This window comes from Pedobacter duraquae (assembly GCF_004362245.1).
Classification (GTDB): domain Bacteria; phylum Bacteroidota; class Bacteroidia; order Sphingobacteriales; family Sphingobacteriaceae; genus Pedobacter; species Pedobacter duraquae.
This window is the reverse complement of sequence record NZ_SNWM01000001.1, coordinates 1036802-1094472: the sequence shown is the minus strand read 5'-3', so window position 1 is coordinate 1094472 and position 57671 is coordinate 1036802. Positions and strand designations below refer to the sequence as shown.

General features: G+C 40.5%; 47 protein-coding genes and 1 other RNA gene (2 of these 48 running past the window's edge). 24 read left to right on the top strand and 24 right to left on the bottom strand.

All coding sequences use genetic code 11. The features are described 5' to 3' along the window. Nucleotides 1–677, bottom strand: partial view of a polysaccharide deacetylase family protein gene (locus CLV32_RS04695; protein ID WP_133552876.1) — the 5' portion only. 199 nt of this gene lie to the left of the window's left edge; only the first 677 of its 876 coding nucleotides appear in the window; it begins with the start codon at nt 675–677; its stop codon lies beyond the left edge, outside the window. Nucleotides 678–868: 191 nt separating this feature from the next. Between CLV32_RS04695 and CLV32_RS04690 the strand changes: the two genes are divergently transcribed. From CLV32_RS04690 to CLV32_RS04680, 3 genes are all read left to right on the top strand, one after another. Next, on the top strand, nt 869–3397 hold the full coding sequence (locus CLV32_RS04690) for a S9 family peptidase (protein ID WP_133552874.1): 2529 nt from the start codon (nt 869–871) through the stop codon (nt 3395–3397). A gap of 14 nt (nt 3398–3411) precedes the next feature. Then, nucleotides 3412–4755: a deoxyguanosinetriphosphate triphosphohydrolase gene (locus CLV32_RS04685; RefSeq protein WP_208110962.1), complete on the top strand. Its 1344-nt coding sequence runs from the start codon at nt 3412–3414 to the stop codon at nt 4753–4755. Between the two features lie 84 nt (nt 4756–4839). Next, nucleotides 4840–6237, top strand: coding sequence for a hypothetical protein (locus CLV32_RS04680; RefSeq protein WP_133552872.1), 1398 nt, complete (start codon nt 4840–4842; stop codon nt 6235–6237). A 56-nt stretch (nt 6238–6293) separates the two neighbouring features. On the opposite strand, the gene CLV32_RS04675 is transcribed toward CLV32_RS04680, so the two are convergent. Next, nucleotides 6294–6905 carry a porin family protein gene (locus CLV32_RS04675; RefSeq protein WP_243732235.1) on the bottom strand — a complete coding sequence of 204 codons (612 nt, stop codon included), beginning with the start codon at nt 6903–6905 and terminating at the stop codon, nt 6294–6296. Nucleotides 6906–7288: 383 nt separating this feature from the next. On the opposite strand from CLV32_RS04675, the gene CLV32_RS04670 reads away from it, so the two are divergent. Further along, a complete protein-coding gene (locus tag CLV32_RS04670; protein ID WP_133552870.1) occupies nt 7289–8767 on the top strand; it encodes a glycoside hydrolase family 130 protein in 1479 nt (492 codons plus the stop codon). Between the two features lie 9 nt (nt 8768–8776). Here the strand turns inward: CLV32_RS04670 and CLV32_RS04665 are convergent, their stop codons facing one another. The 6 genes from CLV32_RS04665 to CLV32_RS04640 all read right to left on the bottom strand — a co-directional run bounded on the left by CLV32_RS04665 (nt 8777) and on the right by CLV32_RS04640 (nt 16531). Then, nucleotides 8777–9778 (bottom strand): glycosyltransferase family 4 protein, encoded by a 1002-nt coding sequence (locus tag CLV32_RS04665; RefSeq protein ID WP_133552868.1) that lies wholly within the window; start codon nt 9776–9778, stop codon nt 8777–8779. After that, entirely contained in the window at nt 9778–12057 is a 2280-nt protein-coding gene (locus tag CLV32_RS04660; RefSeq protein ID WP_133552866.1) for a glycosyltransferase family 4 protein, read from the bottom strand. The genes CLV32_RS04665 and CLV32_RS04660 overlap by 1 nt, the downstream gene beginning before the upstream one ends. Nucleotides 12058–12204: 147 nt before the next feature. Further along, nucleotides 12205–14814 (bottom strand): ATP-dependent chaperone ClpB, encoded by a 2610-nt coding sequence (clpB, locus tag CLV32_RS04655; protein ID WP_133552864.1) that lies wholly within the window; start codon nt 14812–14814, stop codon nt 12205–12207. A 227-nt stretch (nt 14815–15041) separates the two neighbouring features. Beyond that, the gene (locus CLV32_RS04650; protein WP_133552862.1) at nt 15042–15440 is read right to left on the bottom strand and encodes an SRPBCC family protein; all 399 of its coding nucleotides are present in this window, start codon (nt 15438–15440) and stop codon (nt 15042–15044) included. 11 nt (nt 15441–15451) lie between these two features. Then, entirely contained in the window at nt 15452–16108 is a 657-nt protein-coding gene (gene pyrE / locus CLV32_RS04645) for an orotate phosphoribosyltransferase (protein WP_133552860.1), read from the bottom strand. Nucleotides 16109–16327: 219 nt separating this feature from the next. Beyond that, on the bottom strand, nt 16328–16531 hold the full coding sequence (locus CLV32_RS04640) for a hypothetical protein (protein ID WP_133552858.1): 204 nt from the start codon (nt 16529–16531) through the stop codon (nt 16328–16330). A gap of 122 nt (nt 16532–16653) precedes the next feature. On the opposite strand from CLV32_RS04640, the gene CLV32_RS04635 reads away from it, so the two are divergent. Continuing rightward, nucleotides 16654–16950, top strand: a complete 297-nt coding sequence (locus CLV32_RS04635; RefSeq protein ID WP_133552856.1) for a hypothetical protein — start codon at nt 16654–16656, stop codon at nt 16948–16950. Between the two features lie 149 nt (nt 16951–17099). Then, on the top strand, nt 17100–17711 hold the full coding sequence (locus CLV32_RS04630; RefSeq protein WP_133552854.1) for an NUDIX hydrolase: 612 nt from the start codon (nt 17100–17102) through the stop codon (nt 17709–17711). Nucleotides 17712–17727: 16 nt separating this feature from the next. On the opposite strand, the gene coaD is transcribed toward CLV32_RS04630, so the two are convergent. From coaD to CLV32_RS04615, 3 genes are read right to left on the bottom strand one after another with little or no spacing between them, the layout of a single operon-like run. Then, complete coding sequence (coaD, locus tag CLV32_RS04625) at nt 17728–18195, bottom strand: pantetheine-phosphate adenylyltransferase (RefSeq protein ID WP_133552852.1); 468 nt, start codon at nt 18193–18195, stop codon at nt 17728–17730. Between the two features lie 2 nt (nt 18196–18197). Continuing rightward, entirely contained in the window at nt 18198–18737 is a 540-nt protein-coding gene (locus CLV32_RS04620) for an RsmD family RNA methyltransferase (RefSeq protein WP_133552850.1), read from the bottom strand. After that, nucleotides 18728–19564: a DUF3822 family protein gene (locus CLV32_RS04615; RefSeq protein ID WP_166641881.1), complete on the bottom strand. Its 837-nt coding sequence runs from the start codon at nt 19562–19564 to the stop codon at nt 18728–18730. The genes CLV32_RS04620 and CLV32_RS04615 overlap by 10 nt, the downstream gene beginning before the upstream one ends. A 52-nt stretch (nt 19565–19616) precedes the next feature. On the opposite strand from CLV32_RS04615, the gene CLV32_RS04610 reads away from it, so the two are divergent. Further along, nucleotides 19617–21062, top strand: coding sequence for an ATP-dependent DNA helicase (locus CLV32_RS04610; RefSeq protein WP_133552846.1), 1446 nt, complete (start codon nt 19617–19619; stop codon nt 21060–21062). 2 nt (nt 21063–21064) lie between these two features. Here CLV32_RS04610 and CLV32_RS04605 read toward each other — a convergent pair whose 3' ends face one another. Further along, complete coding sequence (locus CLV32_RS04605; protein ID WP_133552844.1) at nt 21065–21712, bottom strand: hypothetical protein; 648 nt, start codon at nt 21710–21712, stop codon at nt 21065–21067. Between the two features lie 168 nt (nt 21713–21880). Here CLV32_RS04605 and CLV32_RS04600 point away from each other — a divergent pair, with 168 nt between their 5' ends. Both CLV32_RS04600 and CLV32_RS04595 read left to right on the top strand, forming a co-directional pair. After that, complete coding sequence (locus tag CLV32_RS04600; RefSeq protein WP_133552842.1) at nt 21881–23245, top strand: S41 family peptidase; 1365 nt, start codon at nt 21881–21883, stop codon at nt 23243–23245. A gap of 388 nt (nt 23246–23633) precedes the next feature. Continuing rightward, nucleotides 23634–24971, top strand: a complete 1338-nt coding sequence (locus CLV32_RS04595) for an APC family permease (protein WP_243732234.1) — start codon at nt 23634–23636, stop codon at nt 24969–24971. Nucleotides 24972–24973: 2 nt separating this feature from the next. Here the strand turns inward: CLV32_RS04595 and CLV32_RS04590 are convergent, their stop codons facing one another. Beyond that, nucleotides 24974–25168, bottom strand: a complete 195-nt coding sequence (locus CLV32_RS04590) for a hypothetical protein (RefSeq protein WP_133552840.1) — start codon at nt 25166–25168, stop codon at nt 24974–24976. Between the two features lie 31 nt (nt 25169–25199). Further along, nucleotides 25200–26672 carry a MocR-like pyridoxine biosynthesis transcription factor PdxR gene (pdxR, locus tag CLV32_RS04585; RefSeq protein ID WP_133552838.1) on the bottom strand — a complete coding sequence of 491 codons (1473 nt, stop codon included), beginning with the start codon at nt 26670–26672 and terminating at the stop codon, nt 25200–25202. An 81-nt stretch (nt 26673–26753) separates the two neighbouring features. On the opposite strand from pdxR, the gene CLV32_RS04580 reads away from it, so the two are divergent. Further along, on the top strand, nt 26754–27356 hold the full coding sequence (locus tag CLV32_RS04580) for an FMN-binding negative transcriptional regulator (RefSeq protein WP_133552836.1): 603 nt from the start codon (nt 26754–26756) through the stop codon (nt 27354–27356). A 9-nt stretch (nt 27357–27365) separates the two neighbouring features. Then, complete coding sequence (locus CLV32_RS04575; RefSeq protein ID WP_133552833.1) at nt 27366–27956, top strand: GNAT family N-acetyltransferase; 591 nt, start codon at nt 27366–27368, stop codon at nt 27954–27956. A 3-nt stretch (nt 27957–27959) separates the two neighbouring features. On the opposite strand, the gene CLV32_RS04570 is transcribed toward CLV32_RS04575, so the two are convergent. Further along, nucleotides 27960–29717: a carboxypeptidase-like regulatory domain-containing protein gene (locus CLV32_RS04570; RefSeq protein ID WP_133552831.1), complete on the bottom strand. Its 1758-nt coding sequence runs from the start codon at nt 29715–29717 to the stop codon at nt 27960–27962. A 252-nt stretch (nt 29718–29969) separates the two neighbouring features. Between CLV32_RS04570 and CLV32_RS04565 the strand changes: the two genes are divergently transcribed. From CLV32_RS04565 to CLV32_RS04555, 3 genes are all read left to right on the top strand, one after another. Continuing rightward, nucleotides 29970–30578 (top strand): OmpA family protein, encoded by a 609-nt coding sequence (locus tag CLV32_RS04565; protein ID WP_133552829.1) that lies wholly within the window; start codon nt 29970–29972, stop codon nt 30576–30578. Between the two features lie 26 nt (nt 30579–30604). Then, complete coding sequence (locus tag CLV32_RS04560; RefSeq protein WP_133552827.1) at nt 30605–31087, top strand: PRC-barrel domain-containing protein; 483 nt, start codon at nt 30605–30607, stop codon at nt 31085–31087. A 159-nt stretch (nt 31088–31246) separates the two neighbouring features. Continuing rightward, a complete protein-coding gene (locus tag CLV32_RS04555) occupies nt 31247–32380 on the top strand; it encodes a serine hydrolase domain-containing protein (RefSeq protein WP_133552825.1) in 1134 nt (377 codons plus the stop codon). Nucleotides 32381–32386: 6 nt separating this feature from the next. Here the strand turns inward: CLV32_RS04555 and CLV32_RS04550 are convergent, their stop codons facing one another. After that, nucleotides 32387–33004 (bottom strand): class I SAM-dependent methyltransferase, encoded by a 618-nt coding sequence (locus CLV32_RS04550; protein WP_133552823.1) that lies wholly within the window; start codon nt 33002–33004, stop codon nt 32387–32389. A gap of 148 nt (nt 33005–33152) precedes the next feature. On the opposite strand from CLV32_RS04550, the gene CLV32_RS04545 reads away from it, so the two are divergent. Next, nucleotides 33153–34478: a paraquat-inducible protein A gene (locus tag CLV32_RS04545; RefSeq protein ID WP_133552821.1), complete on the top strand. Its 1326-nt coding sequence runs from the start codon at nt 33153–33155 to the stop codon at nt 34476–34478. A 45-nt stretch (nt 34479–34523) separates the two neighbouring features. After that, a complete protein-coding gene (locus CLV32_RS04540) occupies nt 34524–35846 on the top strand; it encodes a paraquat-inducible protein A (protein WP_243732233.1) in 1323 nt (440 codons plus the stop codon). Between the two features lie 52 nt (nt 35847–35898). On the opposite strand, the gene CLV32_RS04535 is transcribed toward CLV32_RS04540, so the two are convergent. The 3 genes from CLV32_RS04535 to CLV32_RS04525 all read right to left on the bottom strand — a co-directional run bounded on the left by CLV32_RS04535 (nt 35899) and on the right by CLV32_RS04525 (nt 38936). Beyond that, nucleotides 35899–37299 carry an RtcB family protein gene (locus CLV32_RS04535; RefSeq protein ID WP_133552819.1) on the bottom strand — a complete coding sequence of 467 codons (1401 nt, stop codon included), beginning with the start codon at nt 37297–37299 and terminating at the stop codon, nt 35899–35901. A gap of 12 nt (nt 37300–37311) precedes the next feature. Then, on the bottom strand, nt 37312–38037 hold the full coding sequence (locus CLV32_RS04530; protein ID WP_133552817.1) for a hypothetical protein: 726 nt from the start codon (nt 38035–38037) through the stop codon (nt 37312–37314). 320 nt (nt 38038–38357) lie between these two features. Next, on the bottom strand, nt 38358–38936 hold the full coding sequence (locus tag CLV32_RS04525) for an RNA polymerase sigma-70 factor (protein WP_262711516.1): 579 nt from the start codon (nt 38934–38936) through the stop codon (nt 38358–38360). 156 nt (nt 38937–39092) lie between these two features. On the opposite strand from CLV32_RS04525, the gene CLV32_RS04520 reads away from it, so the two are divergent. The 6 genes from CLV32_RS04520 to CLV32_RS04495 all read left to right on the top strand — a co-directional run bounded on the left by CLV32_RS04520 (nt 39093) and on the right by CLV32_RS04495 (nt 50401). After that, nucleotides 39093–40250, top strand: coding sequence for a FecR family protein (locus CLV32_RS04520; protein WP_133552813.1), 1158 nt, complete (start codon nt 39093–39095; stop codon nt 40248–40250). 198 nt (nt 40251–40448) lie between these two features. Then, on the top strand, nt 40449–43691 hold the full coding sequence (locus tag CLV32_RS04515) for a TonB-dependent receptor (protein WP_166641880.1): 3243 nt from the start codon (nt 40449–40451) through the stop codon (nt 43689–43691). A 22-nt stretch (nt 43692–43713) separates the two neighbouring features. Then, a complete protein-coding gene (locus CLV32_RS04510) occupies nt 43714–45225 on the top strand; it encodes a RagB/SusD family nutrient uptake outer membrane protein (protein ID WP_133552809.1) in 1512 nt (503 codons plus the stop codon). Between the two features lie 46 nt (nt 45226–45271). Continuing rightward, the gene (locus tag CLV32_RS04505) at nt 45272–46243 is read left to right on the top strand and encodes an alpha/beta hydrolase (protein ID WP_133552807.1); all 972 of its coding nucleotides are present in this window, start codon (nt 45272–45274) and stop codon (nt 46241–46243) included. A gap of 86 nt (nt 46244–46329) precedes the next feature. Further along, nucleotides 46330–47688 (top strand): glycoside hydrolase family 28 protein, encoded by a 1359-nt coding sequence (locus tag CLV32_RS04500; RefSeq protein WP_133552804.1) that lies wholly within the window; start codon nt 46330–46332, stop codon nt 47686–47688. Nucleotides 47689–48700: 1012 nt separating this feature from the next. Further along, a complete protein-coding gene (locus CLV32_RS04495) occupies nt 48701–50401 on the top strand; it encodes a reverse transcriptase domain-containing protein (protein ID WP_166641879.1) in 1701 nt (566 codons plus the stop codon). Nucleotides 50402–50543: 142 nt separating this feature from the next. Here the strand turns inward: CLV32_RS04495 and CLV32_RS04490 are convergent, their stop codons facing one another. Next, nucleotides 50544–50969: a DUF2971 domain-containing protein gene (locus tag CLV32_RS04490; protein WP_133552800.1), complete on the bottom strand. Its 426-nt coding sequence runs from the start codon at nt 50967–50969 to the stop codon at nt 50544–50546. Between the two features lie 127 nt (nt 50970–51096). On the opposite strand from CLV32_RS04490, the gene CLV32_RS04485 reads away from it, so the two are divergent. Continuing rightward, nucleotides 51097–51987 carry a hypothetical protein gene (locus CLV32_RS04485; protein WP_133552798.1) on the top strand — a complete coding sequence of 297 codons (891 nt, stop codon included), beginning with the start codon at nt 51097–51099 and terminating at the stop codon, nt 51985–51987. Nucleotides 51988–52255: 268 nt separating this feature from the next. Here CLV32_RS04485 and ssrA read toward each other — a convergent pair. The 3 genes from ssrA to CLV32_RS04470 all read right to left on the bottom strand — a co-directional run bounded on the left by ssrA (nt 52256) and on the right by CLV32_RS04470 (nt 54344). Further along, nucleotides 52256–52620: a transfer-messenger RNA gene (gene ssrA, locus CLV32_RS04480) on the bottom strand. Nucleotides 52621–52685: 65 nt separating this feature from the next. Continuing rightward, a complete protein-coding gene (locus CLV32_RS04475; protein WP_133552796.1) occupies nt 52686–53888 on the bottom strand; it encodes a pyridoxal phosphate-dependent aminotransferase in 1203 nt (400 codons plus the stop codon). Nucleotides 53889–53951: 63 nt separating this feature from the next. Continuing rightward, complete coding sequence (locus tag CLV32_RS04470) at nt 53952–54344, bottom strand: DUF1573 domain-containing protein (RefSeq protein ID WP_133552794.1); 393 nt, start codon at nt 54342–54344, stop codon at nt 53952–53954. A 131-nt stretch (nt 54345–54475) separates the two neighbouring features. On the opposite strand from CLV32_RS04470, the gene CLV32_RS04465 reads away from it, so the two are divergent. Beyond that, on the top strand, nt 54476–56899 hold the full coding sequence (locus CLV32_RS04465; RefSeq protein WP_133552792.1) for an alpha-ketoacid dehydrogenase subunit alpha/beta: 2424 nt from the start codon (nt 54476–54478) through the stop codon (nt 56897–56899). Here the strand turns inward: CLV32_RS04465 and aroC are convergent. Continuing rightward, a protein-coding gene (aroC, locus tag CLV32_RS04460; protein WP_133552790.1) for a chorismate synthase crosses the window boundary here: on the bottom strand, nt 56896–57671 show its 3' portion. The gene runs 313 nt beyond the window's last position; the window shows 776 of its 1089 coding nt (coding positions 314–1089); its start codon lies off the right edge, out of view; its stop codon occupies nt 56896–56898. The genes CLV32_RS04465 and aroC overlap by 4 nt on opposite strands.

Sequence of the window (57671 nt, the reverse complement as noted above, 5' to 3'; positions counted from 1 at the left end):
TTCTTTCCTGTAATCTCTTCCAGCGTTTTTGTCGGCTTGTCAATCTGCGTTTCCCAATCTTTACCCTGATATTTTTTCACGTTGTGGTGATCCCAGGTATGGGATCCAATTACGTTTCCTGCATCTGATAATTCTTTTACCTGTGCCTTGGTCATGTAGTTTGGCCTGCCCAAGGATACGGTCATAATAAAGTATACCGCTTTATAACCATATTTCTTTAATGTTGGTGCCGCTATAGCATATTGATTATATTCTGTGTCATCAAATGACAACATGATTGGTTTGCTCGGTAGTGGAGTTCCATTGTTCAGATAAGCATAGTACTCATCGGGAAGAATTGTATGATAACCGCTATCAGCAAGCATCTTCATGTGCTCTTTAAAGGTAGCAATGGGAATAATATAGTCTTTTGACGATTTGGAGTCTGTAGCTTTCCAGTCGCGGATTTGATGATAACATAATACAGGTACTTGCTTGCGTGCAAGAATAGTTTTTGCATCTGCAACCTTGATTTTGTCGATGTTTACCGGTGTTCCAGCAGGAGCAGCTGTCTCTGTGGCGACAGTCATTGTTGTGCTGTCAGCAGAATTATCACCCGCTGCTTTTTGTGTTTTTGACTGGCAACCCGCAGTAAATAGCAGTGCCGCAGCAGTAATTGTTAAGAAATGTTTATTCATTAGTGAGTAAATGTTAGATACCATGTTTATGATGCTTGCAAAATTATAAAAACAGAGTGATAAATCGGGTTAAAATACAACTGTTGAAAAAAAATCCAAAGATTTCTGCAAATAGCTAATTTATTACAAAGATTAAGTGGATTACAATTGCTAATTCAATAATTTAGACGCGGTTAATCTAAAACACAAATATGAAGAAATTATACTTTTTATTAATTCTTATTACTGTTTTTTCGAGTGCAACATATGCACAGACAAAAACATACACAATTACAGAGAAAATAGCTGAGGCCCCTAAGGCCAATTACCAGTTGGCTTCCAGGTTTTCACCTGGAAAAATGCGTAAAATGGTGTTTTCTACCGCAGTAGATCCGCATTGGCTAAAATTGAGTAACAGGTTTTGGTATATGTACGAAACTCCGGGTGGTAAAGAATGGTATATGGTAGATGCTACACTTAGAACGAAAAAGAAAATTTTTAACACCTCAGATCTCGCTGCTGAGATTACGAATATTGTTAGGGACCCCTTTGATGCTCAGCATTTGCCGATTGACAACATTAAATTCTCGAAAGATGAAAAGAGCCTGAGCTTCGAAGTGAAGAGTACTGTAGATGAGACAAAACCTGACCGTAAAGATAAAAAGGCGGCTGATTCACTGCAGAAAAAGATCTTTTACTTTAATTACGATCTAGCTACTTCTAAATTGACTGAAGTGCCCAACTATACAAAGCCTAAAGCTAAACCCTCTTGGGGCTCTGTTGCTCCTGATTCATCAGCCGTAATTTTTTCTAGAAAGTATAATTTGTACTGGATGGACAAAGCGAATTACCTAAAGGCTGTTAAAAATGAAGAGGATAGTACAATTGTAGAGCACCAGTTAACAAAAGATGGTGTTAAATTCTACTCATACGGTAGCGATGGCGACGGCGAAAATAATGAAGAGGTTATTAAAAATGACAAGAAACGTCGCCGTGCCGGTGTGATGTGGTCACCTGATGCCAAATATTTTGTGTTAAACAGAGAAGACTCTAGAAAAGTTAAAGATCTTTGGGTTATAAACAGCACTGGTGCAGGAAGACCTACTTTGGAAACTTATAAATATCAGATGCCTGGTGAAAAGGAATCACCAATAGATGAGATTTTGTTGTTCAATTTTGCTGCTAAAACATTTAAGAAATTAAATATCTCTGCTTTCAAGGATCAGACGGTCTCATTATGGCTTGCACCAGCCCTAAATAAGGATCGGGATAACGAGTTCCGCCCATCGATATGGTTAGGAAACAACAGCAAAATTTATTTCTCGCGCACAAGCAGAGACTTAAAAAGAGTTGATATCTGTACAATTGATATCAATACCAATACCGTTGCTCCTCTAATTGACGAGCGTTTCAATACTTATGTTGAAATTAACCGTCCGGGACTGGTTAACGATGGTCAGGAAATTATTCACTGGTCGGAACGTGATGGATGGGGACATTTCTACTTGTTCGACGGCAAAGGGAAACTCAAAAATCAAATTGATAAAGGCTCCTTCCATGCAACGGACATTGTCAAAATTGACGAAAAAAACAGGGTGCTTTATTTTACAGCAAATGGAGTAGAAGGCAAAGAAGATCCGTATTATCTGCACTTGTACCGCATCAATTTTGATGGTTCCGGAATGAAATTGCTAAATAACGGAGACTTCGATCATGCAGTTAATATGAATGATGAAGGCCGCTACTTTGTAGATAACTTTTCAAGAGTTAATACCGTCCCAAAATCTGTGTTGTACGATAATTCTGGCATTAAAGTTATGGATCTTGAAACTGCAGACTTATCTTTGCTGATGGCTGCCGGTTATAAATTTCCAGAGCCATTCAAAGTTAAGGCTGATGACGGTGTTACAGATCTATACGGTGTGATGTACAAGCCTTTCGATTTTGACCCAAGTAAAAAATATCCGATTATCGAATATGTTTACCCTGGCCCGCAAACAGAAGCTGTCAACAAATCTTTTACCAAAAGCCTGGATAACACAGACCGTCTTGCTCAATTCGGTTATATTGTAATATCTGTTGGTAACCGTGGCGGTAATCCTGCCAGGTCTAAATGGTACCATACTTATGGATATGGAAACTTACGCGATTATGGTCTTGCAGATAAGAAGGCAGCAATAGAACAGCTTGCCGACAAATATTCTTTTATAGACGGAAATAAAACAGGAATCACTGGCCACTCAGGTGGTGGATTTATGTCAACAGCAGCAATGTTAGTCTATCCGGATTTCTTTAAAGTTGCGGTTTCTAAAGCCGGTAATCACGATAACAGTATCTATAACCGCTGGTGGAGTGAAAAACATCATGGGGTTAAGGAAATTGTTAGTGCGAAAGGTGATACGACATTTAAATATAGTATTGATAAAAATCCTGATCTTGCAAATAACCTGAAGGGGCATCTGATGATCATGACAGGTGATATGGACAATAACGTGAATCCTGCAAACACGATCAGACTTGCCAATCAATTAATGAAAGCTGGGAAGCGCTTCGAATTTGTATTGTTGCCAGGACAGCGTCACGGCTTCGGTGATTTTACGGAATATGCTTTCTACAAATTAGCTGATCATTTCAATAAATATCTGTTGGGCGACTTCAGTCAGCCTGACAATATTGATATGTTGGAGATGGACAGAGACAAGGAATTGAATGGTAAAAGTGGGGGCGGCGGAGCTAACTAATGCAAGCAACTATGATGAACTGGAATACACTATTGTCTGGAAAGAGATGGGGAAGTGAAGAGAAGTACAATGGGAATTCTATTGATGCAAGATCAGAATTTCAACGGGACTATGACAGAATTATTTTTTCTTCTCCTTTCAGGAGACTACAAAATAAAACGCAGGTGTTCCCTTTGCCAGGAAGTGTATTTGTTCATAATCGGTTAACACATAGTCTGGAAGTTGCTAGTGTGGGCAGATCATTAGGGACAATTTTTTATAATAAGCTGAAGGCTGCGAACCCTGACTTAGACCAGGAAAATCCACTTATTATCGAAGTAGGCAATATTATAGCTTCGGCTTGCCTTGCACATGACATGGGAAATCCTGCCTTTGGACATTCGGGCGAAGCGGCAATATCTTATTATTTTACCAACGGTGATGGCCGTGTGTTTCAGGATCAGGTATCGCCGGCAGAGTGGGCAGATCTTATTAATTTCGAGGGAAATGCCAATGCCCTCAGGATCTTGACACATCAGTTTGCTGGAAAAGGTAGTGGTGGCTTCGCCCTCACTTACGCGACTCTGGCGTCCATAGTCAAGTATCCATGCGCAGCTGCCGCCGGGAGTAATAAATCAAAGATCTACACAAAAAAATACGGTTTCTTCCAGTCGGAAGAAGCCGATTTTAAAAAGATAGCCATCGAGTTGGGCCTGGTCAAGGTTCAGGACGAACCATTGGTCTATAAACGCCACCCCTTGGTCTATCTCGTTGAAGCTGCAGATGATATCTGCTACAATATTATTGATCTTGAGGATGCACACCGTCTAAAAATTCTGAGCTATCAGGAAGTAGAAACTTTATTGCTGCCTTTATGCAATGATGCTAAAATGCACGCTAGGTTAGCGGATATGGATGATGACGATGCAAAAATCACGCTGATGCGTGCTAAGTCTATCAGCACACTGATCGGTCAGGTTTCGGAAGTGTTCTATAATCATCAGGGAACTATTCTCAACGGAGAACTTAACAAAAGTTTAATTGATTATATCGCAGAGCCATTTCTAAGCACAATGCAAAAGATTGAGCGGATATCGATCAAGAAGATTTATAATTATACTTCAGTAGTGCAAATTGAAGTTGCCGGATTTAAAGTGATGGGGGGATTGCTTGATGAATTTATTCCAGCCTATTTACAGAATTCTTCGAAATATCATAAAAAACTAGTTGAGCTGATACCGAAACAATTCTTGACAACAGAAACTGGAGCCTATGCTAAGATCCAGTCTATAGTAGACTTCGTCTCGGGTATGACAGATATCTACGCGGTGGAGCTGTACAGAAAGATCAAAGGAATATCATTTCCCTCAATAAGCTAACACTAAAATAAAAATCCCGGAAAACATGCCGGGATTTTTATTTTTATCTCTAATTTAATGCCAGATTAAAAATTACGCACTCCTATGAAAAAAATTCTGGTTGTAATCACTCTGACCTTGTATGTCGGTATTGCTTTTGCACAAATTAAATTTGAAAAAACCTATCAAGAGGCGCTGCAATCTGCAGCGGCCCAGAAGCGACCTATTCTGATTTACGTTTTACCTCCACACTGGCCACCAGTGTCTCCAACGGGAAAGCCTTACGTTAACGGTATGGACAAACCCGAAGTGGTTGATTTCTATAATAAGAACTTTGTTGTCTTCAAAACCGCGGCTGGCGATACTGCTGCTGCATCTATTGTACAGCAATATCAGCTAAATAGATTTCCAGCTTTGTTATTTACCGACAGTAAAGGATATCTCTTGCTGAAAAATTTCAATGGTATGTCATTTAGTCAACCCTATATCGACTTTGGAAAAGAAGCACTTGCAATATTGAAGAGTGGAAAGACACTTGGTGATTATGAAGCTAGGTATAGTAGTGGAGAGCGGAGTGCGTCGTTTCTTAAAGAATTTATTACCCATAAGATGAGTTTGGGACTGATGGATAATAGTAAGCTCATTGATCAGTACGTCGATTTTCTGAAAATAAGTGACTTGAGTTCCTATAACGACGTTCTTTTCATCTTTAAATCAGGCCCATATATCTACGGAAAAGCATATACATTGGCATATAGTAACAAGAAATTAGCCGACAGCATTTATAAAACAGAACCCGCTGCAGATCGCTCAGCTATGAATGCTGTGATGCGTGAAAATACCATGAATGAAGCAATTCGAACTAGAAATAATTCTATGGCGAGGAATGTGTTTACTTTTCTTTCCAATATTTATACAAATAACCGTGCCGAGGGATATAAGCAGGCTTCGTATTCTCAAATTTATTATTCAAAAGCGATAAAGGATACTGCGCAATACATCTCGGTTGCGCCGTACTTTTATGATAATTACTATATGGGGTTAAGTGCTGACTCTATCAAACGGATGGAAAAAAAACTTGTTGAGCAGCGTACAAAAATCATGACTGAAAACACAAAGCAAAGCATGGTAGAGCTTCGGAAATATCTTCCCGGAACTATAAAAGATTCCATTTCTATAAAATCGTCTTCTGGAGGGAATACTTCTGCAAGTCTTGTCGCCACCACGCTAAATAATGCAGCATGGGATGTTTACACGCTTGGTATCAAAAATACAAATATGCTCATCAAGGCCATGCTTTGGAGCCGTCGTGCAATTGAACTTAGTCCTGGTGCCGGGTTTTACGATACTATGGCACACATCATGTATAGGCTTAAGCTTAAAGATGAAGCGGTACTTAATCAGGATAAGGCCGTTGTTTTAGCGATAAGTGAGAAGCAGGGACTCATTGAGGTAAATAAAATGAAGAACGAAGCCGCATTAATGCGCCAGGGAAAATTATAAACAAGGAAAGCCAGGCAATGCCTGGCTTTCCTTGTTTACTGTATTTGAAAACTTGTTTAGAAATAAAACTGAACACCTAATTTTGGTGAAAAGAAGTTAGTGCCAAAGCTTACATTGTTATAACCAGCACCATTGATTTTGTTTCCATTGTTGTCATCAACTTTATAGTTGGTGTAACTTAATCCATTCAAAGCAAATTCGATTCCGATTTTCTTGGTAGGGAAGAAAGCGAATCCAGGAGATACCGCAACACCGATTTGTGTGCTGCTACCAATTTTTGCACCTACGTTACCCGCAGCATCAACAACTTTAGATGAACCGAATTCCATAGGAACAGAAAGTTGTCCGAAGAATTTAAAAGACTCAGAAATATTAGCATAGTAGCGGCCAAACGGGCTTACCACAAAAGCCTGGTTTCTGAATGTACCTACATTTTTATCATAGCTGTAACCAACTCCGGTACCCACAGCAATGTTGTTGCCTACGAAATAACCAACGCTAGGAACCACTTCAAAACTAGTGTTTGCTTTTGAGCCCGCTGCATCACTCTTCTGGGTGTCAAAAGCAAGATTGCCACCTAACATGATTTTACCTTTTTCTGTTTGTGCCTGAGTACTGAACGCGATTGCTGCAACAGCGATCATTGATAATAGTAATTTTTTCATCATTTTGATTTTTAAGATAATTCTGGTCTGCTCTTGTTTGTTTAATTGTTTGACCATTGCTGTCATATAGTCAACTCGTGTGCCAAATGAATACTGCGTCAGCATGATCTATTTGACGGTTTTTTTGTAAAATCCTAACTGATAGTGCAGTGAATTTTTGATGACAATTCAATATTATTTTCGGCTGACATTCACATTTAATTTACATTAAATTAATACTGACATAATAAGACAGTTTGACTTTTTATAGGTTATTGTCAGCTTGAGAAAGTAGGATATTATGTCAGTTGCTCGTCGAATGCCACATGCATTTATTACGTTAGGGATATTTTCAAAAAAAACGACATAACTAAAACCTTTACCCCCCCTTAAAACGTTATATAAACATGAGACTATCAATAGAACGCAAGCCTGTCAAAGTTTATCCAGATCCGAAAAGAGTTATAGCTAGATTTTTTTTTAATGGAGAAGAGCGCGCAAAAGAAGTTATTAAGCGCGTTCTGGAACTGAAGGAAAAAGACGTTTTCAATCTTATTTCTCCTTTACTTCAGGAATATTCTAAAAGACACCGTAATATCACCAAGATACTAGCACGTAATTGCAAGAAAGTTAAACCTTATATAGAAGAGCTTGGACTAGACTATGAGACGCTGGATAAATACCAGCGTTTGTTGTTAGGATCTTATTTTACACACGAATATTCCATTGAATCTGCAGCATTTTTTAACCCTTCCATTGTTGAAGATCCGGATCAGTCAGATCTTGTCGAAGGAGAAAAAAGGGTCATCATTAGTTTCCGGGCAGTAGGAGAGGGACATATTTCCTCGGTTGTGTTCAGAAGAGCGCTTATAGATAAGGACAACAATATAACTGTAATTCCGGCAGGAAATTATATAGACGAAGCGGAAGTGATAAGGAATGCTGTGTACAACAAAAAGCTCTTCCTTAAAAAAGCTATGGACTCGCAGATTGATACTTCTATCCTTGATGAGGTAGGGGTACAGTTAGAAGATAAATTTGACTACGCTGTGCTGAGACGGATTATTACAGATTCTAAAAACCTGGAACAGGATGACCTTAAGAAATTGGAACTTGATAAGGTATTGTGGCTTTCTGACACCTATCATGAAATCAGCTTCTCCCGTGATACAGATATTTCAGACCGCGTTATATTTCCCATTTCAGAATTCGAACGTAAAGGAATAGAGGACGCACGATTTGTTAAATTTATAAAGGACGATGGCAAAGTTATTTACTACGCAACCTATACGGCCTTCGACGGGGCATTGATTATGCCTAAATTGCTTCAAACAACAGACTTTTATGATTTTAAGGTAAGCCCACTGCATGGTATTGGTGCGGCCAATAAAAACCTGGCACTATTCCCAAGAAAAATTAACGGGAGATATGCGATGATGTCCAGGATAGACGGATGGAACAACTACCTGATGTACTCGGATCGTATTACAGTTTGGGATAACCCAATCAAACTTCAGCAGCCTCAGTTCCCTTGGGAATTTATTCAAATTGGTAACTGTGGATCTCCAATAGAGACGCCAGATGGTTGGTTGATTATCACCCATGGCGTGGGTCCAATGCGTAAATACTGTTTAGGTGCAAGTCTGCTCGACCTTAATGATCCTTCAATAGAAATAGGTAGATTAGAAGACCCTTTGGTGGTACCTAATAATGACGAGCGCGAAGGTTATGTGCCAAATGTCCTGTATTCTTGCGGGTCAATTATCCATAACGGAGAGTTGATTATTCCCTACGGGTTGTCTGACTACTGTTCGTCATTTGCAACAGTAAAAATAGACCTGCTTCTGGCAAAATTGAAAGAAGCAGGCCCGACAAAAGAATCGTAAAATAAAATATTATAAGATTTGATGGTAGAGACTAATATAGTCTGCTACCATTTTTTCTTTAGAGAACTTTTGTGCAGCCCAATTGCGACAAGCCTGTCTGCTCACTCCAGATAGTTTTTTCACAGCAACAGCAGCTTCCTGTACGTTCTTTACAAGAAAACCAGTCTCGTTATCATTGATCAACTCAGGCATCGATCCTCTGTTAAAAGCGATCACAGGCGTTCCACAAAGCATGGCTTCAGCAACGCTCATACCGAAAGGTTCTGCAAAATTAATGGGATGAAGCAATGCCGAAGCATTTCGGAGCAGCTCATCCCGTTTCTCAGGCCCTGCAGACCCTATAAATTGTATATCTGCTGTTAACCTAGGTTCAACATGATTTTTGAAATAATTCTCATCCTGAATGATACCTGCAATTAATAATTTACGCCCACTTAATTCTGCTATCTCTATAGCTTCGGCAGTGCCTTTATCGGGATGAATGCGGCCAAAAAATAGCAGGTACTCCTCTGGGCTGTCGTTAAACGTAAAATTGGCGATATCAAGGCCATTATATACAGTCCCCAAATAGTTTAATGCAGGATGTCTGTTAGCATCACTAATAGACACGTAATAACCGCTATCATTATATTTCTTGTACACGGGCACGATCCTTTCAGACGAAAAACCATGGATGGTAGTGATTACCGGCGTTTTAATCAGTTTGCTGAAACTTAGTGGCAGAAAATCAAAATTATTATGGATGATGTCAAACGAATCTGCATGCTCCATCAAATTACTGATGTGCAAACACTCTACAACTTTGGCATCCTGACTTCGATCCTCTTCATACCCCTGAGCTACCACAGCATCCAGCTTACCGCTGGTAATGGAATCGCCGGTGGCAAACAGTGTAACGTCTATGCCCGAGGCTACAAGCCCTTCAGTAATATTTGAAGCTACCTGCTCCCAGGGTCCATAGTGACGTGGAGGAGTTCTCCAGGCCACTGGCGCCAATACTGCTACTTTCATTAATTAATAGCCTGTTTCTGAGTGTCAAATATCTCTGCACTTTGAATAAATTCATATTCAAACTCAAGTGCTTTCAATACGATCAAATGAGAAATCCAGTAAGCAAGTGTGCTTTCTGCCCCTTGGTTTCTGTTTACGCCATACATTTGAAGCCCATCACCACATCCTTTGGTTTCGTAATCGTATAAAGGCAACCTGAGACTGTTTTCGCCAAGGAACCACTGGTAGCTCAGGTACATTTTCTTGATGTACTGACGGTCATGTGTAACCTGGTAAGCTTTGAAGTACATCAGTACCATGGCCATAGTTTCAATAGCCTGCTGGTCGTAAATGGCCATTTCTTTGCCCTTGTAAAGCCAGCCGTCATTTCCAACAGGATTTAAATAGCCTTTGTCAAGCGTTTTCGCATCCAGGAACTGCATGCTTTCCATAGCGATATCCAAGGATTCCTGATCACGCGTGGTTTCGTAGTGACTCAATAAGGCTAGAGGCAATATCGCGTTGTCATAAGTCATCTTATCTTCAAACCAATGCCAATCGTCGGCTTTAGTCCTTCTGTAAGCTGCCTTTAATGGCTCTGCCAGCTTATTCATCTCATTGATCATTCCCTCATCATATGGGTGTGCCTTCAGGTAACTGGACACACCAATAATTGTATTTCCTAAGCCACGTAAATGATGCAGCTGACTGAAATGCGGAATTGACTTTAAAAACAAGTCTTTTGCAAATTCCCGGTAAGAATTATTAGGCGCATTGTTAATCAAATAGCCTAACGACCAAATCGTCCTTCCAAAGGAATCTTCTGTACCAACCTCATCCAGATATTCTCTTTTAAAACTCAGAAAGTTTCTGAAGTTACCATCATCCAGCTGCATGTATTGAATATAGCTGAGATAAACAGGCAATAGTTCCAGCGCCACCTTACTTTTGTTCTGCTGATAAGCAAGAATAGCCATGATAAGTGCCCTGGAGTTGTCATCCAGACAATAACCTTCTTTCAGGTTCGGAATGCCATATTTGGCATGTTGAACGATACCTGTGTCATCTGTCAGGCGCTGAATATGTGCCATGCTAAATGCAGGCATCATATCGGGATCTATAATAGGTTTTGTTTCGTCTTGTTTTGTTTTCGCTACTGAAATAGCCTCATGGAGGGTTGCGATAAAGACCTTTCCGGTATTTGGCCAGCGCAGGTGTTTACCATATTCGTAAGCATTGTTTTTCAGCTGTGCCAGTCGTGATGGATCATCGAAGAGCTCATTAACAATCTGTGAAAGACCCGACGAATCCCGGAAATCAAAGAGCTTACCACGGTTATCGGCAAGTAACTCCTGGGCGTGCCAGTAAGGTGTAGACACTACTGCTGCACCAGAGCCAATGGCATAAGATAGGGTACCACTGGTAATCTGAGCTTCATTGAGGTAAGGGGTAATATACATGTCAGCAGCTGTTAGATAGTCGAACAGCTCTTCTTCAGAAACAAATTTATTGATAAACGTCAGGTTGTCCTCTACATTCAATTTTCTCGCCAGGCGCTTTAAGCTATCGCGATACTCCTCGCCAGAGTTCTTGATTACACCAGGGTGGGTTGTTCCCAGTATGACATACATCACATCGGGATGTTTCGCTACAATCTCCGGTAATGCTTCTACTACAGTCTCCAAACCTTTATTCCGGCTAATTAATCCAAAGGTGAACAGTACTTTTTTGTTTTTAAAAGGAAGGGAGTTTTTTACGGGATTATCACTGCGCTTTTCAAGATCTGGTACACCATGCTCAATCAGCTGAATCTTATCCAATGGGATGCCATAAATGCTGGTCAGAAAACCTACAGCTCTATGACTCATTACGATGATCTTTGCCGAATATTTGGCGATCTCTCTAATAATGGTCAGCTGCATAAAGCTTGGATCTTTCAGGATCGTATGCAGGATAGTGATCAGTGGCTGTTGAACTCTTGCAATCAGTGGTAAGATATATACACCACTTTCTCCACCAAAAATACCGAACTCATGTTCCATTATGCAAACGTCGGCGAGACTGGTGTTGATATAGTCTGCGCCACGGATGTAATCCTTTTGGTTTTCCTGTCTGATAATGTATTTTACTTCTTTAGGGTATTCGTATTCGTTTAGATTTTCTGAATCGGTCATAGCCACAACAAAGCTGTCGGCCGACACATTTTCTGTATCATGGCCTATGGCTTTAAGCAGGTTATTATTAAATGTAGCAATGCCACATTCGCGTGGCGGGTAGGTCGAAATATAGGCGATTTTCATAGAAATAACTGATCTTAGGTGTATAACAACAAAAACGCCGGAAAGTTCGGATTCCGGCGTACGATTCTTCACTAAATAGACTAAAATTCCTTTTAAAAAAAAGACCTTCTGATTAAGAAGGTCTTTTGAACTCAAATTATATTTCGATTAAACGTTCTCTGTCGACTTTGTATTCAAAAATACGAAATTATGGTCAAACATGTCCAGTTTAATTTTACTGTCTTTGTCTACCTTCCCGGCGAGGATTTCTTTGGAAAGTTCATTCAATATTCGTTTTTGAATTACACGTTTCAATGGTCTTGCACCAAACTGAGGGTCATAACCCAACTCTGCCAGCCAGTCCAGTGCTTCTTTAGAAGCCTCAATCTCTATACCCATTTCCGCCAGGGTATCCTGAACATGTTTGAACTGCAGATTAACGATGTTCCTGATTTCACTGCGGTTTAACGGAGTAAACATGATCAACTCATCAATACGATTCAAAAACTCGGGTCTGATTGTTTGTTTCAATAAGTCGAACAACTCATTTTTGGTTTTCGCAACCACCTGATCCCGGTTATTATCATCCAAATCCTTAAAGTTCTCCTGAATCAAGTGGGAACCAATATTGGAAGTCATGATGATTATTGTATTCTTAAAGTTCACCAGTCGTCCCTTGTTATCGGTAAGCCTTCCGTCGTCCAACACCTGTAATAGGATGTTGAATACATCAGGATGTGCCTTTTCGATCTCATCGAGCAGTACTACAGAATACGGTTTCCTGCGCACGGCTTCTGTTAGCTGTCCGCCTTCATCATATCCAACATACCCCGGAGGCGCTCCAATCAATCTCGATACGGCATGACGCTCCTGATACTCGCTCATGTCAATCCTTGTTAAGGCATTTTCATCATTAAACAGGAATTCTGCAAGTGCCTTCGCGAGCTCCGTTTTACCAACACCAGTTGTTCCAAGAAATATGAAAGACCCTATAGGTTTACGTTTATCCTGCAACCCTGCACGTGATCTGCGTATTGCATCAGATATTGCTTCAATTGCTTCTTCCTGCCCAGCTACGCGTTTGTGTAGTTCGTCTTCCAGGTTCAACAGTTTCTCGCGCTCACTGGCAATTAACTTCGTTACAGGGATGCCTGTCCAACGGGCAACAACACCTGCAATATCATCAGCCGTAACTTCTTCCTTCAGCATCCTGCTTTCACTTTGCAGACCCTCTAGTTCCAGTTTAACTTTTGCAGCTTCATCCTGAGCATCCTTAATTTTGCCATAACGGAGCTCCGCTACCTTACCGTAATCGCCGGCGCGTTCTGCCTGATCAGCTTCCAGTTTGTAGCTTTCTACCTGTTCAAGCAAGTTATTGACCAGGTCTACCTGGTCTTTTTCAGCCTGCCATTTTGCTTTCAGCTCATCCCGTTCTGCAGATAGATTGGCAATTTCTTCGCCAAGCGACTTCACTTTTCTTTCATCATTTTCCCGTTTGATCGCTTCACGCTCAATTTCGAGTTGCATAATCCTCCGGTTCAGTTCATCTACATTTTCCGGCACACTGTCCATCTCCAGGCGTAGTTTTGAAGCCGCTTCATCCATTAAATCGATGGCTTTATCAGGAAGAAAACGATCCGATATATAACGTTGAGAAAGTTCTACAGCGGCAATAATAGCCTCATCTTTAATCCGCACCTTATGGTGTGTCTCATATCTTTCCTTCAATCCCCGTAAAATTGAGATTGCATCTTGCGTATCTGGCTCATTCACCATTACTTTCTGAAACCTGCGTTCCAGGGCTTTATCTTTTTCCAGGTATTTCTGATATTCATCCAGGGTAGTTGCACCTATAGCACGCAACTCACCTCTTGCCAATGCAGGCTTTAAGATATTGGCAGCATCCATGGCGCCGTCGCCACCTCCGGCACCTACCAGCGTATGGATCTCATCAATAAAGAGAATGATATCTCCGTCACTTTGCGAAACCTCTTTAACAACTGCTTTAAGTCGCTCTTCAAATTCCCCTTTATATTTTGCACCTGCAATCAGGGCACCCATATCCAGTGAATAAACTGTTTTTGATTTCAGATTTTCGGGAACATCACCTTGAATGATCCGGAAGGCAATACCTTCGGCTATGGCTGTTTTTCCAACTCCAGGTTCACCAATCAGGATAGGATTGTTCTTTGTTCTTCTGGAGAGAATCTGGATTACCCGGCGGATTTCTTCATCCCGGCCAATTACCGGATCAAGTTTACCAGATTCTGCATATTCGTTCAGATTCCGTGCATATTTATTCAAGGCGTTATAGGTAGCTTCGGCATTCTGGTCGGTAACACGGTTGTCCCCACGCAGGGAAACGATTGCCTTTTTAAGGTCTTTTTCGTTTACGCCCTGATCTTTTAATAATTTTGAGGTATTGTCATTTACGGAGAGTATGCCTAAAAGGACATGCTCTACGGAAACAAATTCATCTTTAAATTCCTTTAAATAAGACTGTGCTTTTTGTAAAGCTGAGTTGGCTCCAGACGACAGGTATACATTGCTTCCTGTAACTTTTGGAAATTTATCAATCTGGATGTCCAAATTTTGATTCAGCACATTAATGTTTACATTGAGTTTCTTCAATACGTAAGAAACCACATTTTCATCAACATTCAGCAGTCCCTTAAGCAGGTGTGCTGTTTCAATAGCCTGTTGCTGGTTGCCTTCGGCGATTGCAGAAGCCTGTTGAATAGCTTCCTGGGCTTTTATTGTAAAATTGTTGAAGTTCATATCCGATGAGGATCAAAACAGATGCCATACTCCGGTAATCAAGCCGATCGGAAATTCTGTCTCTATTCAATGGATACGCCTGAATAAATGTCTGGTGAGTAGTAGTTTGAGCGGAAAAAATGGCGCAATTTGCATGCTAGACATGCGGAAATAACAGTGAATTGCTATTTCATGAAAGAACTTCAGGGAGCAACGCCGTTTTGCGGATCTATGCTCCCTGAATTAGGCTATTTTAAAGTTTCCTGAAGTTTCTGCGTCTGATGATCAGCAAGTTTCTGCAGTGGACCTGCAGCGAGCATTTTCATCATCATATTCAAATCAGCAGAAATGATATGTTTTGCAATTGTACCGCCCTTGCCATTGTCTTCCACAGTCCACTTCAATTCAATATCAAAGGGAGCTTTTTCAGAAGGTATAGCGATAAGTTCCTTGTTTGGAACGCGACTGGAAATATGGATCGCCAGCTTGGCCATATTCTGGATGGTAAAACTTGCCTGATCAGTTGTAGACGACCAGTTGTAGATGTTTTCGGGCATCAATTGCTGGTGATTATTTAGATCTGCAAGGAAATTGTATACTGTTTCTACAGGTAGATTTACTTCTGTAGTGCTTTCAATGACGGTCATGTATGTCGAGATTAGTTGTTAATTGCTTCTTTGCCCCAGGTAGAGGGCTCCAGGCGCCATTTTTTAAGCAGGTCAATATCGTTTTTAGCAATAAAACTGTGCTCCGATGCGTAATCAATCAGGGTGTCGTAATTTGAAAGGGTAGCATAGCGACACTTTGCTTCTTTAAAGTTCTGGTCTGCAACCTCAAAGCCGTAAGTGAATATTGATACCAATCCAGCTACAGAAAGCCCCGCGTCTCTCAACGCCTGTACAGCTTGTAAACTGCTTTTTCCTGTAGAAATAAGGTCTTCCACAACAACTACCCGTTGGCCTTCTACAATTTCTCCCTCAATCAGGCTTCCCGTACCATGTTCTTTTGCTTTTGCTCTTACATAGGCAAAAGGAAGACCAAGTTCCTGCGCCACCAAAACACCTTGTGGAATTCCGGCCGTAGCTACACCTGCAATAATATCAACAGAGCCAAACTCTTCCTGAATCAGTTGCGTTAACTTTTGTCTGATGTATGTTCTTACTGAGGGGTGGGACAGCGTAACCCTATTATCACAATAAATCGGAGATTTCCAGCCAGAAGCCCAGGTGAAAGGGTTGTTCGGTTGTAATTTTATTGCTTTAATTTGTAATAGAAACTCAGCTACCTTTAATTCAATATCACTTTTATTATACATGTTCCAAAATTACAGAATAAACTACGTTTGTGCTAACACTATTTCTCAACTTGTGTTTTAAAATAGGTGAAGAAAATGTAGCATTCACATTTATATTAAACTTATTTCGATGTAAATATCAGTAATATTAATAGCTGATAAAAGACAATTTTCTTCACTTGTTGAGAATCAACTGTTTCAAATTTAAGAAGTCAGTTCTAAGGCCGGATTGTAACAGAATCAGGATTCATGTTCGCCGGCGTAGGCGTCAAGTGCTGCTTGTGCAGCATCACACTTTTGCTCTTCCAGTGCAAACTGACGTTCAAAGGCAGCTAAACTTAACACGCCATCATCATGCTTTTCAATCAGGTCAGCCAGATTCTCCTGGCATTTTTCCACAATAGAATTCAGTCGTTTATATTCCGCAGTTAATTCCAGCCCCATAATTATCTTTTAAATTTACTTCCATTGTATGGAAGACTAATATGTCAGCAAGATAAATAAATTTTAACACAATTATTTTTTACTAATAATATTAGTAAATTTGTGCTACAATACTTACTCAAATGAAGATGCATCATGTATTTGTTAAAGAAGTGGTAGAGCGAGCTACTACTGAAAATAAATGGGTTTTCCACAAGATCACCAAGCGATGGTACACACCCGAGGAATATATGGCTTCCTATGACGGCATAAGCTATGATGGAAGAAGGGACTGGGAGAATGTTGAAGTAAGAAATCCTATGGATGGCCTCGCTGCCGCGAGTAAGATTTTGAAAGATGTTTCGGAACGCAGGGAAATATTGGAAAAACGGATCTTTGAATATTATCAGCAGCAAAATATAAAGAAGTTTACAGAATAATATTTACTTTAGCCAATGAATTCTGCTAGTGATTTTAAACGAAAAGCTGTAGAAAATGGAATGAAGACCCCTTTTAACAAAATTAGAAGGGGTGTGTTTTTTCCAGGAAAACCCTTAAAACCACTGTTAAATATATTTTAAAATATATTATGAAAAACTACAGAATTTATATCAACGACAGTAGCTTGCTCATTACAGAGAACTTGCCGAAACATATGCCCGACATTCAGAAGCTGGATGTTTCTACCTTTGACTTTCTGGGATTTTATAAGAATCTTGAAAAAGGCCCTGCCGGACATTATGCATTAGTTTCTGCAGACCCTAAAGTGCTATTTAAAACAGTGCGGAACAGTTGCCAGCTGATCAAGGCTGCAGGTGGACTGGTGCAAAATGCATCTGGTGATTTCCTTTTTATTTTCAGGAATAAACGCTGGGATCTTCCAAAAGGTAAAGTAGAAAAGGGTGAAAAAATGCGCGAAGCTGCAGTGCGTGAAGTGGAAGAGGAGTGCGGAGTTAAAATCCTTAAAAATAAAGAGAAACTTTGCCGCACCTTTCATATCTACGAGCTTAACAATAAGATTGTACTTAAGAAAACCAATTGGTACAGCATGACTGTTAAAGGTTCGCCAAAATTAATTCCGCAAAAGGAAGAAGGTATCACTAAGGCCGAATGGCTGGGTAAAGACGGATTAAAGCCAGTATTGAAGAATACCTATCCTTTAATTATGGATGTGCTGGTAGCGGGAGCACTCATTACTTAATTACCCCTTTGATGTTCTAAGCAGAAAGAAAGGGGATTGCCGCTGCCGGCAAAAAAGGACTGGCATCACCATGGTTGCGGAGAATATCCCGCACTATGGTCGAGCTGATAGCCGAGTAAGCTGGTTTACTGAGTATAAATATTGTTTCCACATTCGGCATCATCGTCTGATTAATCTGTGCGATGGCACGTTCATATTCGAAATCTCCAACAGAACGGATACCACGCACCATATAAGCTGCATCAATATGCTTGCAAAAGTCGACCGTTAACCCCTCATAAACCTGGATATCTACTTTAGGCTCGTCCTTAAAAACATTACGCACGATTTCCTCACGCTGCTCGGCCGACAGGTAATTTTGTTTGGAACTGTTCAGGCCTATACCCACTACAATGCGGTCAAAAAGCGGTAATGCCCGTTTAAGAATGTCGACATGAGCAATAGTAATTGGATCAAAAGAACCTGGAAAGAGTGCAGTTTTCATAATTATTCAGGCTTGTTGAAGAAACTGAAAGAAGAGTTGCCATAGCGGCGGGTTTCCTGATAACCAGGTAAGTCTTTTAATTTTAACAATGAAGGATGTTCTACCACCAATAGTCCATTGTCGGTTAACAGATTATGCTCCATAACCAGTTGTGGAATCCGGGGAATGGTTGGAAGGTCGTATGGAGGATCGGCAAAAATTATCTGATATTGTTTTTTATGCCCCTCCAGAAATTTAAATACATCAGCCTTTTGCACATGAATATCATCCAGACCATATTTTTTTATAACCGATTCAACCCAGAAGATACATCCTGAATGTTTATCCACAGCAGTAACGGACTTGATGCCGCGGGAAGCAAATTCGAAACTTATATTTCCTGTACCACAAAAGAGGTCTAATACTTCACAGTTATCGAAATCATAGGTATTATATAAAATATTGAATAAAGCTTCTTTAGCCATATCCGTAGTTGGCCTTACCGGCAAACTTGCAGGCGCATTAAAGCGGATGCCTTTGAGTGTACCCCCAATTATGCGCATAAGTTGATGGCTAAAAGGCTGGTGTAATAATGTTTAGGCATATCTTCAAGTATAGTGAGGTCGGTATCTTCCAATATAGGCTCTAAAATTTCTACAGAAAGGAAGTAACGTTCCATAATATCATAATGTGCATCACCGGCATTGATAATTCCTGTTGCCAGAAGATCTGTTTGCGCTGGGTCAAGTTTGAGTTGTTGTACAATCAGCAGCAGATAATAGTTAAACTCTTCATCATTTTCAGCAGTGTAATAATTCTGGAAAATCAATTTACCCTGCTTAAACAACATCGCATAAAAGCTACTCCCCGTAAAATCAAGGATCAGCTGATCGCGCTCAGCTGGTCGCAGCATAGCCAGCAAGGGAGCGGTTTGCCCGTATTTTATTGCAGATCCCAGGTTGTTATCCGTTAGTACTTTCTCTACCTCCCCGGGCAAAAGAAAAAGTGTTTTGAAGTCGTAGTTAACATGCGAATTTGCCTGTAGTGTGCCAGAAAAATCAGCCAGCTCAGTAAAATAATTTGCATAAATTTCTGGCTGATCTGCCTGATAAAACGCTTCAGGAACGGTTAAAGTATTCGCACTGCAAACGGCAATTTTTACCTGTGCAAAATCAATGCTCAGATAAGGATCCGTTTTAATCCGCTTAGCCATCGCAACCGCCGGATCACAGTCCTGCTGGTCATACAGTACTTCCAGTCGGCCGGCATCCATATTCAGCATCGCATAAGAAAAACTGTCGGCAGTAATTTTAAACAACAAATTGCGATTTGTAATTGCATTCGGATCAAATTCCTGATCTACCAGTAAGATGCTGTTGTTATTGTTCATCTTAGCAAAATTAATTCTTTTTTCTATAACCACAGCATCGCATATTTGTAAAATGGATAAAGCCGGCATCATTGCACAGTCCTATCAGTTTACGCCTACAACAGAGCAACGCCTGTTTTGTCAGGAAATGGCCAACTTTCTTACCCAGGACTTGAACCAAAGCTGTTTCGTGCTGCGGGGGTATGCCGGTACGGGTAAGACCACTTCTGTTGCGGCATTGGTTAAAGCACTCCCTCAGTTTAAAATAAAAGCCGTATTGCTCGCGCCAACGGGGCGTGCGGCAAAGGTGATGAGCAACTATACTGGGCTTAAAGCACTCACCATCCATAAAAAGATTTACCGTAAGCGTTCTGCAGTGTCTACAGACCTGTCTTTCCAGCTTGCACCGAACATGGCCGAAAACACAGTATTTATTATTGATGAGGCCTCCATGGTGGCTGACGAATGGAATAGCCAAAATGGCTCTTCGTTTCTGAAGGACTTGATGGAATACGCCTACAACTATAAAAACTGCGCTGTAATTTTTGTTGGTGATACCGCGCAGCTGCCGCCGGTAGGAAGCCTGGACAGTCCGGCTTTGAATGCCACCTACATTGCCTCCAACTTCATGAAAAAGGTCACAGAAGTGGAGCTGCGCGAGGTGGTACGCCAGGAAAAGCGATCGGGAATTCTGGCTAACGCTACCATGCTGAGAGATCTGATCGGTATTTACGAGCATGAGGATAACGATGATACCGTAGCCGTGCCTAAGTTTAAGACTAAAAATTTTAAGGATATTTTCCGGATGACGGGTCTAAAACTTGTAGAAGGGCTGGAATACGCTTATGGCAAGTTCGATATCGAGAATTCGTTGGTCGTATGCAGGTCCAATAAATCGGCGAATGTATACAACCAGCAAATCAGGGCCAGGTTGCTCTATCGCGAAGAAGAGCTTACCGGAGGTGATCAGATTATGGTGGTCCGCAATAACTATTTCTGGCTGCCCGAAAATGAATCTACCTCCTTTATCGCCAATGGTGACATGGCTAAGATTACCAGGGTACGCAATGAGGAGGAGCGCTACGGTTTCCGTTTCTCCGAAGTGCAGCTCGAATTTCTGGATTATCCCGAGGCTGGTTCGATCACCTGTAAAGTGATGCTGGATACGCTTACAGCCGAAACGCCTAACCTCTCTTATCAGGAAAGCAAAAAGCTCTTCGAAGGCGTCAGCCTGGACTATGAACACATTACTAACAAAAGGCAACGGATGCTGGCGATTAAGGAAGATCCCTATTATAATGCCTTGCAAATCAAATTTTCGTATGCTGTAACCTGCCATAAGGCTCAGGGTGGACAGTGGGATGCTGTATTTGTTGATCAGGGTTACCTGACGGAAGAAATGATCGATCTTGATTTCCTGCGTTGGTTGTACACGGCAGTAACGCGCGCAAAAAAAGAACTGTTTCTGGTTAATTTTTCTCCCATAATGTTCAAAACCCAGACCGAAGAGGAGTACTGATGTTAAACACCATCGCCAGCGCTACAAGTCTTTTTTCCTTTGGTTAACGGATACAATTCTTTGCATTCTTTTTGGAGCGCTGCAATTAAATCAGTTAATAAGGCAACATCGGAATCGTCGGTATTCAGATATCTCAAGGTTTCCGGATGGGTATAATCTACTTCCAAACGCATCTTCATCGGAAAATCGTACGTCCGCATACTTAATGCGCAGGCATAATAATATAAGGTATTGATGCTTTCTTCAAAAAAGCGTTCGTACATAAATAACAATCTGCTGTACCCTTTGTTCTGCATGCTGTAGTAGAAAGACGGCAGGTATCTGGTAACTTCTTTCTCCAATGCTTCGCTTTGCATAACTTCTTCATCATGCAGGCCATGTCTCAGCATCATCGTGTTATTAAACTCAATAAGGATCAATGTTGCCCTGCTGCTGTGCTGCACAATAGGATCATCCACATCATCAAAGAAGTCGGTGTCTGGTACCGGAAAGTCCCAGGGATGTGTAAAATCATTGGCATAGAGTTTCATCGACTTTTTGAAGCTCAGGAAATAACAGAACTCGTAATGGTGCGAATGGAGGTTAATAACTGCTGCAACTAAGCCCCCAATGCACAATTCATAATTAAAAACATCATGTCTCCTTGCCATACTCAGCCTTAAAAATAGGGATTTTTTTGAGACCGGCAGTTAGGTTTTTGATTTGGCAAGGCTGAACGCCGGTTACACGAACCACAGTAGCTGATAATCAGGTTTTTTTCTCAAATTATTTTTAGAGAAATATCAGGAATTCATGATCTTGCAAAAATTTTAATCACTATGAAAAAGTACTTGTTATGTCTGATTGTCTTATTGCTCCAGCTATCGTCTGTGCAAGCACAAACAGAACAGAGGTATAGCCGTAAGGCGTTACAGCAAGACCTAGCCGAATTGCAACGTCAGCTCTATGAAGTTCATGCCAATCCATTTACAGAATTTAACAGGCAACAATACGACAAGCTTTTTGCTGAAATGAATAGGCAATTGCAGGACTCTATGGTACTAATTGATTTTTATAAGTTGGTCAAACCTGCAGTTGCGTGGTTATCTGACGAGCATGCCGAAATTAGCTTGCCTGCTTCCTATTATACACAGCAGGTCTTTCTCCCATTTTCACTCCACAAAGAAAAACAAATCTACCGTATCGATGAAATAATTGGTTCAACCGCTTTACCGCTTAAAAAAGGGGATACCATTTTATCTATAAACGGTGTTGCACTTCAAACAATATTGCCCAGGTTGAGTAGCTACACAACAGGATTTCCAGAACAGCGGAACGAAAAATCAATGCAACTATTTGGCTATCTGTATGTATTGGCTGAAAAATCGTTAAGCAGTAGTTATCAGATTGGGCTATCCAATGGCAGGCAGGTTACTGTTCCGGCAATAACGGCAAATAGTTGGACCGACTACCTTAAGAAAATATATGGTGCTTCTTCAGGTGCCGAAAACAGAATTTCTTACACGCGTTATGGCGAGACCGGCTATATCAATGCCAGATCTTTCAGCACAGCAAGCGATGAGGATGTTAGAAAGCTTGATCGACAGATCGATAGCATATTTGTACAAATTCAGAATGATGGGGTAAAACAACTTGTTATAGATGTAAGTAAAAATAGTGGAGGCAACTCTGCAGTAGGCACCACATTGATTAAATATTTTTACAAAAAACCTTATCTGTCTTACCAGGTGAACTGGAAGAGGAGTGCTGAATATCTGAATACTTATACTGGTTATGGAGCAAGCGACGCCCGTTATACTGCACTTAAGCCCGGACAGATTTTACATTATGATTCTGATAAGATCAGTCCGCCGCAGGATCTGCCCAATCGTTTTAAAGGCAAAGTATATGTGTTAGTGGGTAATGGTACGTTTTCGAGCGCTATGATGTTTGCTACCACGGTCAAAGACAACCATATTGCTGAACTTATAGGTAGCACACCTAAAAACGGACACCCCTCACATTTTGGAGAATTGTATTCTTTTAAGTTGCCAAATACGAAGCTGGCCGTACGCTTTGGTGTTAAAGAATGGATCAGGCCTGCCGGCCAAAAGGGAGTGAATCTGTTAATTCCAGATCACCTGCTGGATCCTGGGGATCTCGCTGAAGTACTGTCTTTCGCCGCAGGTGCATCAAAAAAATAACCTGGATTTATGCTGTAGTATTGTCGATTGGAAATCCATCGGATTTTTATGTAAAATTCATACCTGTCCGGAAATTCACCAAATATACTACAGGTTTTATCCAGTGTTTTTTGGTTATGTACTGGATAGATAGTGGATGATATCTGGAGAAGTACTGGACGAAAGCATAGTTTTTGAGCGAATATTTTGAAATTGATACCTAATTTTTTAGCCTAAAAATATTAGGGGTTAATAGTGCCTAGAGTTGAAAGATGTCTTGATTTCAGCCCTGTTATTACCGGTGTTATGACAGGCGTTTGTATAATTTTTCATAGGGGCTGCTAAATTTTCCCCGACATACAGCAAATGCTTACCTTGAGCGCAGTTTAGTACTATATCCTATTTTTAATTGACAGCAGCTCCAACTCAGAAAAGAAGTCTTGGCCTGATTCAGGCAACGGCAATTAATATGACCGACATGGTCGGTATTGGTCCGTTCATTACGTTACCCATGGTAATCAGCATGATGAACGGTCCTTATTTTTTATATGCATGGCTGGCGGGCGCATTTTTATCGGTCATTGATGCCATGGTATGGAGTGAGCTTGGTGCAGCATTCCCGATGGCAGGTGGATCCTATAATTTTCTTAAAGAGACCTTTGGTAAAAATGGTGTTGGTAAATTGATGAGTTTCCTCTTTGTATGGCAAACGATGATTCAGGCACCCTTGGTGATCGCTTCAGCGTCTATCGGCTTTGCTTATTATTTTTCCTACCTCGTTCCGGTATCACCGATCATGTCTAAAGCAATTAGTGGAGGTGTAGTGATCCTCATTGTGGCGCTGCTGTATCGAAAAATCGAAGCGATTGGCAAAATAAGTGTGGTAATGTGGGCGGCAGTTATCTTAACGCTCTTCTGGATTATTGGCGGCGGTATTGCCCACGGTAATTTTCTGGGCCCGATAAAGCAAATCAATGACGGGTTAACAGTCAACTACGCGTTCATCACTGCAATTGGCTTCGCCAGCGTCAAAAGTGTATATAGCTATCTTGGCTACTATAATGTTTGTCACCTCGGTGGCGAGATCATAAATCCAGCTAAAAACATTCCCAGGAGCATGTTTCTTTCTATTTTGGGAATAACGGTACTTTACCTGGCTATGAACATCAGTGTGGTCAGCGTAATTCCCTGGGAGCAGGCCAAGGACAGCAAATTTGTGATCAGTGCCTTTATGCAAATTCTTGCCGGACCAACTGCGGCGAAATTAGTGACTTGTCTGGTACTTGTTGTAGCTTTTGCTTCTGTATTCTCTGCTACATTGGGTTACAGCAGGATTCCATATGCTGCGGCAGCTGATGGATCGTTTTTTAAGGTTTTTGCCAAATTACATCCTAAAGGTAATTTCCCCTATGTTTCCCTTTTATTTATCGGTGCTATTGCATTTATATTCAGTCTCCTGTTCAAGTTAAGTGATGTGATCAATGCTATTCTTGCGATGCGGATTCTTGTGCAGTTTATTGCGCAGGCCATAGGGCTATTGTTATTAAGAAGATTAAGAACGCAAGATTTTCCCTTTAAGATGCCGTTTTTTCCATGGCCGGTTTATATTGCAATAATGATGTGGCTTGGGATTTTACTTTCCACAGGTTATGTGATGGTTCTTGGTGGGGTGTTAACTACCGCGCTTGGCGCTGGTGTTTACCTGGTTAAGGCTAAGCTGAAAAAGGAGTGGCCATTTGTAAAATAGTCTTATTTGCGCATACGGAACTCTATAGTCTTATCGCCTACAAGGTTTTTGATAAAATGTGTTTTTGAATCTATAACGAGTATTAAGCCTAATACAACGATGATAACAACCAGTATGATCTTGCTTTTAACATAGCGTTTGCTGGTTTGCGGTGGTGTTTTGCTTTTTACCGGAATTACTTTCTTCTTATTCGCCATAGCGTTCAAAGATCTTAAAAAAACTGTAAAGCTAGCGTGCCTTAAGTAAATTGCTCATGATCATCATGCTTTTTTCCAGTTCGTCGGGCGTGGAGGATGCGAAACCCAGTCTGGTACAATTAAATGCTGGATTACCTGGGGCATGTATGTTGCCGTTGGAGAAATAAAGCCCTTTCTTTAATGCTTTAGCTGATAAATCATGGAGATCTATTGCCGGATCAAACTTCGCCCAGATGGCCATTCCGCCTTCGGGTATTTTATAGTCAACATAGTTTTGAAGTCCGTTTAATAGTTCACAAAATACATTTCGACGTTCCCGGTACATTCGTAGTGACTTGCGAAGGTGTTTCTGGATAATCCCGTTTTGGAGTAGTTCGGCAATAGCGTTTTCCAGGATAGAATCGCCCTGACGGTCTATAATTCTACGCAGCAGTGAGAGTTCTGCAATGAGGTCTTCCGGACCCACAAGGTAGCCTACACGAAAGGCAGGGGATATAATTTTAGAAAAAGAACCCGAATAGATGACCATACCTGATGGATCTACACTTGCTAAAGGCAGCAAAGGCTTGTTTTCATAATGAAAATCGTAATCATAATCGTCTTCAAACAAGATGAAACCATATTGATGTGCCAGCTGTAACAAAGCAATACGGCGGTCGGCACGCAGGGAAACCGTTGTTGGATAATGATGGTGGGAAGTGATATATAACATGCGGATGGGCATTTTCTTGCAGGTAGCTTCAAGGGCATTGATATCAATCCCAGCTTCGTCAGTGGGGATTCTGATCATGCGCGCACCGGCCTGTTTAAAGTTGACATCTGCACCAGACCAACTTAAATCTGTAACGGCCACAAGATCGCCTTGCTTTAACAAAACTGTACATGCAAGATACATGCTCATCACGGTTCCTCTGGTAATCAGGACATTGGCTGCGGTGGTTTGCATGCCTCGTGTCTCATTTAAATAAGATGAAAGTGCTGTTCTCAGATTCGCGGCTCCGGCAGGGTCTCCGTAACCAAGTCGGCTATAGGGGTTTCCTAAGGCCATCTGACTGCGGTAAGCGCTTGAAAGTTCCTGCAGTGGCGCAATACGGGCATCGGGAAGGCCGTCATCCAAATGATATCCATTGTCCGGTAAAGTCAGTTCACGCTGTAAATGTGGCATTGTGACAAATGCAAATCCCGCATGTTTTAAAGCATCTTTTCCCAATGCAGAGCAATCGCCCAGCGTACGCTGATTGATTTTCGGAAGTTGGGTTGCTACGAAGGTCCCGCTGCCCGGTTTGCTTTCTAACCATCCTTGTACTATCAATTCGTCGTAAGCACGGATTATAGTTTTCCGATGGATGCCCAGCTGAGCTGCCAGCGTTCTGCTAGCCGGTAATTGTTGTCCGCTTTGCAAGGTACCAGAATTAATCAGTGCCATCAGCTGACTGGCCAGTTGAAGGTAAACTGGCTGTGCTGAGTTTTTATCAATATCAAGACTGGAGGACAGGTATTGCATTATTATTGGACTACCGTAATTGTTTAAATTGGATGATTACAGTGATCCAATAAAGGTACATTTTTGTAAAAAATAAAAGCAATGTATATACCTAAAAATTTCCTGGTAACGGACCAGAACGAGGTGATTGAATTTATGAAGCGGTATAGTTTTGCTACAATGATATCAGTAGAAGATAAGCTGCCTGTTGCAACACACCTGCCATTTGTGATATCCGAGCGAGGGGAAGACATCATGCTGACCGCTCATTTTGCCAGGGCAAACACACAGTGGGAGCGCATCACTGAGGGAGATGTCCTGGTTATTTTTACTGAGCCACACGCCTATATCTCACCAAAAAATTATGATCATGAACGGAATGTACCCACCTGGAACTATATCGCAGTGCATGCCTATGGTACGGTAAAGTTATTGCAGGATGTGAAACAGACGCTAGATGTGCTGGAGGCTACTATTGTGAATTATGAATCAGGCTACAAAGCCCAGTGGGATCGCTTTGACGAATCCTACAAGCTCAAGATGATCAAGGGCATTGTTGCCTTTGAGCTAACAATTACAGATTTACAGGCAAAGAAAAAGCTTAGTCAGAACAGAACGGAAACCGAAAAAACAAAAATTATAAGTGATCTTTCACAGCGTGAGTCGAGCCATGAACGTGATCTTGCCAACTTCATGCGTAAATAAATATAATATATGATACCTAAAATTGATAACGTTATCCTCGAAGATGACGTAGTGCGCTTACAACCTTTGGAAATAAAAGATTTTGAACACTTGCTGCCATTTGCACTTCATGAACCGGAGATCTGGAAGTTTTCTCTCGTGGCCGTGGCGGGCGAGGACACATTACGTACTTACATTGAAACTGCAGTAAAAGAACGGGATGCAGGCACTGAGTATCCCTTCGTGGTGTTCGACAAGCGTACAAACCGTTATGCGGGAAGTACCAGGTTTTATGATATCCAGCTTGAAAAAGGAAGTTTACAGCTGGGGTATACCTGGTATGGCAAAGATTTTCAGGGTACGGGGCTAAATAGGCATTGTAAATTCCTGCTGTTACGTTATGCATTTGAAACTTTACAAGTGGAACGGGTGGAGTTCAGGGCAGATAATAACAACGTAAAAAGTATTGCAGCTATGAAAAGTATTGGGTGCACAGTTGAAGGGGTGCTACGGAGCCACATGCCTACAAATGTTGGCGGTCGTAGGGATAGCATTATCCTAAGCATCTTGAAATCGGAATGGGAACAAACAGTTAAAATGAATTTGTTTGCTAAGTTATAACGGTTAAATTTTCAACTTAAATATCAGGCCTGTTCCGACGGTTACAGGATGTGTTTCGATTAATAGACCGTTGTTTACGGTGCGCGTAGGATCATAATATTTCCCCGAGACATACCAGATTACACGTGGACTGATTTCGTAGTTTAAGTTAAGACCATAGACCAGACTTTTTTGTTTGTACCATTCTGTGCCTTTTTTTGACAGTCTGATATCGGATATTCCGAAGGATGTTGAAAGTGTTATCGGATGGCCTGACTTGTTTAACTGGATGTTGTAAATCAGACTATAGCTGGATTCATAGTTTTTCAGTCCGCCAATACCATAGTTGCGCATACCCTCCAGTTGCAAGAAAAGCTGGCTTTTTTGGATCAGGCGTATCTGCGTGCTGGAATAAAACCCATAATTGCTCAGCGGACTGAGAGACCGTCCTAATGCCGGTTGATCACCATCAATGCTGAATGGCAGGCTGGATAAACCTACAGCTCCGCGGAGATTGTCGTTGGTAACAAAGCTTCTAAAAGCTTCCATGAAACGGTTTTTGTTTTTAATGAAATTTTTAGGAGGCTCACTAGCCTCAATCTTGGGGATAGTAACAGTTGCAAATGGTGTTGTAGAAATTGAGGTGCTTGCAGGTGCCGAAAGCCCCTTTGGATTTTGGATCTTAACATCCTCCATCATATTTGGCAGGATATCGGCGTAAGAAAAAGGCTGTACGTCATTGAGCTCAATCGCACTTGATTTAAATTTTGAGGTTTTAAAAACATCAAACTTGTTATAATGTGTGATGATATTGGTTTCTGTAGCATCGAGATACCATTTGTCACCTTGCTTTTTGTAATCAATTACATTGGTGCTTTTGTCTATTCCAATAACAAAAGACTGTTTAATATTGTAATTGGTGACGGTGATCTTGACGAATGCATAGCTGGCGGTATCTATGTAGATAGTTCCTGCATCTCCAACTTTTTGCGTCGAAAAGAAGTTGATTACATATACACGGGTGTTATTGATCCAGTCTTTACCATTTACAACAAATTTGAATTTGGTCGTATTAGGTGTTAACAGTTCATTTTTTGAATGCACAAAATCTTTGTAGGCTATACTTGTATAGCCTGAAACCCAGCGTAGGGCCGGCTTGTTATTGGGATCGAAGGCAAGTGTGTCTTTTTTATGAATTAGCGAGACATCCGGGGATTTTTTGTTTGTATATCCTGGATAATAGAGCCTCATTACGGCATCACTTTTATAATAATAGGTATCAGTGACACTGTCTTTGGCCGAATTTATAATCCGAAGATTACCAGTCAGGATAAAATCTTTGATTGGATAGTTCTCCGGTATTTTTCGGATGGCTTTGTTAATGATGCTTTCTGTTTTGACAGAAATAACAACTTCGTTCAAAGCCGTTGATGATGGAACGAGTGCAATATTTAAATCTTTATCGGCAAAAGCTACGGTTCCCTTTTTATAACCTACACTGCTAAAGGTAACACCATGTTGCTGCACAACATCCTTTTGAACGAGAATAACATATTTACCCTCAGAATCGGTTGAGGTTCCATATTGCCCGATCTTGACCGATACCCCTGAAATTATTTTCTTCGTTTGCTGATCGGTGACACTTCCTTTAACTGTGATCAACTGCGCCATAACTGGTGCACTTAGAAACATAATGCTGATGCAAGTAGCTAACACTAAACGCAGGTAATACGCAGGAAGGTCAGCTGCATTAGATTGAGAGCAGGAAGTTAATTTAGACATTGAGATACTTTTCTTCCAATATAGTTCTTATCAACTCGATTCCATTGTCTTTAACAGATTTTAACTTTTTTATTAGATAAATTGGATTGCAGCTATGCGTTTTTATTTTTCTGTTGGTAATAATATATTTCTTTTCATTTTCTGAGTTAGCAAGTAGGGCATGTGATCAGGCTTCCTCGATTTAACAAGTTTTCGAAACTATTGGGACGGAACGGAGTTATAGTCACAACTACAATCAAACAAATAAAACGTATGGCCGAATTAGATGTACAACCAAAAAAGAAGAATCCAATTGTGTGGATAATATTAGTGCTGATAGCGCTGGCACTGCTATTTTTCCTGATGCGTGGATGCAATGAATCAAAAACAACAGGCCTTGCAGACACAACAACCAGGGATACGCTGGCAAAAACGGTAGTGGATTGGAATCAGGTAGATTTTAACACACCAGATACCACCTACGAGGAAGTAACGGATACTGGAATAGTAATCCGCAGCACTTCAAAATATACTATTTATGGTATAGGAGAAAATATCCTCTTTGCAAAAGATCAAAGCGAGATCCAGCGTGCCGCTGATGTACAGCTGCAACAAATTGCTGCCTCACTGAAAAAGCGCTTTAATGGTGCATCGTTGGCAGTGTATGGAAATACCGATGCGACAGGTACCGCTGAGCACAATAAGAAGTTAGGCGCTTCCCGGGCTGAGGTGGTTAAAGACTGGCTTATTCAAAATGGATTTTCTGCAGATTTAATTACCGTACAGTCCAAAGGGGAGTCAGATCCAGTAGCAACAAATGCGACGGAGAAAGGCAAAAAATTGAATAGGAGCGTTGAAATAGTAGCGCTTGCTGCCAAATAGAATTATTAACGAAAAAAAATGAAGTCATGGGACTAGAAGAAAATAGAAGTGCACGCCTGCAGGAATTAAGTGGAAGCGACTTTGAGATTGCAGATCATCAACCGGATATAATTGGCTGGGAGATTTTCGATTCAGCAGGTGATTATATTGGTGAAGTGGAAGATCTGATCTTTGATACTGAATCGCGTAAAGTGAGGTATATCATCACAGACCTTGATGGCTACGAGCTGGACGAGGAAAAATATGTGCTAATCCCTATAGGCCTCGTTACTTTACATGAAACAGAAGACGAGGTATTGTTAACGGAAGCAATCGCGGCACATTTGCCATCGCTGCCTGAATATGTTAAAGGCGAAATCACACCCGGTCAGGAGTTACAGATTCGCGAAATCCTGGTGGGAACAGCAGAACACGTAGTTGCAGTAATGAATGATTTACAGAATCAGGACGATTTCTACAACCACCGCCATTTTATCGACAGGGGTTACACGCGCAAGCCGTTGGATTAATTCGATAAGTATACATTTTTTTAAAAAGAGGGGAATTAGCTTGGAAAGGCAATTCCCCTCTTTTTTTATTCCGCTGATTCAAACGCTATTGAGTGATTTTTAAAATTTTCCCGTAACCAATGTTTTTTATTTTCGTCTATAAGATATATCCTTTATATTATGAATCTTAAGCAACTCTCCCTGTTAGTCCCATTTATTGGAATGTTATCTACCTCCGCAGTAGCCCAGCAAAATAATGTCTCTGATAGTGTTGATGTCTTTCTTAAGAATAAGATGGAGCAGCGACATATTCCGGCTTTGCAAGTATCAATTATTCGCGGTGGAAAAGTATTAAAAAACACTACCTATGGCGTTGCTAATCTAGAATATAACATCAAGGCAAGTGATGAGAGCATGTTTTCTGTCAATTCTATTACCAAGGCTTTTGTTGGAATTGCGGTAATGCAACTTGTCGAGGCTGGCAAACTGAAAATTACAGATCCTGTTTCCAAGTATATAGATAGTTTGCCAGACACCTGGAAGAAGATTACACTTCAACAGGTACTAACGCATACCTCAGGACTTCCGGATATTATGACGCCTGATGAGCAGGTGATGGGAAAAGGACTGGAATCAATGGCGATGGCTGAAGTGAAAAAGCTGCCGTTGGAATTCGCTGTGGGAGATAAGTTTAGCTATAACCAAACGGGTTACGTTTTACTGGGTCAGATCATCACAAAACTCAGTGGTATGCATTTCACCAAGTTTATTGAGGAGCGGCAGTTTAAAGTTGCAGGCATGAAGCTGACACGCTTTGGCGATTCCTTTGATGTGATACCAAATTATGCAGGTGCCTACCGGATGACAAAGCAGCTGGGCGATGATTACATAAGAACTAAAACACCTGGGATCGGTTACATGCAATTTCCGGAATTCTTTAGAACCGCTGCGGGTATTCTTTCTACATCGACAGATATGGCAAACTGGATTATTGCATTGAAAACAGGTAAGTTACTGAAGGAAAAAAGCAGCATTGAAGCCTTATGGACACCTGCGATATTGAACAATGGTAAAGTTGGTGGCTTTAACAGGCTTACTAATGGCTACGCACTCGGTTGGCCTACGGTAACCAGGGAAAAACATCCTGCGGTGGCTCCTGTTGGAGGTGGCCGCTCTGCGGTGTTCGTTTACCTGAAAGATGATTTGTCAATTGTTGTGCTCACAAACCTGATGGGGTCAAATCCAGATCAGTTTATTGATGCGTTGGCAGGTTTTTATATTCAGGACATTCGGACAAGCTTTCCTACCAAATAACCTGATTTACTTAGGCTTAACTAAGCACCATGTTGTCATGCAACGGATGTCTTGCACATTCGTTGTTTTAATGGGCTCAAAAAGTTCTGCGCCTAGTTTTGTGATGTAATACTGTAGTATTTCATAATTTACGAGATAGCGTACTGAGCCGTCGGGAAGTAGGTATTCGCCTTCACTAAGTGGTTTTACCTGATCCTCAATTCCGATGTCAGAGGCAAGTCTTGCGAAGAAATAACCCCCGGGTTTGAGCACACGCCAGGCAGATTGCATCATGGCATCAAACTGCATGTGACTTTTTGCAAAATGTAATACAGCACTGCAGATTACAAGATCAAAAAAATGCGTATCAAAAGGTAAGTCCTCAGCAGTAGCAACGACAAAGTTATCCGTGTCATTGGCGGGTGCTAGTTCCATGGATAGCTCTTTAACATGATCTATCGCGGTAGGATTTGTATCGACCCCAAATACCTCATAATCATTTTGCAAAAAATAGGGGAGGTTACGGCCGCCGCCAACGCCGATATCAAGTACACGCTGACAGGTGTCAAATCTTCCTTTAAGAAGTTGATCGAACAAATATATGTCGATATTGCCATACAGCTGCTGCAGATTGTTTTTTCGCATAGTGGTTAAATATACAATTTTTGGGTATACTCAGCTCGTAGAAACTTAACCTCAAGGTATATCCTTAAAAGGACTAACAGGATCCATATTAAAACATTTTCTCCGGTTTAGAGTTATAGGACAATTCCACTATTAATTCTGAACTGATTTGGCCTCCTACAAACAAACTCATAGCGTTAAAGGATTTAACGTTACAAGATTATTATTAATACTTGGCCTTACTGCACTTTTAGCCTGCGAGGGTTATTTTGGCTATCGTTTAAATACGCTTTCAGATCAGCAGGAGCAGATCAAGGAAGATTATTCTAATATCAATAACATCACTTTCGGACTGTTTTCTGTTGATCAATGGCATGATGAAGTTGCTGGTATTATCAATCACCAGGTACGGAATTTTACGATGACTAAGCAGCAAAAAAAGCAGCTCCAGACAGAAGTTGAAGAAATCATTCTGGCATTGATTAATAAAGCGCAGGCCTTGCTTGATAAACCAACAAAGTCAGTAGGAGGAAAGCTAAAAAAATTCGCTGTAAAAACTTTCGTAGACACCGACAAGATCAAAGCGCAGGTGCCGGGTTTTGCCAGGAACATTATCGCAACTATTGATAATCCAAAAAACAAGAAGCAGCTCAGTACATTGGCTATGGGCAAATTTAGTGCTGTCGAAAAAAGTAGTGCTATAGATAGCGCGATCTCTGCGAAGAATGTAGAAATCAAGAAAATGTACCGGAAATATCATGTGTCTACAGACGACAGCTTAAATGAAAAGCTCACTGCTTCTCTTGATAGCATTCGAAAAACCACTTACAATTATTCATTTGGTATGCTTGGCTGTATTGTGATTGTATTATCGCTATGGTGGATTTTCAGGAAGCGTGTTGATTTGCATGCAACACTTTTTGTGATGTCGCTTATGTTTGCCTTTATCCTATTGGCAGTGGGCTTAATGGCATCAATGATAGAAGTTGACGCAAGGATCAAATCCCTGGACTTTGTGTTATTAGGTGAACATGTTGTATTTAAAAACCAGGTGTTATTTTTTCAGAGTAAAAGTATCCTCGATGTAGTGCACGTATTGATTACGCAACCTGCTGTTGATTCTATATTAGTGGGCGTTTTAATTCTTGTGTTCAGTATATTATTTCCAATCATGAAATTAAGTTCCACTGGTATTCACCTGCTGAGTAAAAAGAAACTTGCCGAGAATAAGATCATCAAATACTTTGCATTTCAATCTGGTAAATGGAGCATGGCCGATGTAATTGTGATCGCGATATTAATGGTTTACATAGGTCTTAATGGACTATTGGAAAGTCAGCTTTCAAGTCTCAATATTAAAAGTGATGCCTTAACCATTATCACGACTAATAATACTGCGCTCCAACCGGGGTACATCATATTTATCAGTTTTGTTCTCTATGGGCTGACTTTATCTACCATATTGAAATTTATAACACCACATGATTCGCATTAATTGCCAGCAATAAAAGGTTCAAAATTGTAATCTAATTCGTAGACATTGACAACTCAAGACACAACAAAGAAGTTTAAAAATAGCGGCCTGGCTAACGGCATTCTTATCCTTGGATTAAGCATTTTGCTTTTTGGGCTAGCTTATTCAGGTTATCATCTGTATGCGCTTTCTACTGAACGCGAACAGATTAAGGAAGATTATAGCATGGCTAATAATATTACGTTTGGTCTTTTCTCAGTCGACCAGTGGCGCGATAGAATTGTAGCTGTGGTTGATGGGGAAGTACAGGATTTTAGTATGACCAAGGCTCAGAAAAAGGCCCTGCAGAAACAGGTGGAGAAGCAACTTCACGGTTTAATCACTACTACAATGGCTGATATCAACAAGCCGCAAAAATCTTTGGGCGGAAAGCTGAAGAAGCTGGCGGTAAATACCATTGTAAATGCCGATCAGATCCACGCACAGGTGCCTTCATTTTCGAAGACTATTATTGATAAGGTGAATAGTCCGAAAAGCCAGGCCAGGCTTAAGAATATTGCCTCCAGTAAGGTTGACCAGCTTGAAAAAGAAACTTACGATAGTACAAGTGAGGCTAGTACAGCCGTTACAAAGAGCCTGTTTAACAAGTACCATGTTGCCAACACAGCAGCATTTAATAAACAGATCAATGCCAAGTTGGATTACATACATAAGATTAGTTACAATTATTTATATGTGATGTTAGGCTGTGTTGTATTTGCACTCTGTTTGTGGTGGCTTATGCGGAAACAAGTTCAGTTGCAGACTACACTTTTTGTGATGTCGCTATTATTCGCGCTCGTTCTACTGACCGTAGGGGTTACTGCATCTATTATAGAAGTTGATGCGCGAATTCAAACTTTAAATTTTTCCCTTCTTGGTGAAAAGATCACATTTGATAATCAGGTGTTATTTTTTCAGAGCAAAAGTATATTAGGAATTGTAGAGGTCTTGATTAAGCAGCCAAAACCGGACTCAATTGTTGTAGGGGCTTTGATTTTGCTCTTTATTATTATTCTGCCTATGATCAGGCTTATAGCCAAAGGAATTCATGTTCTTGGAAAAAGAACATTTGCAGATAATAAAGTGATTAAATATTTAACTTTTGAATCTGCCAAATGGGATATGGCTGATGTAATGGTTGTCGGGATTTTAATGACCTATATTGGTTTAAATGGAATTTTGAAAAGTCAATTGTCGAATTTAAATATCCACACCAATGTACTAACGACCGAAACGGCCAATTACAGTACACTGCAATTTGGATATTTTGTGTTTGTGGGTTATGTGGTTTTTGAAACGATTTTATCCCGTATACTTAAACGAATGACGCCGGAGGAGGTAGCTTAACTCCATTGCATATTTAGTTACACGGCAGAGATATGCCGTGTAACTTTGTTAATTATTCTTTATTCATTCTGACAATTCTTGGACGAAATTTACCTTCGATATGAATCAACGCGTGTTGAGCGGCAATAACGGTTTCTATATCCTTATATGCCGAAGGATTTTCTTCAACCGTTCCGCCAATCAAACTTACATTCGCATTAGCCAACATCTTTTTCATAGCTGAAACCGTCATATTATCTTTAGCTTTCTGTCTGCTCATCGCACGTCCGGCACCATGCGATGCAGAATTCAAGGAATTTGGATCTCCTTTACCAGAAACAAGGTAAGCAGGTGTGGTCATGCTTCCCGGTATGATGCCCAACTCGCCTTTGTGAGCAGGGGTTGCACCTTTTCTATGAATAATAGCATGTCGGCCATCTGCAAGTGTTTCTTTCCATGCAAAGTTGTGATGATTTTCAACAAGTTGTAAAGCACTTAATCCAAGTGATTTCAGGAGATTGGCATGAATGCGATCGTGACAAGCCTTCGCATAGTCGCCGGCAAGTGTCATAGTCAACCAATACTCTTGCCCGGCTTCAGAATCCATGTCCAGCCAGGCTAATTGCTGTGCATGCCGCGGAAGCTTACACGAATTCATAGCAATTTGCGTGTAGTGCCTCGCTATGGCTGATCCCAGTCCGCGACTGCCCGAGTGACTTAGCAGTGCTATATACTTTTTTGCCGGTAACCCCAGCGTATTTCCAGACAAGAGTTCTATCTCGCCAAATTCAACAAAGTGGTTTCCGCTGCCCGAGGTCCCCAATTGTCTTGCGGCTTTGCCACGTAGTGGTTTCAAAAATGGTATTTCGTTAAAGATTGGACTATCCAATACTTCGTGTTCCTGTCTGATCTCCAGACCGCCTTCCATGCCAAAATGCGTATGATTTCTTAGTGCCTGTTTGATCTGATAGTCAAATCTGCTTAAGAAGCTATTACTTTCATCAATAATCGACAGTGCCATCCTGCATCCAATATCCATTCCTACCGCATAGGGAATAACTGCATTTTCTGTTGCCAGTACTCCACCGATTGGTAAACCAAAGCCCATATGTGCATCGGGCATTAGTGCAGCCTGGAGACTCACTGGTAGCAAATTGGCCACTTCCATTTGTTTCTTCGCTGATGCCTCAATACCGTTGCTGCCATAGGTTTTGCAGAATACCGGTTCTTGCTTTAATTCATACGCCTGGAAAGTAGGCTGCTCTTTCTTCCCGATTATCTTTTCTGCAATTTTCGCCGTTAGCTCATTCTCCAGAAATGATTCAGGATTAAGCATTATTTGTGCAAGTAGCTCCAGTAGCTGGCTTTTACTATGATGTTTGAAATTTTTTGTGGCTATCCCAATTACAAGGCTTCTCAGCTGATCATTGTGATACCCAATTTTACTTAAATCTTTTGTTTTTAAATTGCCCATGTGGGTGTGTGTTTATAAGTCGAGATAAGCTTCCTTTGAGCAATATCTCGGTTTGTTTTTTAACTTGTTAATATATTTTTGACGCTCGTAATACCGATAGTACCAACTATAGCTCTTGCCGCGTGTTAGCAAATTAATACGTGGCCACAGATCGTAATTCTTGATGTGATTAGCGATGACTAAAGATTCACTTTTGAGGTCAGCATCCATCAGTTTTACGTGTGTAACGATATGCGGAATAACCTTCAAAGTATATCGCCAAGGCTCCGAAAAAACATAGTTAACCTTAATGTTCCTCGAATTTGAATCAATAGTTTCTACGCGGATAAAGCACGACTTTTCCTCGTCGGTCAAATTAGCTTTGTTTGCATTCCATTTGTGAGCTGTAAACTCCTGTAGTAATTGTTCCATCTCTTTAAAAACATAGCGGCATTTACGGCGTTTTTTTCGTTTGAATGATTTATCATGGTGATACGCTACAGTGTTGATTTTACTCAGCAAAACTTCATAGAATTTAGCTTTGCGACTTTGCTTCATATCACCTGTCAATACAAAAGTCCGTTTCCAGCCGCGTTGATAAGGTTTGTCAATTGTCACCATAGGCATACTCCGTAGTTGCTCATCAATTTGTCTACTTCGTTTAGCTAGTTTTATTAGTTGCTTATCCCGGTCAGTTTTTACGAGTCGTTTTTTTCGGCGTGCCGTTTTGATACGGCACGACCATGCAAGTGTGTCCATTGGACTTCCATTTGATTTTTTTAAGAAATTTTTTTAGTCTCAATTCATCCTCGATGAGGATATACCCCTTTTGAGTACTCAGAAGATCCAACGGAAATAGGCAGGCAAAATAATATAAGTAGTTACAAAAGCAACCGTTTAACTATTTAATAAAACACAGGGTATGCCTGCCAGTTTAGGCAATGAGCGAAAGGGGCGATATGTAGCGTTGCTCTGTCATGATTCCTTGATATTTAAAAGATTAACAAACCAGGAATGTTGCAAATATATGATTTTATTTAAATAATTGCGTTACGGCTAATCAATTTACGCATGCAGGTTTATAGATGCCTCACGATATCAAAGCACATTGACCCTCCAATAACAATAGAAACTAATAAAACATCATGCTTTACAAAAGCCACTCTAAGTAGTCTCAGCGCTTTTCTCATGTGTTGCTCGACTGTGTTTTCTGATATGGATAAACTGGCGGCTACCTCCTTGTTTGTCATAGACTCCTCTCTGCGCATCTTAAATACCCGTCGACACTGCTCAGGTAATTTCTGTATTTCTGTGTAGAGTAAGTTTTCCAGCTCACGCGTTTCGATCAATGAAGAAGTTTGATCATCAGCTTCGCTAAAGGTGTGCTTTAAAAGGTTTTGATATTTCTGTTGCAAGATATTGCGGCGGTGCAGGTCTAGTATTTTATTCTTAAGAATCACATACAAAAAGGCCATGGCTGTATTTAGCTTCTGTAAAGAAACTTTACTGTTATAAAAAGCAATAAAAGTATCCTGTACTAATTCTTCGGCCAAACTTCTATCACGCGTCTTATCCATTGCTATAGCAAGCAGCTTCACACTGTACCTGCGATAGATCGCTTCAAAGGCATCAGTATTGCCCTCCTGCCAAAGCTGGATGAGCTGAACATCGGTCAGACTATTTAGTGGTTCGATGGGTTTTAGTATTTGGTTGAGGCTAATGTAGCTAATTGGCCGTGATAAAAAAAAATATTATGTGCAGTAACGGTTGCATGCTGGTTGTCCGTATTACCTCTATAACCAAGTGTAAATCGTGTGAAAAAGCAAATGCATATTCATCGCATCACAGAATTGCTTCGGCATTCTCGTGAGCAGGAAATGACAGATCAGGATAAGACTGAACTGGACAACTGGTTTCACCAGTTAAAGGGGGCACGTCCGGATTTAGAAAACTGGGTGGCGGAAGCAGGGAGCGAAGAGCTGCTAGCAGAAGAGCTCCTGACCCGGTTTAATCAGAAGCGTGTTAAAAAGCATCGTAGCAAAAAATATTTGTATTACGGTATAGCAGCTTCCTTAATCTTGATTTTTTCGGTCGGCCTTTTAGTCAATAAAATTGATTTTAATGCTAAACTCCCACAAGCAGCAGTATCCGTAAAGAATAACAGTGTGCCTGGGAAAAACCGGGCTATTCTCACTTTAAGCAATGGTACGCAGATCGATTTGAACGGCCAGTCTTCTGGCTTTGTTGGCGAACAATCAGGTGCCAGAATCTACAAGACGGCAGATGGTAAATTGTCCTATAATCAGAATGTGGAAACAAACGAGAAAAATTTAGTCTATAACACGCTGACTATCCCGCGTGGCGGACAATATCAGGTAGAGCTGCCCGATGGTACTAAAGTGTGGCTAAATTCAGATACCAGGTTACGCTATCCAACCCATTTTATAGGGAATGAAAGAAAGGTGGATCTTATTGGAGAGGCTTATTTTGAGGTGGCGCACAACAAGAAGATGCCCTTCAAGGTAGTAACCATGAATCAGGAAGTTACTGTGCTCGGTACCCACTTCAATGTTAAAGGTTATGGCGACGACAATGGTATTGCAACTACGCTACTCGAAGGAAGTGTAAATGTGCAAAACCGCGTTTCTGGAACAGCCAGAAAATTGGTTCCGGGTAACCAGTCTACCGTCTTAAAAAACAGCAATGCTATCGTAGTTGAAAATGTCCAATTGGAACAGGTAATGGCCTGGAAAAACGGGTATTTTATATTCGAAAATGAAGATATCAGATCGATCATGAAATTAATTGGCAGATGGTATGATGTTGATGTCGACTATAAACTTGATCAAACAAGTCGCTTTGGAGGAACTTTCTCAAAATCGGCAGATTTAAATGATTTACTAAAAAGTTTTGAGGCAATTAGTAATCTCAAATTTATCAGACAGGGAAGGAGGGTAACTGTAAGCAATTAAAGGTTATCAAACCATCAGCCTAAAAAATCAGGGAGTCGGCCAGGACCCCCTGATGACCGTCTCCAGGAGAGTCGGGTTAGGGAAATCCAGTGTAACTTAATATTAACCAAATTTAACCTAATTAATCAAATGTATAAAAAAAATGCTGAATCTAGAATCAGGCATCGGGGCTACTTATTGTCTAAAATCTTACTGAGGATGAAGTTCACTTTTGTCTTGCTCGCCATCACTGTACTACAGGTAAAGGCAGCAATTTACGCACAAAAAATATCACTTTCCGTTAAGGACGCTTCCTTAACAGAAGTAGTTTCTGAAATCAGAAAACAGACTAAGATAAACATATTATATAACAGTGGTTTGGCGGCCAGGCTAAAACCAATCACCATCAGCGTGAAAAACGAGGATCTTAAGCTGGTGCTTAGCAAATGTCTCAAAGATCAACCGGTTACGTACCAGGTTTTAAACGACAATATCCTTATCGTTTTAAAAGAAGAGCCTCAACCTTCGAAGCCCATTGAGGCCGCGGCCAGCAAAAAAGACTTGCTGGTGAATGGAAAGGTTACCGGCGATAATGGACAGCCCTTACCTGGTGTGACTATTAAGGTTAAGAATACGGCTACAACAACAATTTCTGACGCAACGGGTAACTATAAAATCACGGTGCCTGATGCGGGGATACTTGTGTTTTCATTCGTCGGTTATCTGCCTGTAGAAACAGCAGTAAATGGACGGACCACTATCTCGGTAAGCTTAAAAATGGAAAATACCGGACTAAATGAAGTTGTTGTTGTCGGTTATGGAACGCAAAAACAGAAAGATCTAACAGGATCGGTAAGTTCACTAACTTCAGAAAACTTTAATAAAGGTGTACAGCTCTCCCCCCAGCAATTGCTGCAAGGCAAGGTTGCGGGGGTCAATATCTCGCAGAACAGTGGTAAGCCGGGAGCTTCCAATACAGTTCGGATCAGGGGTGGGACCTCTCTCACAGGATCTAACGACCCACTTTATGTTATTGATGGTGTACCGATCTCGACTACAGCAGGCCTGGGACAGGCGAGCATCAGAGGTAATGGAACCGATGTTTTTGATCAGGAACCTATCAACCCTTTGCAAACACTCAATCCAAATGATATTGAATCTATTACGGTACTGAAAGATGCATCGGCTACTGCCATTTATGGTTCAAGGGGAGCAAATGGTGTCATCGTGGTAACTACAAAGGGAGGCAAGGCAGGTAAACCGGTAGTTTCTTATAATGGATTGATTAGTATTTCTCAGGTAGCAAAAAAACTACCAGTACTTAATGCAACTGAGTACCGCAGTTTGGTTACCTCTTTAAATCTTCCTTTAAATGATGCCGGTGGGGATACGAACTGGCAGGATGAGATTTTTAGAACAGCTGTCAGCAATGACCATAATATATCGCTTTCCGGAGGTTCAGACAGAACTACCTACCGCACTTCTTTTGGGTACGGCAATCAGCAAGGTATTGTGCTGAACTCTGGAATTCAACAGGCCAATATCCAGACCAACATCAGCCATAGTGCGTTGGATAACCGATTGAAGTTTGATCTGAAAGTTAATTACGGACAGAATAAATCAAATGTAGCGCCAATTTCTAATACTGTTGGTGGTGAGGCAGGAACAAGTATGAACTACGAAGCCTATGTCTTTAATCCCACTTTTCCTGTGTATAATGCAGCTGGCGGCTATAACCACGTTCCACCTTTCCGGATTAATCCGGTCTCGTTCTCAACGGATGTGTTGGATCAGAAAACAAATCAACGCCTTTTGGGGAATTTAATGACTTCATATAAGATCATTGATCCACTAAGTGTAAACGTGAATTTAGGGTATACCCGTCAGTCAACAGACCGCAATTCCTATATCAACAAAAACAATCCAATAGGAAATGGTTTTAATGGATACACCAGTGTACAGAAGTTTTTTGATTACAGCAAATTGCTGGAAACAGTATTCCGTTTCAATAAGACTTTTGGCAAGCACACTGTGGATGCCATCGCAGGTTATTCCTATCAATATTTTTATGGAGAAAGCAACCGCATCATCGCTTCGGGTTTCTTATCAGACGAGTTCAAATGGTATAGCTTAGCGGCAGCAAGTCTGATCAATCAAGTATCGAGTGGCGCGGAAAGTAATACTTTAATCTCAGGGTATACCCGTGTAAATTATAACTATGATGACCGTTTCTTACTTACGGGAACTGTGAGAAGAGATGGATCGAGTCGCTTTGGTGCTTCACACAAATGGGGATCTTTTCCTTCGGGATCAGCAGCATGGCGGATTTCTCAGGAAGACTTCTTTAAAGTAAAGGCTATTTCGGATCTGAAACTCCGCGTAAGTTACGGTGTTACAGGCAATCAGGAGATCGGCAACCTGAACTCTATCACCACATTGGGGCCAAGTAATAACGGATATATTATCGGCGGTCAGCGGGTTACAGTTGTACTACCACAGCAATTTGCCAACCCGGATTTGAAGTGGGAGACGACCGCTCAGTTAAACGTGGGCATTAACTATGGATTATTTGCTGGCCGTATTCATGGAAGCGTAGATTACTATCGCAAAAAAACATCTGACTTGCTGTTACGGATTGCGGTGCCTCAACCTGCTGTTGTAAGTACACAAATTGCCAATGTTGGTAGCGTTGAAAATAAAGGGTTCGAAATCGAAATAGGAGGGACAGTGCTGGAGAAAGGTAAATTTAGCTGGGAAACGAATTTGAATTTTAGTAGAAACCTCAACAAAGTACTGAGTCTTTCCAATGATGTCTACAGGGGTAGCAATATCCAGCAGGCACCACTACAGGGAACAGTATCTTCCGGTAGTTTTGCACAGTTGATTATGCCGGGATACCCATTGGGAACATTCTTTGGTAGAGTGTTTACGGGTGTAAATGCAAATGGTCTGGAGACCTATGATCCTGCGGGAAATCAGATTTTAGGAAGTGCACAACCTAAATTTACTTATGGGATGAGTCATAACTTTGTAGCCGGACAATGGTCGCTCGGTTTCAATTTAAGAGGCGTTTATGGGAACATGCTTTACAATGGAACTGCTAATAACCTGGGCTATAAGAATAATCTACCCGGAAGAAATGCCTTACAATCTGTTATAAATGATGGCGTATCTATCAATCAGCCAAAAGCATTTTCATCACGCTGGCTAGAAAGCGGTTCCTTCCTGCGTATGGACAATGCCACGTTAGGGTACACAGTACCTGTAAAAACAGCGGCAATTTCAAGTCTTCGCCTGTTTGTAACTGCACAGAACTTATTTGTGATTACCAAATATACAGGACTGGATCCTGAGGTGAATTCTGATGTTACAGCATCAGGCAGCCCACCCTTGGGTATTGATTATCTGGGATACCCAAGGGCGCGCACCTTTAGCTTTGGCGCAAGCATAAACTTTCAATAATCAGCTTATTCAAAGATGAACCATGAAAACGACATATAAAATACAACTCATAATGCTGATCGCTGTAGTAGTGAGCAGCTGTACAAAACTAGACGAGGAGCCTTTCGGGCGCTTGTCACCCGAAACATATTATAAAACTGAGGCCGAAGCCAATTCATCGGTAGCAGGAATCTATCAGTCTTTTCAACAGGTGCAAGGGGTTTCTGCTCCATGGACAATTTCAGTTGAAGGTACAGATGAATTTATTGTCCCAGGAAGAGCTAGTGGCGGCTGGTTTGACCAGAATAATATAGATATCATGCAGCATAATGTGAAGGCGGATAACCAAGCTGTATCTAATGCCTGGAACAATATATTTTCTGAAATTGGAATTGCCAACGCTGTAATTGAAAGCTTAAATGCTTCGCCTTCAGTGGGTAGTTTTAAGACTCAAATTGCCGAAGCAAGAGCATTACGTGCATATGGTTATTTTTATGCCATGGACTTTTGGGGAAATCTACCTCTGGTGACTGTGGGAAAGATAGAACAGAATAATCTGCCAGGTACTACAGCCCGTGCTGATATTTTCAAATTTGTAGAAAGCGAAATGCTTGCTGCGGTAAACGATTTGCCTGCAGCAAATTCTGTGAATAAAGCTACCTATTATCCAAGGTTGACCAAGGAGGCCGTATATGCAGCCCTGGCGATGGTTTATCTTAATGCAGAAGTTTATACAGGAACAGCGCGTTGGAATGACGCTGTAACGATGTGTAATAATGTAATCAATACCGGAGCCTTCGGCTTAGAAAGTAACGTTGTAGAATCATTTAAAGCCCTTAATGAAGGAAAGACCAAAGAAGTGATCTTCGCTTTCTCTATTGATCCTGCAAGAAGTTCCGGTGGAAATGCCTATATGCTTTACACACAGCCAGCATTAGATCAGCAGCGCTATAGTTTGCCATTTGCACCGGCCAATGGTTTCTCTACACAGAAGGAGGCTTTGGATCGTTATGAAGTGCAAGACAGACGCAGAAACTTGCTTCAATTTGGTCCGCAGTTTAAATTAGATGGCAGTCCGTTGGTGGATAGCAAAGGGGTGCAACTTAATTTGGTAAACTGTGTAAGTTTTACTGCTGCCGCTGATAATGAGGGATACAGGGTATTGAAGTATGTTCCTGAAGGTGTAACCTGGTCGGGATCCAATGGTAATACAGATTACGTCCAGACCAGATATTCAGATATCCTGCTTACCAAAGCCGAAGCTTTATTCAGATCAGGAACTACGGCAGAAGCGTTAACTTTGGTCAATCAGGTTAGGACCCGGAGTAATGCAACTACATTGACCAGTTTGACATTAAAAAATCTGGAAGAAGAGCGAGCGAGAGAGTTTATCTGGGAAGGGCACCGCAGACGGGATATGATCAGGTTTGGTACGTACTTCAATACCACCTGGACTTTTAAAACGTCTGTTACGCCGGCATTCCGAAGTATTTACCCTATTCCACTAACACAGATTGCAACAAATCCTAAACTTAAACAGAACACTGGTTATTAATTAATTATAATGCGCGGTGGTAACACTGCGCATTTTTCCTTTTTTTATGAAAAAATATCTACCGTTAATTTTTGGACTTTTTACAACTGTGAATAGCCAGGCACAACACCTCGAATGGCGCACTGGTATCCGGGATACCAGCTATTCCAGTCAGAGCGATTTTCGTTCGAACAAGAAAAAATATCCTGACATCAAACTTGTTCAGGAGCAGAAATTACCTGGCGTGACCGAGAAACGTAATTTGGTTTATGCAAAAGCTGGTCAGCGTGAACTCCATTTGGATGCCTTTACACCTAAGTCAACCACCAGGACTGCGGCGGTAATACTTATTCATGGCGGCGGATGGCGTTCTGGAGACAGGAGTCAGCATATCCCATTAGCTCAACATCTTGCTGCTAAAGGCGTAGCTTCATTTACTGTCGAATACCGGTTGTCGACTGAAGCATTTTATCCGGCAGGTGTGTTTGACGTCAAAGCTAGCGTGCGCTGGCTTAAAGCAAATGCAAAAAAATACAACGTAGACACCAGCAAAATTGCGGTGTTGGGCTTTTCTGCCGGGGGGCAGCTGGCGTCGTTAGTCGGGGTAACTGCGCATGTGAACAAGTTGGAAGGCGACTTGGGAAACAACAAATATTCGAGTAGCGTTAATGCCGTGATTGATATCGATGGGACGCTTTCATTTATACATCCAGAATCCTGGGAGGCACAAAATCTCAGTAATGTCGGTGCATCAGCCATGTGGATCGGATATCCACGTACAGAGCGGTTAGATTTATGGGCGGAAGCATCACCTGATAATTACACTCCGGAGAGCACTATTCCATTCCTGTTTCTCAACAGTTCTGTAGAAAGAATGCATGCCGGACGGGATGACTTCAGGAAAAATATGGAGAAAAAAGGCGTATATACTGAGGTGGTGAGTTTTAAAGATTCTCCACATGGCTTCTGTTTATATGAACCTTGGTTTGATCCGATGGTCAATAATATCACTTCATTCCTCGCAAAGGTTTTTAAATAACAGAGCACGGTTGACTTATACTGTTAGATAAGAAATTATACTATATTTAAATGCGTGCATGCGCCTTACTCAAAACCCATTCAATAATGAAGTTATTCTGCCTTGCCGTTCTCATCACCGCTTGTTTTTTTTCTTGTAAATCTCCCGACGCTAAAAGTCCTTCCAGAATCGAAAAGCGGGACGAAATTCTGAAAAACATTATTCCTCCAAAAATTTCAGAAAACAGAAAGGTATTGACAGATTTTGGTGCTAAAGGTGATTCGTTGACTAACAACAAGCCTGCATTTGACCGAGTCTTGAAAGCCTGCAAGGAACAAAATGGGTGCAGGCTTATCGTGCCTCCCGGTATTTATCTTATTAACGGTCCTATTCATTTAGTGGATAATACATGTTTAGAATTAAAAAAAGGTGCTAAACTTGTTTTTAGTACGAATTCGAAAGACTATCTGCCACTTGTGCCTACTAGTTGGGAAGGTACTCTAATTTATAACTATAGCCCTTTAATTTATGCTTATCAGGTGAAAAACGTAGCGATCATAGGGGAGGGTATAATAGATGGGAATGGTAAAAATGGTTTCAGCAAATGGTATGACCTTCAGAAGCCAGCACAGCAGCTGACTCGAAAAATGAATCACGACGGGATGCCTGTCAAAGAGCGTCTCTTTGGCGAAGGACATTACTTGCGGCCTCAACTAATACAATTTTTTGAATGCAAGAATATCCTTATTGAGGGAGTAACCATTGCTAATTCGCCATTCTGGTCTGTTCATTTTTTAAAGTCAGAAAACATTACGGCCAGAAAAGTAAAGTTTGATGCTTTTAATAAAAATAACGACGGTTTTGATCCGGAATATTCTAAAAATATTTTAATAGAAGACATCGATTTTAATAACGCCGATGATAATGTTGCCATTAAGGCCGGAAGGGATCATGAGGGTAGAAAAACGGCAATGAGTTCAGAGAACATCATTATTCGTAATTGCCGTTTTAAAGGGTTACATGGGGTTGTTATTGGTAGCGAAATGTCGGCCGGAGTACAAAATGTATTTGTAGAAAATTGTGGTTATGGTGGTTATTGTAAAAGAGGTATTTATTTAAAGTCTAACGCAGACCGGGGAGGATTTATAAAGAACATTTACGTGAACGATGTAGAATTTGGCGATGTGGAAGACGGGGTGTTTATTACGTCTTTTTATCATGGAGAGGGTAAAGGCTTTGAAACGGACATTCGTGATATTTTCATTGAGAACCTCAAATTCAAATCAGCAAGTCATGCCGGTTTAGTTATACAGGGATATCCAACGAAAAAGGTGAGTAATGTGAATTTTACTAATGTTCGTATTGATTCTTGTGTTAACGGCATAAGTTTTACCAATGCGGAACATATCATGTTCAATAATGTCGTAATCGGCAGAGAAATGGAAGTTCCTACGGCTGTGAAATAACCATGTCAATTTGTAATTATTTGAAGGTTATCTGGCTTAACTTTATATCGAAATATCTCGCGAAAGAAGTATCTGGCTTATTGTTTTTATCATAATACATAATCAATTTTGAAAGATCATCTATTAGCCTCGCTATTAGTAATGGTCTGCTTTGATAGATCAGGCCCAAGCGAAGCTAATATGAAGAAAGCTATGCCAATAGGGAAATAAAACTTTCTGGCAAAGGCCCGGAAAATTAATATAACATGTAAGGATAAGGGAATCAGTACAGGAGTTAGCGTAAACACACCAAGTTCATAAAATATCTTGATGTAAATCCAATAGTACATCAAGGATGACATATATTAGAACACTGATTATCTTTACATGAAACCTTTCTGCTTAATACGTTTAGCAACAAATACAGTTCACACCGCGCCAAATTTCTGAAAATCTCATCCTATACGTTTACATAGCTATCGGATATTTATCAGATATTATCGGATATTATCGGATATTATCGGATATTTTTAAGACGTTGTTTAGTACATTTGCTCTATGAGTAAGGCAAATGTATATACACTGTTTCTTGACTTAGACTGGAAATTAATGACGTTGGTTAGTCAAATTGATCGCTTTGATGCATCTTGGACAGCCATAGAAAGAAAAGAAGGGGCTAGTTTAAATTTAAGTCATACTCAATCCTCCCTGTCTTTCTTTTGTGTAATCGACGACATCAGCAAACCTTACTAAAAGTAAAGTAACCTCAATTGAGGATAAGATTGATTATGAAGTTTTAATAAATCTAAGCCAATTTATTAAAACTTCATCAACGATTTTATATATTGCCGTATTCTAAATGGTCACGATATGAAATTGATTTTTGTTGTGTTCATGCAACAGCTTTAGAAATGGGACAGTTTTTATCCTTTTTGATTTAATTATAACGGTATATTCATGTTTATTACGATTTTTCTGAGTAAACGTGATTTTTTTTAAGTAGAATTATCGTGCCATTTAGAATATAATTGTAGTGAATTTATTAAACATAAAGTCAAAAGAGGATTTATTAGATTATATAGGAATAGAAGAGGCACAGCTAAATCATCTACTCTATAGATTGCCCAATGCTTATAAATACCATACTTTCGAGGTTAAGAAGAAAAATGGATCATCTCGGATAATAAATTCACCAAATCCCGAGCTCAAAGTTATACAAACAAAACTTAAGGATGACTTAGTAGAGTTTTTTGGCAAGAAAAACTGTGTTCATGGATTCGTCAAGGACAAAAATATTTTGAGCAATGCAAGCTCTCATTTAAAGAAACAAATACTCATAAATATTGATCTAAAAGACTTTTTCTCGACAATTCATTTCGGAAGAGTTCGTGGTATGTTTTTATCTTCACCTTTTAGTTTTCCTGAACGTATAGCTACTCTACTTGCGCAAATCTGTTGTTTTAATGGACTTTTACCACAAGGTGCCCCAACCTCTCCAATTATTTCGAATTTTATCTGTCGAAAACTTGATAATAGCTTTATACAGTTTTCGAAAAAAAATAGTTTTTTTTACACCAGATATGCCGATGACATTACTTTCTCGAGCAATATTAGATCTTTATCATCGGAACTAGGAATTTTTAATAAAGATCAATTTGAAATTTCGAAATCAATTTTAAATCAAATACATAATAATGGGTTTACGATTAATGAATCTAAAGTAAGAATGGCTTCTAGATTTAATAATCAAACCGTGACTGGGATCAAGGTAAATGTGAAACCAAATGTAAGTAGATTTTATATAAAACAAATTAGGGCGATTTTACATGCATGCGAAAAACATGGTGTTGAAAAAACAGCGATAGTACATTTTCAAAAAAATGAGATAGATCTAAATAGGTTGAAAAGCCCGATAGATTTTTTCATAAAGCGGCTTGTTGGGAAAATATCTTTCATAGGCTTTGTAAGAGGAAAAGATGATTTTCTCTTTAAAAAGCTTTATGATAGAGTTAAGGTAATAGTGCCTAACGCACGTCTTTCGATTATTTATAAAAAGATTGATGAATCAAAGAATACCCTGATTTTAACGGAAGGCAAAACAGATTGGAAGCACATAAAAGCAGCATTAATCAAGCTTCAAGCACAAGGGGCCTACAACAATCTAAATTTGACTTTTGCTGACTACCTTGATGAACATAAAGTCTCAAACTCAGAACTGTTCAAAATTTGCGAATCGATACCAAAACTGGGAATGCAGAAGAACAAAACCATATGCATATTTGACAGGGACGACAAGAATTTTATTCCAAAAGTAACTTCCATTAATGATTTTTATAAAGACTGGACGAATAACGTATATTCAATGGTCTTGCCAGTGCCAAAACATAGAAATTTCGAAAATATTTGTATTGAGCATTATTATACTGATGATGATCTATTCACTTATGACCATAACAATAGAAGAATCTTTGTCAGCAGTGAATTTGAAAATAATGGGAATCACAAATTGGAGAAATATAGATACAAAGGAAATCTTGAGAAATTAAAAAATAGATTCCCGACTATTTTTGACTCCCAGGTAGTTGATTCTTCGGGAGCAAGTATTGCATTATCTAAAAATGACTTTGCAGACTACGTTTATAATAACAATCCAAGATACAATTCCTTCGATGTAGAAGCTTTTAAAGAAATTTTTAATCATATTTATGTAATTGAAAACACTACTCCAAAATGATATTTATAAGAAAAACGTACGGGTGAAAATAATTGCTGATATTTCTGTTCATAATACTAGTAAGCGGCTTTGGTCAGGAAGATGCGGTGTAAACCCTTGATTTTTCCTTCACAGTAGTTTACTTTTTCTGTTACATTATATATTACGTTCCTTCGACATCAATTTTGATCTTATGGAATTGCTCAAATAAGCTATTATTAAATTCAATACATATTCCTCTATGACTGTCGCCGTAGTGTGCCCACATCAACTCACTTTTAGCATTAAGGGAAAAACAGGTGACAGCGCACTGTTGGATTTTATTTTTCACCGAACTTTCAAACGCAGGTGCAATCAAGTGAAGATTATCTTTTAACGTTGGAAATTCATTGTGTAAGACTTTAAGATCATTTGCAGTATAGCTATCGACACTGGCCGTGTCAAAATAGACCCCGTCAATATTACAGTCAAATGGATCGTTAAAATCTCTAGGATTCGTAAACTTCAAAGTGAGCCCCGAAAGAATTTTTGAGCCAGATTCCAAAGAAGTATACTTATAAATGTTATCTAGCTCATTTGGTTTGTTCATGATCAAATATAGACATTGCAAGCAGCAAACCTATTCTGTTTAGTTGCCTATCTTTCTACAACTTTCCAAGAAATAGAATAGAGTCTTTTACAATTCTCTATATTGCAGGAGAACTAACTGGACGCTTGTGGAAAAAATAGAATATGGTGATGTTAACAAATTTTTGGTGTCTATAGGCCTCATTCTTATTGTGCTAAGCTTTATAATTCCATATTATTCTCTCAAAGAAGATTTTGGTGTTTATTTGGAGAACTCTAAAATCATGCAACTCCAACCTCATATGCAGATACTTATCTTGAGGAAGCAAATGCAGGTAGCATTTTTACAAGATATCATTCCCTACATTTCTATACTGTTGTTTTCAGGGGGAGTCCTGATATCCCAATGGGGCTTATGCCGTTGGTTCAAACGGCAAAAAAGCATAGACGAAAAATTCGATACTGAACTCGCTAAATCCAAACTCGAGTTGACTGCAATGAGTCCTGTTGAGGTTTTTGAAAAGGCACAAAACGAAGTAGATGAGATCGAAGCTGCAAATACAGAAGAAAGCCAAACCCCAACCAGCAACAATTCGCTAATCGAATACCTGAAAGTAGAGGAACGCGTATACAATTTGTTCAAAAACAATAGAAATAAGAATTTCGAAACCTATAGCCAAATGCGTTTAGGTCAAATTGAGATAGATATTGTTATGGCTTCCAAATCTTCTGCTTTCCTTGACCGCATCATTGAAATCAAATACTACCAGACCAACTTTAACCATTATGTTGTAGACAAAGCACTTGTTCAGCTCAACAATAAAATTATCTATTATAAAAGTAATACTAACCGTAATGCGGTCCCTGTATTAATGATTATCTACGAGCCAAATACCTTGGGTACTGGCAACATTCCTTCAGTTCAGGCACAAGTTATAGAATGGGCGTCGCAATATCCCGATCTCAACCACCTAAAAATTGTGTTCTCGACAATAAGTGAAATAGAAACATTTGATGTTAAAATACTGCTTAAAAAATAGTCAGTTGATCTTGGCATTTCTGCCAATAAAGGGATGTTTGGTTGGCATGATATTTCAGCAAGATATAGTTGAATGCAAACTGTGCCGTGCTTAAATGTTCAAAGTTAAATTTTTGTTTTATTACTTTTATGTATGCAATATTTTCTTCAGGTCTTTACTTTTATGCTTTCTTTCGGGGCGTTGTTTGTGATGTAACTGCGCTGATAAACAGGAAATTAGCAGGGCAAAAAAAAATGGACAACTTCGGATTTACTGAAGTTGTCCATTATGGTGGAGCCGAAGGGGTTCGAACCCTTGTCCAGTTGTGTGATAAATTATGCCTTCTACATGCTTATTTTCCACTTTATTTTCGGGAGCAGCCGGGCCGGAAACCTACCTTGACTTTTTCCTTAGGTACTTTATCTCGCCGTAGTACCGTACCTTACTACAGCCAGCATTGTTATTTCGATGCCCCTGATTCTAACCTAACGATGCAGCAGTCAGAGGGACAAAAGCTATCTAATTCTAAATTAGGCAGCTAAGGCGTAGTTATTTTCGCCAATCAAAGTGTGAACGTTCTCTTTAAGTGCTCTCCGTACAACGCACTGCATGCTAACATACTTAGCTCCACCCTGTCAAATCCAAAACGGCCCCAGTATGCGTGTTGAGGTATAAAGGTTAACTAGGCCTTCATCAACAACACGACAAATTTACTAAAATTATGCCAGTTTTCTACCAGGATATTCTTTTAATGCGATTTCTAAACAATCCATCGCCTTATTCAGGTCGTCAGTATTCAGTACATAAGCCATTCTCACTTCATTTTTTCCAGATCCTGGTGTAGAATAAAAACCTGTTGCAGGTGCCATCATCACTGTTTCTCCGTTACTGTCAAAGCTTTCCAGCATCCATTGGCAAAATACATCTGCATCGTCAATAGGGAACTTCGCTACAACATAAAAAGCACCACCCGGATTCGGACAGAATACGCCCTCAATGGCATTTAACCTCGCGACTAGTGTATCGCGTCTTAAGGTATATTCTGTATTTACAGCTTCAAAATAACTATCAGGAGTATCAACAGCCGCGGCTCCGGCAATCTGCTCAACCATACCAGGACTTAGCCTTGCCTGTGCGAATTTCAATGCCGAAGCAATAACTTCTTTGTTTTTAGTAATCAGGCATCCCAAACGTGCGCCACAAGCACTGTAACGTTTAGATACTGTATCCATGATCACTACGTTCTGCTCAAGACCATCTAAATGCATGGGGGATATAAACTCCCTGCCATCATAACAAAACTCCCTGTAAGCCTCATCAGAGAACAAGAACAGATCGTACTTTAAGCACAATGCTTTTAACGCTTCCAGTTCTTCTCTTGAGTACAAGTAACCTGTTGGGTTATTTGGATTGCAAATGATGATTGCCTTTGTCTTTGGTGTAATCAGCTTCTCGAACTCAGCAATAGGAGGTAAAGCGAAACCATTTTCAATAAAAGAAAGAATTGGTTTAACAACCACATTACTCATACAGGCAAAGCCGTTGTAGTTTGCGTAGAAAGGCTCTGGAATGATGATCTCATCGCCTTCGTTTACGCAAGTCTGCATTGCGATAGTAATGGCTTCAGAACCACCTACGGTAACGAGAATATCCTGAGGATCTATATTGTAATTTAATTTATTGTAATATTCAGCAAGCTTTGTCCTGTAGGCTAAAGTCCCTTCAGAAGCAGTATACGCCCACACGTCAAAATCAATGTTCTTGATGGCATTCAGCATGCCCTCAGGTGTAGCAATATCCGGTTGTCCAATATTAAGGTGATATACTTTTTTTCCGTCTTTTTTTGCCTTGTCGGCGAAAGGAGTAAGCTTACGGATGGGAGATGCAGGCATTTGCAGCCCTTTTTCTGATATGTTTGGCATGGTGCAAAAATAAAAAACCTCGTTAACTAACGAGGTTTTTTGTCATAAATATGAATAAAAATTTTACTTCGAACTTGCAGCAACTGTTTCACCTTTAATGTAAAGGACTTTAGTGCTGGTTTTAGCATTAGAGGTGATCGTTACAATTTTGCTGAATGGCATTGGCGCACCTGCAGGAGTGTAAGTAACTTTGATTACACCTGATTCTCCTTTTTTAACCGGAGTTTGTGTGTATTCAGGAACAGTACATCCACAGCTAGTTTCAACTTTAGAAATAATCAGGGGCTCTTCGCCTGTATTGGTGAATTTGAAGTCAATCGAAACAGGCTTACCCAATGTAACTTTTCCGAAGTCATAAGACTCTTTATCGAACTTGAAATCCGCAGGTTTAGTTTGTGCTTGTGTAGCAAAGCTAACACCTAAAATCATGGTAAATAATACAATTAACTTCTTCATGGCTTTCTATTTGATAACAAAAATAATCATTTTTTTAGATATCCTAAAGTTTTCAACTATTTATATTTATAATGCATGCATAACTCAAACTTTAGAAAATATGTATCTTTGCCTGGTAATAGGAATTGCTTATGACTCCAAATATAAATCTGACAACGAATCCAATTGACGCTGCTGAATTAAGTTTTGAAGATTTCAAGACCATCGTTATACAGGACTATAAAATTGCTTTTGAAAGCAGACAAGCTAGTTTATTAGGTCGTAAAGAGGTTTTATCCGGCAAAGCAAAGTTCGGCATCTTTGGTGATGGCAAGGAGGTTCCTCAGATTGCTATGGCGAAAGCCTTCAGAAATGGCGACTGGAGATCAGGATACTACCGCGATCAGACTTTTGCTTTCGCAACAGGCATTGCAACCATTAAAGAGTTTTTCGCGCAATTATATGCCAATCCCAATGTCGAGGCAGATCCGGCATCAGCAGGTCGTCAGATGAATTGCCACTTCGCAACGCGATCACTCAATGAAGATGGTAGCTGGAAAGATCTTACAGCAATTAAAAACTCTTCATCGGATATTGCCCCTACAGGTGGACAGATGGCCAGACTAGTTGGCCTCGCATATGCATCCAAATTATATAGACAAAACGCGGAACTGAGTTATCTCAAAAATTTCTCGGTAAACGGTGATGAAGTAGCCTTTGGAACCATTGGAAACGCATCCACTTCAGAAGGCGTTTTCTTTGAAGCTATCAATGCTGCGGGAGTTTTGCAGATTCCTATGGCTATGTCGGTCTGGGATGATGCCTATGGCATATCTGTTCCTGCCAAATACCAAACAACAAAAGAAGATATCTCAGAAATACTTAAAGGCTTTCAGCGTGATGAGAATACACCAGGATACGAAATATTTAAAGTGCGTGGCTGGGATTATCCCGGTCTTTGCGAAACTTACCAGCGTGCAATAGACATTTGCCGTACAGAACATGTACCTGTATTGATCCATGTAACTGAGGTCACGCAACCTCAGGGGCACTCCACTTCAGGATCACATGAGCGGTATAAAGATAAAACACGTCTGGACTGGGAAAAAGAATACGACTGCATCCTGCAAATGCGCAAATGGATGCTCGAATCGGCAATCATTTCCGAAGACGATATCACAGCCCTCGAAAATAAGGCTAAAGAATTTGTGCGCAATGCACAGAAAGAAGCATGGAACGAATTTCTTGGCGATATCAAAGTTGAAAAAGATGAAGTCATTAATCTCATCAAAGAAATTGCGCAGGGCGATGCAACTTTATTGAAAATTGCCTCTGTATTGTCAAGTACACCTGATGCACAGCGTAAAGAAGTAGTCTCTTCGGCCAGAAGGGCGTTAAGATTTACCATCAATACATCATCTCCATCGCGTACATTGCTCCTTGAGTGGTACCAGAAACATAAAGATTTAAACGCAGACCGCTATAACTCTAAATTATTTACAGACGGTAAGGAAAGTCCTTCGAATGTAAAAGTTGTAGCTCCTGAATACACCGAAACCGGTAAAATGGTGGATGGACGTGAGTTGCTGAATGCTTGTTTTGATGCAAACTTCGGCCGTGATCAGCGCCTTGTTGCCTTCGGAGAAGATCTTGGCGCCATAGGTGATGTGAATCAGGGCTTCGCCGGCTTACAGGCAAAATATGGTGATCTGAGGATCACAGATACTGGAATTCGTGAAATGACCATTGTTGGGCAGGGAATAGGTTTAGCTTTACGCGGACTTAGGCCAATTGCGGAGATTCAATATCTGGATTACTTGCTTTTTGCACTCAATGTGCTTAGTGATGACCTCGCCAGTTTATCTTATCGTACTAAAGCGGGACAAAAAGCACCTGTAATTATCCGTACACGTGGCCACCGGTTGGAAGGCGTATGGCATTCAGGATCGCCGATACAGATGATTTTAGGCTCGTTAAGAGGTTTGCATTTGTGCGTACCACGAAATATGACCCAGGCTGCAGGTATGTACAACACTTTGTTCCGTGCCGACGAACCGGCATTGGTAATAGAATGTCTTAATGGTTACCGCCTGAAAGAAAAATTGCCTGAAAATGTTGGTGAATACACTGTTCCTTTAGGGAAAGCAGAGATCATCAGATCAGGTAAAGATATTACCATCGTTTCTTACGGATCCACCTTACGCGTTGTAGAAGAAGCTGCTGAAGAACTGGCGCGCTTTGGTATCGACGTCGAAATTGTGGATCCACAAACCTTGTTACCGTTTGATACCGATCAACTTTGTGTTGCCACGCTGGCAAAAACAAATAAATTACTTGTTGTAGATGAGGATGTTCCGGGAGGCGCTACCGCCTACATCCTGCAACAAATTTTAGAAGTGCAAAAAGGATATTATCTGTTGGATTCTCAACCTCAGACTTTAAGTGCTAAAGCACACCGCCCGCCTTATGGGACGGACGGCGATTACTTTAGTAAACCTTCGGTTGATGATGTTGTAGAGACTGTATATCAAATGATGCATGAGCATAACGCATCAAAGTTCCCGGCTATTTTTTAAAGCCGGCTAACTTTATTTCTTAAAAACTGATCTGCTAATACCAGTGCTGCCATAGCTTCTACAATGACTACGGCACGGGGTACTACGCATGGATCATGCCTGCCCTTACCTTTAATTTCTGCAGCATTACCTTCACTGTCTACGGTCTGCTGATTGTGCATGATCGTGGCTACAGGCTTAAAAGCTACTTTGAAGCTAATCTCCATTCCGTTGGAGATACCTCCCTGAATACCTCCTGAAAAGTTGGTCAGCGTTTTTGGTGATTTACCATCTGTTTCGAAAATATCATTGTGCTCGGAGCCTTTCATCTCACTACCCTCAAACCCAGATCCGTATTCAAAACCGTGGACCGCATTAATGCTGAGCATTGCTTTGCCCAGATCTGCATGTAGCTTATCAAAAACAGGTTCTCCCAAACCCACGGGGCAGTTACGGATCACACAATTGATCTTTCCGCCAATGGTATCTCCATCTTTACGGATTCCTTCGATGCATGCTATCATTTCTGCTGCTGCAGCAGCATCTGCACATCGTACAATATTATCTTCACGCAAGGCAAATAATTCCTGTACAGGAAGAGGAGCCAGCGCAGGAGCATTAATTTTGCCCACAGCAGATACATGCGCGAAAATTTCGATTCCAGCATGTTTCAGCAATAACTTAGCAATAGCTCCTGCAGCTACCCTGGCTGCGGTTTCGCGGGCAGAGGAACGGCCGCCACCACGGTGATCTCTGACACCATATTTCGCATCATATGTGTAATCGGCATGCG

Excerpts from the sequence above, each read along its gene's own strand:
- CLV32_RS04690 (WP_133552874.1), top strand. The coding sequence starts at position 869 with ATGAAGAAATTATACTTTTTATTAATTCTTATTACTGTTTTTTCGAGT.
- CLV32_RS04685 (WP_208110962.1), top strand. The coding sequence starts at position 3,412 with ATGAACTGGAATACACTATTGTCTGGAAAGAGATGGGGAAGTGAAGAG.
- CLV32_RS04680 (WP_133552872.1), top strand. The coding sequence starts at position 4,840 with ATGAAAAAAATTCTGGTTGTAATCACTCTGACCTTGTATGTCGGTATT.
- CLV32_RS04675 (WP_243732235.1), bottom strand. The coding sequence starts at position 6,905 with ATGATGAAAAAATTACTATTATCAATGATCGCTGTTGCAGCAATCGCG.
- CLV32_RS04670 (WP_133552870.1), top strand. The coding sequence starts at position 7,289 with ATGAGACTATCAATAGAACGCAAGCCTGTCAAAGTTTATCCAGATCCG.
- CLV32_RS04665 (WP_133552868.1), bottom strand. The coding sequence starts at position 9,778 with ATGAAAGTAGCAGTATTGGCGCCAGTGGCCTGGAGAACTCCTCCACGT.
- CLV32_RS04660 (WP_133552866.1), bottom strand. The coding sequence starts at position 12,057 with ATGAAAATCGCCTATATTTCGACCTACCCGCCACGCGAATGTGGCATT.
- clpB (WP_133552864.1), bottom strand. The coding sequence starts at position 14,814 with ATGAACTTCAACAATTTTACAATAAAAGCCCAGGAAGCTATTCAACAG.
- CLV32_RS04650 (WP_133552862.1), bottom strand. The coding sequence starts at position 15,440 with ATGACCGTCATTGAAAGCACTACAGAAGTAAATCTACCTGTAGAAACA.
- pyrE (WP_133552860.1), bottom strand. The coding sequence starts at position 16,108 with ATGTATAATAAAAGTGATATTGAATTAAAGGTAGCTGAGTTTCTATTA.
- CLV32_RS04640 (WP_133552858.1), bottom strand. The coding sequence starts at position 16,531 with ATGGGGCTGGAATTAACTGCGGAATATAAACGACTGAATTCTATTGTG.
- CLV32_RS04635 (WP_133552856.1), top strand. The coding sequence starts at position 16,654 with ATGAAGATGCATCATGTATTTGTTAAAGAAGTGGTAGAGCGAGCTACT.
- CLV32_RS04630 (WP_133552854.1), top strand. The coding sequence starts at position 17,100 with ATGAAAAACTACAGAATTTATATCAACGACAGTAGCTTGCTCATTACA.
- coaD (WP_133552852.1), bottom strand. The coding sequence starts at position 18,195 with ATGAAAACTGCACTCTTTCCAGGTTCTTTTGATCCAATTACTATTGCT.
- CLV32_RS04620 (WP_133552850.1), bottom strand. The coding sequence starts at position 18,737 with ATGCGCATAATTGGGGGTACACTCAAAGGCATCCGCTTTAATGCGCCT.
- CLV32_RS04615 (WP_166641881.1), bottom strand. The coding sequence starts at position 19,564 with ATGAACAATAACAACAGCATCTTACTGGTAGATCAGGAATTTGATCCG.
- CLV32_RS04610 (WP_133552846.1), top strand. The coding sequence starts at position 19,617 with ATGGATAAAGCCGGCATCATTGCACAGTCCTATCAGTTTACGCCTACA.
- CLV32_RS04605 (WP_133552844.1), bottom strand. The coding sequence starts at position 21,712 with ATGGCAAGGAGACATGATGTTTTTAATTATGAATTGTGCATTGGGGGC.
- CLV32_RS04600 (WP_133552842.1), top strand. The coding sequence starts at position 21,881 with ATGAAAAAGTACTTGTTATGTCTGATTGTCTTATTGCTCCAGCTATCG.
- CLV32_RS04590 (WP_133552840.1), bottom strand. The coding sequence starts at position 25,168 with ATGGCGAATAAGAAGAAAGTAATTCCGGTAAAAAGCAAAACACCACCG.
- pdxR (WP_133552838.1), bottom strand. The coding sequence starts at position 26,672 with ATGCAATACCTGTCCTCCAGTCTTGATATTGATAAAAACTCAGCACAG.
- CLV32_RS04580 (WP_133552836.1), top strand. The coding sequence starts at position 26,754 with ATGTATATACCTAAAAATTTCCTGGTAACGGACCAGAACGAGGTGATT.
- CLV32_RS04575 (WP_133552833.1), top strand. The coding sequence starts at position 27,366 with ATGATACCTAAAATTGATAACGTTATCCTCGAAGATGACGTAGTGCGC.
- CLV32_RS04570 (WP_133552831.1), bottom strand. The coding sequence starts at position 29,717 with ATGTCTAAATTAACTTCCTGCTCTCAATCTAATGCAGCTGACCTTCCT.
- CLV32_RS04565 (WP_133552829.1), top strand. The coding sequence starts at position 29,970 with ATGGCCGAATTAGATGTACAACCAAAAAAGAAGAATCCAATTGTGTGG.
- CLV32_RS04560 (WP_133552827.1), top strand. The coding sequence starts at position 30,605 with ATGGGACTAGAAGAAAATAGAAGTGCACGCCTGCAGGAATTAAGTGGA.
- CLV32_RS04555 (WP_133552825.1), top strand. The coding sequence starts at position 31,247 with ATGAATCTTAAGCAACTCTCCCTGTTAGTCCCATTTATTGGAATGTTA.
- CLV32_RS04550 (WP_133552823.1), bottom strand. The coding sequence starts at position 33,004 with ATGCGAAAAAACAATCTGCAGCAGCTGTATGGCAATATCGACATATAT.
- CLV32_RS04535 (WP_133552819.1), bottom strand. The coding sequence starts at position 37,299 with ATGGGCAATTTAAAAACAAAAGATTTAAGTAAAATTGGGTATCACAAT.
- CLV32_RS04530 (WP_133552817.1), bottom strand. The coding sequence starts at position 38,037 with ATGGACACACTTGCATGGTCGTGCCGTATCAAAACGGCACGCCGAAAA.
- CLV32_RS04515 (WP_166641880.1), top strand. The coding sequence starts at position 40,449 with ATGAAGTTCACTTTTGTCTTGCTCGCCATCACTGTACTACAGGTAAAG.
- CLV32_RS04510 (WP_133552809.1), top strand. The coding sequence starts at position 43,714 with ATGAAAACGACATATAAAATACAACTCATAATGCTGATCGCTGTAGTA.
- CLV32_RS04505 (WP_133552807.1), top strand. The coding sequence starts at position 45,272 with ATGAAAAAATATCTACCGTTAATTTTTGGACTTTTTACAACTGTGAAT.
- CLV32_RS04500 (WP_133552804.1), top strand. The coding sequence starts at position 46,330 with ATGAAGTTATTCTGCCTTGCCGTTCTCATCACCGCTTGTTTTTTTTCT.
- CLV32_RS04490 (WP_133552800.1), bottom strand. The coding sequence starts at position 50,969 with ATGAACAAACCAAATGAGCTAGATAACATTTATAAGTATACTTCTTTG.
- CLV32_RS04475 (WP_133552796.1), bottom strand. The coding sequence starts at position 53,888 with ATGCCAAACATATCAGAAAAAGGGCTGCAAATGCCTGCATCTCCCATC.
- CLV32_RS04470 (WP_133552794.1), bottom strand. The coding sequence starts at position 54,344 with ATGAAGAAGTTAATTGTATTATTTACCATGATTTTAGGTGTTAGCTTT.
- CLV32_RS04465 (WP_133552792.1), top strand. The coding sequence starts at position 54,476 with ATGACTCCAAATATAAATCTGACAACGAATCCAATTGACGCTGCTGAA.